The organism is Novosphingobium sp. IK01 (genome assembly GCF_033242265.1).
In the GTDB taxonomy this organism is placed as follows: Bacteria; Pseudomonadota; Alphaproteobacteria; order Sphingomonadales; family Sphingomonadaceae; genus Novosphingobium; species Novosphingobium pituita.
Genome location: NZ_BTFW01000001.1, coordinates 2,850,837 through 2,908,507, shown reverse-complemented (window position 1 = coordinate 2,908,507; position 57,671 = coordinate 2,850,837). Strand labels below are relative to the sequence as shown.

The following is a 57,671-nucleotide window of genomic DNA, read 5'->3' as shown; positions in this document are numbered from 1 at the left end:
CTCGATGGAACGCGCCATCGCCGAAACCGACCGTCGCCGCGAAAAGCAGCAGGCCTACAACGTCGAGCACGGCATCACGCCTGCCACGATCAAGCGCCAGATCGCCGACATCATCGCCGATACCGCCAGCCGCGACGGGGTGCTGGTCGATCTGGACGACGACACCACCAACAACCTCGTCGGCCACAACTTGCGCAGCCATATCGAAGACCTCGAAAAGCGCATGCGCGCGGCTGCCGCCGACCTCGAATTCGAGGAAGCAGGCAGGCTGCGCGACGAGATCCGCCGCCTCGAAGCGACCGAACTGGGCCTCCCCGAAGGCGAACACAAAGCCCCCATCGTGGGCCGCAGCAACGAAGGCAAACCCGGCACCCGCAAGACCCGCTTCGGCAAATCGCAAAAGAAGTGGGGGAAGTGACCCTCCCCAATCCTCCCCAGTCCTCCCCATGCAATGGGGAGGGGGACCGCCCGCATAGCAGGTGGTGGAGGGGCCGGTGGCAGAGGGACGGGGGCGGTGGGGCTAAAACGGCCAACCCACATTTGCCGGTTCAGAACCCGGCCCCGGCCTGATAGCAAGGGCCCACCATGACCTTGCGCCGCCTCACCCCGCTCGCCGCCCTCACGGCCCTTGCAGCCCTCGCCGCCTGCTCGTCCAAGGCCCCCGTCCCGCAGGACAGCGGGGCCCCGGTCAATGCCGTGCGCGTTCCGCTGCCCGAAAACGAGGCACTGCCCCCCGCGCCTTCGGGCGACACCAAGCCGATCTGGGCCGGATCGCCGGGCGGCGACAGCGTGCGTTTCGGCCAGCCGGGCGGCGCGCCCGCGCTCTCGCTCGCCTGCCGTCAGGGGGTCATCGTGGTCACGCGCCATGTCGTCGCCGAAGTGGGCGCACAGGCGCTGTTCGCGCTTCAGGGCAGCAAGCGCATCGTCCGCCTTGCCGTCGATGCCACCGCCGTTCCGGGCGCGCGCGGCTATCTCTGGCAGGGCAGCCTTCCAGCCGGAGACCCGGCCGCCGAAGTCTTCGACGGCCCCTTCGTCGGCACCCTGCCCGACGCGGGCAAGATCAGCGTGCCGGGCAGCCCGCTGGTCCGCGCCCTTCTCGCCCACTGCGCCACCCACCCGGCCACTGGCGCCAAGCCCGCCGGTCCGGGCGCGGTGGAGTAAAGGCCGGGCGCCTACCCGCCCGGATGATAGAAATCGTAGATGGTCTGCGCCACGGCCTCGCTCACGCCGGGCGCGCGCTTGAGGTCGTCGAGCGAGGCCGCGCGCACTTTGCCCGCCGTGCCGAAGTGGAGCAGGAGCGCGCGCTTGCGGGCCGGGCCGATGCCGGGAATCTCGTCGAGCGGGCTGGCGGTGATCGCCCGGCTGCGCTTGGCGCGGTGGGCTCCGATGGCATAGCGGTGCGCCTCGTCGCGCAATTGCTGGAGGTAGAACAGCACCGGCGAGGTCAGCGGCAGCATCTTTTCCCGGCCATCGGGGAAATGGAAATGCTCGCGCCCGGCGTTGCGGTCGGGCCCCTTGGACACCGCGATCAAAGGCACGTCCTCGATCCCCAGTTCCTCCAGCGTCTCGCGCACGGCGGTCATCTGGCCCTTGCCGCCGTCGATCAGCACGAGGTCGGGCCAGGTGCCGCTGTCGCGGTCGGGGTCTTCTTCCTGCACGCGGCCAAAGCGCCGGGCCATGACCTCGCGCATCATGGCAAAGTCGTCGCCGGGGCGGGTCTCGGCGCGCTTGATGTTGAACTTGCGATACTGGCCCTTGAGGAAGCCTTCCGGCCCGGCCACGACCATGCCGCCCAGCGCATGGGTGCCCTGAATGTGGCTGTTGTCGTAGATCTCGATGCGCCGGGGCACGTCGCCCAGTTCGAGAAATTCGGCCAGTTCGGCCAGAATCTTCGCCTTGGTGCCGGTTTCGGCGAGGCGCCGGTCGAGCGCCTCGATGGCGTTGCGTTCGGCCTGCTCCATCAGGCGGCGGCGGTCGCCGCGCTGGGGCACCGAAATCTCGACTTTTCCGCCCGCGCCTTCATGCAGCGCCTCAGCCAGCAGATCAGCCTCGGGCAAGGCCCGATCGACGAGGATCAGGCGCGGCGGGGGCACTTCCTCGTAGAACTGGGCGAGGAAGCTGGTCATGATCTCGACCTCGTCGAGGCCATCGGTATGCGTCGGGAAAAACGCGCGGTGGCCCCAGTTCTGCCCGCCGCGAATGAAGAAGGCCTGGATGCCGACCTGCCCGCCCTTGGCGGCGATGGCAAAGACATCGGCATTGCCCACGCCCTCGGCATTGATCGCCTGACTGCCCTGGATGAAGGTCGCCGCGCGCAGGCGGTCGCGCAGCATGGCCGCGCGCTCGAAATCGAGCGCTTCTGCCGCCGCGCTCATCTGCGTCTCGATCTCGCGCTGGACCGCGCCCGACTTGCCGCCGAGGAAGTCCTTGGCCTGCCGCACGAGATCGGCATAGCCCTGCTCGTCGATGCGGTCGACACACGGGGCCGAGCACCGCTTGATCTGGTAGAGCAGGCAGGGCCGGTCGCGCCGGGCCATGAAGCTGTCGGTGCAACTGCGCAGCAGGAACAGCTTCTGCAAGGCGTTGATCGTGGTGTTGACCGATCCGGCACTGGCAAAGGGGCCGTAATAGTTCCCCTTCGCCTTGCGCGCGCCGCGGTGCTTCATCAGCCGCGGGAACGCATGGTCTGATCGCAAGAGAATGAACGGGAACGATTTGTCGTCGCGCAGCAGGACATTGTAGGGCGGCCGGTAGCGCTTGATGAGCTGCGCTTCGAGCAGCAGCGCCTCGGCCTCCGAATTGGTGGTCACGATCGTCATCGACCGCGTCTGGCTGACCATCCGGCGCAAGCGGTTGGGCAGGCGCTCGACCTGGGTGTAATTGACCACCCGGTTCCTGAGCGCGCGCGCCTTGCCCACATAGAGCACCTCGCCGCGCGCATCGAGCATCCGGTAGACCCCCGGCTTGGGCGCCAGCGTGCGCACGACCTCGCGGATCGTCTCGACACCCTTGTCGAGGTCGGGCGTCTCGGCACCACCGCGCATGGTGGTGATCGCCGCGTCCTCGTGGAAGCGCTGGGTGTCGCGGTCGGGCGGTGGGGAAGCGGGCTTGCGGGCCATGGCGCGTGAGATAGGCCCTCCCGCCCGGTTTGGGGAGGGGGCGCGCGGATCGTCCGTGGACAATCGCCAAACATTGGCCCCAGCCCGGCCCCCGGCCCAGCCCGCCCCGGCCCTCAGAACTGCTTGCGGAACTCCACCTTGAACAGGCGGCCGACCGGATCGAGATAGCCCGCCTGATAGCGCAGCGGGATTTCGCCGTTCTGGTCGGTCACCTTCTGTATGGCATTGAACAGGTTGTTGACCGACAGCGAGAAGCGCGCGTTCTTGAGGAACGGCACGGCCCTGACCACGCCGGGTCGACGGCCCAGATCGGCGAAAAGCCGGACGTTGACCTTGGCGATCGGATGGAAATCAAGGTTGGAGGTGCCCGAATCCGCCCGCGCCCCGCCGGTATAGGTGCCCGACACGCGCAAGCCGAAGCTGCGATAGAAACCGCCGCCCTCCAGCTCGATGCTGTGCCGCGCCACGCCCGTGCTCGACAGCGCGCTGCCACCCAGCAGGTCGTAGACCGTGCCTCCCGGCGTCAACTGGACCCGGCTCATCATCATGATCGTGTGGGTCAGCGAGAGATTCCAGCGCCCGCGCCCGTCGAAGCCGCCGGGACCGCCGGGACCACCCGGCCCCCTCGGCCCGCCCGGACCTCCGGGCCCGCCCGCTCCGGCCCGGCCACCGGGACCGCCCGGCCCTCCGGGAGGCCCGCCGCGCCCGCCCGGCGGCGGCATTATCCCGCGCATCATCCCCATGCGCGAGCGCGCCATGGCCGGATCGGGCGTGCCGAAGCTGCCCGACAGGTTGATGCCATAGCGCAGGCTGTTGCTCTCCTCGCGCGCGAACGTCACCGGGCTTTCATCGACCGAGAGGATGTCGCCATTGGCATTGCGCGTCACCCGGCCCGGAAAGGCCGCCTCGACTTGCGCGGTCAGCAGCGGGAAGCTGTTGGTGGTGTTGAAGCTGCGATTGCGGAAATATTCGAGAATGAACGTCGAATTGGACAGGAACGGCAAAGTCCAGTTCGCCGCCAGCTTCACGTCGCGCTGGCGCTGCTTGAGCAGGTCCGGGTTGCCCCCGGTGGTGACCGTGGCCAGCACGGTCTGGCTCTTGACGAAATCGTAGATCGCCACGTTCTGCGTGGTCGTGGTCGGCGCGCCCAGATTGGTCAGGGTGGGCGCGGCCTCGGCGCCGATGAAGGTGGCGGTAAAGCTGAGCTTTTGCGTTGGCCGCCAGGTCAGCCCGCCGCCAAAGTCATAAAGCCCGCCAAAGTCGGACAGGCGATGCGCCTCGGCGTTGAAATTGACCGAGAGGTCGCCCAGGAACGCGCCGAAATTCTCGCGATGGCTGGTGATCGGCAGGTCGAGGCTGAAGCCCACTTGCGCGTCGCCGCGTTGCAGGTTGATGGCCCCGCTGGTCGTGCGGGTATCGGTGCTGTGGATGCCCGAATAGGCAAAGCCGGTCTTGACCGTGAGCGAGACCTCCCCGCCGGGCAGGCGGAACGGCTGGCCGTTGATCGTGGCGAGCGAGGTCAGGCTGTCGGTCCGGCTGTGCGCGCGGTCCGGGTCGCCCCCGACGATGGCCCCTGCCGGAAGCGCCCCGGTCGCGCTCAGCGTGCCCGCGTCGACCATGTCCTGAAGCCCCGACAGGTCGGCGCGGCGGTCGATATGCGTATCGGTCACGACATGGCTGCCATCGGCAGTAAGCGAAAGCTGCCACGCCCCCAGCCCGGTGTTGAGCCCGGCCCCGGCCGAATAGGTCGTGGTATAAGTCCGCGTGGTCAGCGGCTCGGGCGCGGTCGTCGTGCGGTTGACGGCGTTGCCCGCATCATCGGTCAGCGACACGGTGTTGAGACCGTTCCAACTGCGGCTGAAATCGCGCTGGACCAGCGCGTTGAGCGTCAGCCCCGTCCCTACCGCCAGCGGTTTCGACCAGGTGGCGTTGAGCGCGGCGCTGTTGGTCTTGGGCTGAAGCGTGCGATAGGCCGCCGGATTGGGGTCGCCCGCCACGTCCGATCCGCTGCCCTGGGTCTGCGTGATGCCGCGCTCGGCCTCGGTGATCGAACCCTGGGACGAAAGCGTTCCGGTCACGTTGAGGCGCGCCTTGTTGGCGATCCTGACCAGCGTGGCCTCCTCGCTGAGGCCGGTATAGCTGCCGTTGCCCGGAACACTCGCGCCGGTCTCGGTCGTAAAGGCGCGATAGTGGTCCTTGAGGATGAAATTGACCACGCGCTGGTCGGGCCGGTAGCCGTATTTGAGCGCGACTTCCTCGGGCAGAACCTCGACCCGGCGGATCGCCTCGGGCGGCAGCCCGCGCATTTCGCGGAACGAGGAAATCCGCATCCCGTTGAGCAGGATCACCGGCCCGTCGCTGCTGCGCCCCCGTCCCGATCCGGTCTGCGGCGCCAGCACCGAAAGCAGTTCCTGAATCGAGCTGACGCCATAGGCCGCGATCGCATCTTCATCGAGCGTCACGATCGGCGGCTGGTCGGCCTTGACCACCCCCTTGATCGGCGTGCCAATGACGAGAATCTCGCCGGTGTTGTCGTCCACCCCGTCGCCATCGGCATCGACACCCGGTGTCCCGCTGGCGGTGACCATCGGCGGGGCATCGACCGTGATCGGTGCGGTCGCGGCCTGCGCATCGCCTTCCCCCTCCCCCGTGCCGGAGGAGGCGGGAGGCGCGTCTGCGGGCGGTGTCGCCTGGGCCTGCGCAATCGCCAGTTCCGGCGCCAGAGCAGAAACCAGCGCCAGCACGGACACCGCACCCAACGACCCGAAGCGACACGACTGGCGGCGAAAAAGCACGAACGCGAAATCCCTGACTTGAATGAAAGACCTGCTCATCGCGAAACGGCCCATCCTGAAACGAACCATCCTGAAACGCAGCATTCCTGTTGGCTGGCCGGTTGGCAGGTCACGCCACCCTTGCTGGCTTTCGATCCCGATGGAAACAATACGCAAATCGTATCAATTTGTCGTCCCCCATCGGCACCGGCAGGTCCGCGCCAGAAGGCGCACGCCCCGCGCCCGCCCGAAATTTCGGGGGGTTTCCTTTTTGCCGGGGGAAGGCTATGGGCGCGACGCGCGTCGTGTTTTCACGACACTCTTTTCCTGTGGCGCTCGGCTTTCTTCTGGTTCCCTGCCCTCCACCGGGCCTGGCACCTGCCCGATGGCTGTCGTGTCACCCCCGTAAAAAGGCTACCGAACCCGCCGATGGCGAAAGAAGAACTCCTTGAAATGCGTGGCACGGTCGTCGAACTGCTGCCCAACGCCATGTTCCGCGTGCGCCTCGAAAACGATCACGAGATCCTGGGCCACACCGCCGGCAAGATGCGCAAGAACCGCATCCGCGTGCTGGTCGGCGACGAAGTGCTGGTCGAACTGACCCCTTACGACCTGACCAAGGGGCGCATCACCTACCGCTTCATGCCCGGCCGCGGCGGCCCTGGCTCGTACTGAGGCTGGCGACCCCATCATGGTCGCCGCTTCTTCCCTGAGTGTGCCTTCCGTGCATGCACCGGCTTCCCGCGCGCCGCTCGTGCTGGCTTCGGCCAGCCCGCGGCGCCGCGACCTGCTCGCGCGCCTCGGCCTCGTGCCCGACAGCGTGATTGCCACCGACATCGACGAAAGCCCGCTGCCCGGCGAACTGCCGCGCGCCCATGCGGTGCGTCTGGCCGCTGGCAAGGCCCGCGCGGCGGCGGCCATGGCGCCCGATGCCGCGATCCTTTCAGGCGATACCGTGGTCGGCGCAGGCCGCCGCATCCTGCCCAAGGCCGAGGACGAGGCCACCGCGCGCGCGTGCCTCGCCCTGCTTTCGGGCCGCCGCCACCGCGTGTTTTCCGCCGTCGCCCTGCTCACCCCCGATGGCCAGTTGCGCGAGGCGCTGAGCGAGACCATCGTGCGCTTCAAGCGCCTGACCCCGGCGGAAATCGACGCCTATATCGCGGGCGGCGAATGGCACGGCAAGGCGGGCGGCTATGCCATCCAGGGCAGCGCCGAAGGCTTCTGCGCATGGATCGAGGGCAGCCATTCGGGCGTCGTGGGCCTGCCTCTCTATGAAACCCGCCGCCTGCTGGTGGCCGCCCGCCTGCTCGCCTGAGCAATCCCGTGGCCGCCACCTGGCTCGTTGAGGAGGGCATCGGCGAGACCCGCGCAGCGCTCGTCGAGGGCGGCACGATCCTGGCCGCACGCATCGACTGGGCTGGCGAAAACACCCTCGCGCCCGGTCTCGTCGCCCCGGCCCGCGTCACCAGCCGCATCGCGGGCACCCGGCGCGGCACGCTCGTCTTTGACAATGGCGTCTTCGAAAACGGCGCCACCGCGCTGGTCGATGGCCTGACCCCGGCGCTTCCCGAAGGCGCCAGCGGCCTGTTCCGCGTGACCCGCGCCGCAATTGCCGAAAAAGGCCGCACCAAGCTGCCGATGGCTCGCCCGGCAGGCCCTGCCGAACAGGCGTGCCCCGCCCCCACTCTTGCGCAAACCCTCACCCAGAGCGGCCACCCGGTGCGCCTGCTCCCCGTCACCGACCGCAGCCTCGACGAGGCAGGCTGGGACGAGGTGATGGAAGAGGCGATGAGCGGCCAGATCGCCTTCCCGCGCGGGGGCCTCTGCATCAGCCCGACCCCGGCGATGACGCTGATCGACGTGGACGGGTTCCCCCCGCTCCCCGCCCTCGCGCTGGCGGCGGTGCCGGCCATCGTCGCCGCCATCGCCCGACTCGACATCGGCGGCTCGATCGGCATCGACTTTCCCACCCTGGCCGAAAAGCGCGACCGACAGGCCGTCGACACCGCGCTGGGCGAGGCGCTGGCCGCTCTGCTCGAAACCACCGGCTGGCGCTCGGAACGCACGGCGATGAACGGCTATGGCTTCGTCCAGCTTGTCTCGCGGCTCGAACGCCCCAGCCTCCCGGCCCTGTTTGCCCGCGCCCCGCTGGCCGCCGCCGCGCGCCAGTTGCTGCGCCGCGCCGAACGGGTCAGTGGCCCCGGCGCGCTCCTGCTCACCTGCCACCCGGCCCTGCGCCGCGCCGTCCGCCCTGAATGGGAAGCCCTGCTCGCCCGCGGCACCGGCCGCGCGCTCCACTGGCAGCTCGACGAGGCGCTGGCCCCCACCGCCGGTTTCGCCCAGGCGGTCACCGCGAGGCCCTGATACCATAAGGCCCTGACATCATGACGACATCCACCACACCGCCCCCTTCCCCGGTCAAGCGCTGCCCGATCTGCCACAAGCCGCGCGTCGAAGCCCACGCCCCGTTCTGCTCGAACCGCTGCCGCGACCGCGACCTGATGCGCTGGCTCGACGATGGCTATGCCCTTCCCGGCCGCGCCGTCGACGCCGAAGACGAAGCCCCGGACTGATCCGCCAACACGCCCTCCGCCACGCCATCTTTCCGCCCCAAAGTTTCCGCAATGGTGTCACGCTGTGGAAAAATAGATGAAACGAGGGGCTGGACAAGCCCCGCCCACACCGCCATAGGGCGCTTCACCAAACGCCGGATGCTCTCCACCGAGACGCTCCGACCGGATGCCTGGGTAGCTCAGTTGGTAGAGCACGTGACTGAAAATCACGGTGTCGGCGGTTCGATTCCGTCCCCAGGCACCATTGGCTTGTGCGCTGATGCCTGCCAAAGATTGAAAAAATCCCCAAATTCTGCCATTTTCAGCATCGGCCTAACCGCTGATGTCCGCCTTTGTCCGCTCGCAGTCGGGCGTTTCAGGGGGCCACCTTGGGGGCCATACTGAAACCGGCGAAAGGCGTGGCCCCCAATGGCACTGACTGACACCGCAATCCGAAATGCGAAGCCCCAAGCGAAGCCCTATAAGCTGGCAGACGAAAAGGGTCTGTTCCTGCTGGTTCAGCCATCGGGCGGCAAGCTCTGGCGGCTCAAGTTCCGCGTCGATGGCCGCGACGATCAGGGCAACCCCAAGCGCGTCGAAAAGAAGGTTGGCTTTGGTGCCTACCCCGACGTGAACCTGAAAGAAGCACGGCGACTGCGCGACGAAGCCCGCGCCACGCTGGCGGCTGGTATTGACCCAGCCGAGAAAAAGCACCGCGACGCGCATACCGCCAAAATCAGCGCCGCCAACTCGTTCCAAGCTGCCGCCCGCGCCTATATCGACAAGTGCAAACGCGAGGGACGCGCACAGGCCACGATCACAAAACAGGAATGGCTGCTGAACTTGCTGGACCGCGCCATTGGCCAGCGCCCCATTGCGGAAATCCAGCCCTTCGAAATGTTGGAGGCGGTCCGGAAATATGAAACCACCGGACGGACCGAAGCAGCCCACCGCGCCCTGCAATTCGCCAGCCAGGTGTTCCGCTTTGCCATCGCCAACCAGCTTGCCGCGTCGGACCCCACCCGCGATTTGCGCGGCGCACTGACCAGCCACAAGGCCAAGCACCACGCCGCTGTTCTGACGCCAAAGCAGGCCGGGGAACTGATGCGGGCAATCGAAGGGTATGATGGCCACCCTGTCACGCGCTACGCGCTGCAATTGGCCGCACTGGCCTTCGTTCGTCCCGGCGAACTGCGCCATGCCGAATGGTCGGAAATCGACACGGACACGAAGGTCTGGCGCATCTCAGCCGAAAAGATGAAAGCGCGCACGGAACACGTCGTGCCCCTCTCACGCCAAGCACTCGACGTGCTTGCCCAAGCCCACGCGTTGACCGGCGACGGACAGTATGTGTTTCCGTCGATCCGCACCCATCTTCGCCCGATGTCGGAAAACACTGTCAACGCGGCGCTGCGGCGGTTGGGCTATTCCAATGGCGACATGACCGGCCATGGTTTCCGCGCGATGGCCTGCACGCTTTTGAACGAATCGGGCAAATGGTCACCCGATGCGATCGAACGGGCCCTCGCCCACAAAGACAAGGATGCCGTGCGCGCCGCCTATCACCGGGGGCAGCATTGGCAGGAGCGGATAGAAATGGCGCAATGGTGGGCTGACTATCTCGATACACTCCGCACGGGGGCCACCGTTATTGAGTTGCCTCGACGTGCGGGGGCAAACCAGTGAAGCTAATTTCTTCTGCGGAAGCGGTGACCTTCCTGTCCCAAGCAGCGCCAAAGCCATGGGTTCAACGTCTGCTACGATGGATGGCGCTTGATGAAGGCCTGCAAGCCTTCACCGGGAAAGGCAGAGTTCAGCCCCACACGTCAGTGATCGCCGTCATTGCCTACTTGATAGAAGAGGCAGGCGAGAGTTCAGGCGACAAGATAGACGCGCTTATACGTCGAGAATTCCCGCACGCCGTTGCAGAGCGTCTGGTCAGCAAGGATCCATTCGATAGATTTGATGATGAGCCCGTTGTGTGGGACGAAATGGATGGCCCCTTGCCAATCGACCCCGGCTTTTTCCTCGTTGCAGATGAAATCGACTGGGACGCTGGGACGTTGATGGCCAGCTACATTCCCGGCGAAGGGGATCTGCGAGATTCGTTTTTTCCTGATTCGACGTTTCTGCAAACCGAATTGGAACGAGCAGAATTCAGCGCTGTTTTGGAAGGCCTAAGCTTCGAAGCGGCCCGGATCGAGCTGCTCCTACCCTCCTTCACGCTCAAACAAAACATGGGGTTTACGGCATTCCAAGCGGAACGGCGCAGCCCTGTGGGACGCCCGCCCAAATGGGACTGGGAAGGCGCTATGGCCCATATCGCTGCCATCGCCCACCATCCCGATGGCTTGCCAACCGGGCCTGGGGCACAAGCTAGGATCGAAGAACTGATAGCGAATTGGTTCAACAGCCAGGTTCAGGATACCCCAGCCGTTAGCCAAATCCGCCAACGAGCAGCCAAGATAATGCGGATGGTCGAAAAGCCTAAAACAGATTAGCGGCCTTTCCGGCGGTTGTTGGCCGACACACTGCCCGGTTTCCCTGATGCTTCCTTGCATCCGCTGGCACCCGCCACGGTTCAAACGGAGCAACACCGATGGAACGCCTTGCCTATTCGATCAACGAGACCGCCCGCGCCCTCAGCCTGGGCCGCACCTCGATTTACGCGATGATCGCCGACGGACGGCTGGAAGCGTTCAAGCTGGGCCGTCGCACACTGGTGAAGGCGGATTCGATCCGCCGCCTGGTAGCGGGCCAGGAGTAAGCCCGGTGCCCGCCCGCCGCGTCAATCCGCACCGGGTGAAGCTGCATCGCACCTACAGCGTGCAGGAACTGGCCGATTGCCTGGGCGTACACAAGAATACAGTACGCCACTGGCAGGGCGCGGGCCTTGCCGCGATCGACGGCAATCGCCCCACCCTGTTTGACGGCAAAGCCACCCGGGCATTTCTGCTGGCCCGCCAGACCAGCCGCAAGCGCCCTTGCCCGCCCGGGACGATCTATTGCTTCGGGTGCCGCGAACCCCGCGCACCCGCGCTGGGCATGGTCGAGTTCATGCCCGGCAAGGGCGCCACCGGCAATCTTGCCGCACTGTGCGAGGCTTGCGGCACCGTGATGCACCGCCGGGCCAATATGGCCATGATTGCCGCCATCATGCCCCGGCTGGCCGTCCAAATCAGGCAGGCACCTTGACGCCTAATAGAGCGCGCCCCGCCCTCCCTGAATTGTGACAAACCAAAGGAACGACCGACCATGGCCAAACACAACGCCGCCAACGCCCGAATGAAGCGGGAATACTTCCAGTATCTCAAGGAAGCCGGGCGCCGCAGCGAAGCCTCGATCGATGCCGTGGCCAAGGCGCTGGACCGCTTCGAACAGGCCAATGGCCACAAGGATTTTCGCAAGTTCCACCGCGAACAAGCCGTCGCGTTCAAGCGCAAGCTCGATGCCGAACGCGCCGTGCGCACCGGCAAGCCCTTGAGCCGCGCCACCGTCAATTCCACGCTTTCGGCCCTGCGCACGTTCTTTGTCTGGCTGGCGGGGCAGCCGGGTTACAAATCCTGCCTGCGCTATGGCGATGCCGACTATTTCAATCTGCCCGATACCGACGTGCGCATTGCCAAGGCCGTGCGCCACAAGCCGTTCCCGACTCTGGAGCAAGTCCACCACGTTCTGTCCATCATGCCCTGCGCCACCGACATCGAAAAGCGCAACCGCGCGCTGGTGGCCTTTGCCCTGCTGACCGGCGCGCGCGACGGGGCGCTGGCATCGTTCCGCTTGAAACACGTCGATCTGCAAGAAGGCCGCGTCGATCAGGACGCGCGCGACGTGCGAACCAAGGCCAGCAAGACTTTTTCCACCTGGTTCTTCCCCGTGGGTGGCCAGGCGCTGGACATCGTGCGCGACTGGTGCACGCACTTACACACGGTGCTGCTGTGGGGAGACGAAGACCCGCTGTTTCCCGCCACCCACATTGCCCTTGGCGAAAGCGGCGGATTCGTGGCAGCAGGCCTGCGCCGCGACGGGTGGACCAACGCCGGGCCGGTCCGCAAGATTTTCGCCGATGCCTTTGCGGCGGCGGGCCTCCCCTATTTCAACCCGCATTCCTTCCGCGACACCCTGGTCCAGCTTGGCGAGCGGGTGTGCCCCAATATCGAGGCGTTCAAGGCCTGGTCGCAGAACCTGGGCCACGCCCGCGCCATGACCACCCTGACCAGCTATGGCACCCTGGCCCCTCACCGGCAGGCCGAGTTGATCCGGGGCATGATGGCAACGAACGACGCCGACTGGACCGAAGACCGCGAGGTCCGCGCCCTGCTCAAGGCACTTGCAGCCAAGGCCAATCTTTAATCTGAAAGGTTCGTGCCTTATCCATGACTTGGTTGGCAAGGCGGCCATGCCGCGCTAACCCGAGGCCCAAACTATGAATGGGCAAGAATCTCCTCAATGGCATCTCAATCGAATAGCGGCAGCGATCTTGGGTTTGAGGCGGACCTCTTCAAGGCAGCGGACAAGCTGCGCGGAAATCTTGAGCCTTCGGAATACAAGCACGTTGCGCTGGGCCTGATCTTCCTGAAATACATTTCCGAGGCATTCGAGGCGCATCGCGCGAAATTGGCAGAAGAAGAATTTGCCGATCCCGAAGACCCCGAAGAATACCTCGCCGCCAATGTGTTCTGGGTGCCGCCCGAAGCGCGCTGGGACCATTTGCAGGCCAATGCCAAGCGCCCGCAGATCACTTTTACCGATGTGACCACCGGCAAGGAGCGGGTGGGCGACATCGGCAACCTGATCGACAACGCGATGGATTCCATCGAGCGCGCCAATGCCGCCGTGCTCAAGGACGTCTTGCCCAAGGACTATGGCCGCCCGCAACTCGACAAGACGATGCTGGGCGAACTGATCGACCTGTTTTCAAAGGTCGGGATGCGTGAGCCTGATGGGAAATCGAAAGACCTTCTGGGCCGCGCCTACGAGTATTTTATCAGCCAGTTTGCCGGGGCCGAAGGGCGGCGCGGGGGCGAGTTCTTCACGCCGCGATCCGTCGTGCAGACCATCGTGGAGATGCTGGAGCCGCATCATGGCCGGGTTTACGATCCCGCCTGCGGCTCTGGCGGCATGTTCGTGCAGTCCGAACGGTTCATCGAAAACCATCAGGGCCGCCGCAGCGACATCGCCATCTATGGGCAGGAGCGCAACCACACCACGTGGAAGCTGTGCAAGATGAACCTGGCGGTGCGCGGCATCGATGCGGACATCAAGTGGAACAACGAAGGGTCGTTTTTGAACGACGCCTTCCCCACGCTCAAGTTCGACTATGCGATGGCCAACCCGCCGTTCAACATTTCGGACTGGTGGCAGCCCCAGCTTGAGGGCGACGTTCGCTGGAAATATGGCCAGCCGCCCGCAGGCAATGCCAACTTCGCATGGTTGCAGCATATCCTTCACCACCTGGCCCCGCGCGGAACGGCGGGCGTGGTGCTGGCCAATGGCTCGATGTCGTCGCAGCAATCGGGCGAGGGCGAAATTCGCAAGGCGATGATCGAGGGCGACGTGGTGGATTGCATGGTCGCGCTGCCCGGCCAGCTTTTCTACTCCACGCAGATTCCCGCCTGCCTGTGGTTCCTGGCCCGCGACAAGAGCGCGAATGGCCATCGCGACCGGCGCGGCGAAGTGCTGTTCATCGATGCCCGCAACCTTGGCCACATGGTGGACCGCACCCGCCGCGAGTTTTCCGAAAGTGACATGGCCGCGATCACCGGAGCGTATCACCGTTGGCGGGCCAAGCCAGATGCCGAGCTTGAAGAATATCAGGACATTCCCGGTTTTTGCAAATCAGCGACCCTTGAGGAAGTCCGCCATCATGGATTTGTGCTTACGCCGGGGCGCTATGTTGGGGCGGAAGATGCCGAAGATGACGGGGTGTCGTTTGAAGAACGGTTTTCCGATTTGCGGTCTAAGCTGAGCGAGCAATTTGCTGCCGCTCAAGACCTGTCCACAGCCATTGAAATTGTGCTTGGCGGAGTGGCCGCGAATGACTGAGTGGGTCGAGACGCCACTTGGCGGCTTGTGCAAATTTCAGGCGGGCGATGCTTTCCCAAAAGAAAAGCAGGGGATCGCGGCAGGGGAATATCCTTTCATCAAGGTCAGCGACATGAACCTGCCTGGCAACGAGAGGTTCATTCAACGGTCGAACAACTGGATACAAAAAGCCGACGCTTCCAAGTATCGTTTGCACCCGTCCGGATCGGTGGTTTTTGCAAAGATCGGTGAAGCCCTGCGAGCTAATCGCAGACGTGTTCTGGTGCGTGAAACGATCATCGACAACAACATGATGAGCGCCGTACCAACGGGCGACATCAATCCTTCATTCTTGCTCTATGTGCTGGAGGGAATTGACTTCAACAACATTAGCCGAGGCAGTGCGCTGCCATACTTGGCGGCAGGTGATCTCAACAAGCTGATCGTAACGATTCCCGGCAAAGAGGTTCAGCAGGCCATTGCTGAAACGCTGTCGCTTCTGGATCAAAAAATCGAACTCAACCGGCGGATGAATGAGACGCTGGAGGGAATGGCGCAGGCAATCTTTCGGGATTGGTTTGTCGATTTCGGCCCCGTGCGTCGCAAGATTGCACTGCAAAGCAGCGCGGGGGGCAAGGCGGCTGGCGAGGCCGACTGGCAAGCGATCATGGGCGGCCTGACCCCAGACCCCGCCCGCGCCGCACAACTCGCCGCCCTCTTCCCCGCCGCCTTCGGCGATGATGGCTTGCCGGTGGGGTGGAAAATGGAGACCATAGGCAATTTAACATCAGAATTGAGACGCGGAATTTCTCCAAAATACACCGTGAACGAAGGCGTGATTGTGTTAAACCAGAAGTGCGTTCGCGATGGAAAAGTTAATTTTTCCCTTGCACGCAAACACGATATAAACGCCCGATCAATCACTGGTCGCGAATTAAAATTCGGCGATATCGTGGTCAACTCAACCGGCGTTGGAACGCTTGGCCGCGTCGCGCAAATATGGCATGTCGATAAAATCACGATTGCCGATAGCCATTTAACCGTTATTCGCGCTGACCAGTCCAAGATTGGACTATATTATCTCGGTATCAATCTCCGGTTATTGCAACCAGAAATTGAATCGATGGGTGAAGGGAGCACAGGTCAAACTGAACTTTCCAGAAAGGCGTTGGGGGAAATGAAAATTGTCACTCCTAATCAGCCATTGTGGAAGGCATTCGATAATCTGGTCACTCCATTGTGGGCACGTGCGGCAGCCGCCGATGAAGAAAACCGCACCCTCGCCGAAACCCGCGACTACCTCCTGCCCCGGCTGATGTCCGGCGCGGTGCGCGTTGTGCCCAAGGGCGAGGCCACCTGATGGCCGGACGCCGCCGTACCCGGCCCGCGCCCTCCCCCACGCATGGTGAACGGTCGAGATGAGCATCACCGAAGACATTGTCGAACAGGCAGCGCTCGAAACGCTGCGAGAGCTTGGCTGGTCCTGCCTCCCCGGCTCGGTCATCGCGCCCGATGGCCGCGCGCCGGAGCGGCGTTCGTTTGGCGATGTCGTGCTGGTCGGGCGGCTGGAGGCGGCGGTCGCGCGGATCAACCCCGATGCGCCCGAAGCCGCGCGCAACGAGGCGGTGCGCCGCGTGCTGACCGGCGAGCTTCCCTCGCTGGTCGAGGAAAACCGGCGCATCCACAAGCTGTTGACCCAAGGCGTCGATGTCGAGTTTCGCGGGGATGACGGCAAGACCGCGTCCACCAAAATCTGGCTGATCGACCTTGGCAACCCGGACGCCAACGACTGGCTGGCCGTGAACCAGTTTGTCGTGGTCGAGAACCGCACCAATCGCCGCCCGGACGTGGTGCTGTTCGTCAACGGCCTGCCGCTCGCCGTGCTGGAACTGAAGAATGCCGCCTCGCAGAATGCGACGATTGCCGACGCCTTCAACCAGCTGCAAACCTACCTTCACCAAATCCCCAGCCTGTTCAGCACCAATGCCGTGCTGGTCACGTCCGACGGGATGGAAGCGCGGATCGGATCGATCACGGCTGATGCGGAACGCTTCATGCCGTGGCGCACGGTGGACGGGCAGGATTTTGCCCATCGCGGAACCCCGGAACTCGAAACGCTGCTGCGCGGCGTGTTCACCCGCAAAAACCTGCTGGCGCTGATCCGCGATTTCATCGTGTTTGGCGACAGGGGAGCCAAAGATGGTAGCGGCCCGTTCAAGATCGTGGCGGGCTATCACCAGTTCCACGGCGCGCAAAAGGCGGTACGACAGGCGGTGGAGGCCACCCGCCCGGACGGGGATCGCAAGATCGGGGTCATCTGGCACACGCAAGGCTCGGGCAAGAGCCTGTTGATGGCGTTCTTCGCCGGGTTGGCGGTAAAATCCGAAGAACTGGAAAACCCGACGCTGGTTGTCCTGACAGACCGCAACGATCTGGACGATCAGCTTTTCGGCACTTTCGGCCTGTGCCGCGACCTGATCCGCCAGAACCCCGAGCAGGCGAACAGCCGGCAGGACCTGAAGCAGCTTCTCGACAAGGCGGCGGGCGGCGTGGTGTTCACCACCGTCCAGAAGTTTTCGCCCGAGCGCGGGAAAGAGAGTTTTCCGCTGCTGTCGGATCGGCGCAACATCATCGTCATCGCCGACGAAGCGCACCGCAGCCAGTATGGCTTTGAATCCAGGCTCAACCGGGAAACCGGCCTCAGGCGCTATGGCTATGCCCATTATATCCGGCAGGCGATGCCCAACGCCTCCTTCATCGGCTTTACCGGCACCCCGATTGAGGCGGTAGACGTCAACACGCCTGCCATCTTCGGCGAATATATCGACATTTACGACATCAGCCGCGCCGTGGAAGACGGCGCCACCGTGCCGATCTTCTATGAAAGCCGCCTTGCCCGCATCGAATTGAACGAGGATGAAAAGCCCCTCATCGACGCGGAAATCGAAGCCTTGGTCGAAGATGCCTCGCTGACCGAAGCCGAGAGGATGAAGGCGAAGTGGTCCGCCGTGGAGGCGCTGGTCGGGGCCGACAAGCGGCTGGCCCAGGTCGCTGCGGATATGGTCACCCACCTGGAAGCGCGCATCGAGGCGATGAACGGCAAGGCAATGGCCGTCTGCATGAGCCGCCGCATCTGCGTGGCGCTGTATGATCACATCATCGCGCTGCGCCCGGAATGGCATTCGACCGACGACGACAAGGGCGCGGTCAAGATCGTGATGACCGGGGCCGCATCCGACCCTCTCGACTGGCAGCAGCATATCGGCGCCAAGAAGCGCCGGGACGACCTTGCCAGGCGGGCACGCAATCCGGACGACCCGCTGCGGCTGGTGATCGTCTGCGACATGTGGCTGACCGGCTTTGACGCGCCGTGCATGAACACGATGTATATCGACAAGCCGATGCGCGGCCATGGCCTGATGCAGGCGATTGCCCGCGTGAACCGGGTGTTCAGGGACAAGCCCGGCGGGCTGGTGGTGGACTACATCGGCGTGGCGCAAAACCTGCGTAGCGCACTTGGCCAATATACCGATTCAGACCGCGACAAGACCGGCATTGATAAAGCCGCCCCCGTTGCCGCGATGATGGAACGGTATGAGGCCATTTGCGACCTCTTCCACGGCTTCGATTATCGGCCCGGCATCGACGGCCAACCGCGCGAGCGCCTGATCTGCCTTGGCGGGGCGATCGACTGGGTGCTCAAGTGGCAGGAAGTGCAAGCCGCCCGGCAAAAGGATGCCGAAGACAAGAAGCGCGCCCATCGCCGCTATCTCGACATGGTGCTGGAACTGTCCAGAGCCTATGCGCTGGCCTCTGGCAGCGACGAAGCGCGGGCCATCAGCGATGAGGTCGGCTTCTTTCAGGCGATCCGGGCGGCGCTGGCCAAGACGACGGCGACCGGAAAGATCAGCGAAAAGGATCGCGCCTTTGCGGTCCAGCAATTGGTGGACCGGGCCGTCGCCTCTTCGGAAATCATCGATATCCTGAAAGTCGCGGGCATCCAGTCGCCCGACATCTCGATTCTCTCCGACGAATTCCTGATGGAAGTCGGGAAGATGGAGAAAAAGAACCTTGCGCTCGAAGCGTTGAAGAAGCTCCTCAACGGCGAGATTGTCAGCCGGTCCAAAACCAACCTGGTTGAAAGCCGCACATTCTCCAACCGGCTGGAAGAAGCCGTGGCCCGTTATCATACGGGCGCGATTTCCGCCGTGGAGATGATTCAGGCACTCATCGCGCTGGCCAAGGACATGCAAGCCGCCCGCGCGCGGGGCGAGGAACAGGGGCTTAGCCCCGAAGAAGTCGCCTTCTACGATGCCCTTGCCGAAAACGAGAGCGCCGTGCAGGCGATGGGAAACGCAAAGCTCCGGCTGATCGCCCACGAATTGCTCGAACAATTGCGCGGCAACGTGACCGTGGACTGGCACCAGCGGGAAAGCGCCCGCGCGCGAATGCGGGTGCTCGTGAAACGCATCCTGAAAAAATATGGCTACCCGCCGGACTTGGCGGATGAAGCCGTTCAGACGGTTCTCGCACAGGCGGAAATCCTTCTGAGAGAGTTGGCGTAGCTCCACCGGGAAAGGCATTCAGGACGCCTGATTACAGGCGTTCAGCAGCATACAGAGACGTACAAATCTGTTGGGTAAAGTGGGTCAGCACGATCCGAATGGGGGCCACATTGGGGGCCACACCAAAAATCGAATCTCACTTCATCACTGTTTATCAAGTTATTATTGAAATTTCACGGTTCCGTCCCCAGCACCACTTTCCACACCGACATCGCCGATACAAAGCGAACGCGCTGATCGTGGCGCACGCGTGCGCTGCCTGAACCCCGTCGCAAGGGGGCTGGCAACAAAGAAAGCCGGTGGAGCCCCGTTTCGGAACGCCACCGGCCCTAAGCTTAGCTGCTCTCAGGGTTCGATGCGGGTGCCCAGCAGGGTCAGGAACTGGGCAATCCACGCCGGGTGCGCGGGCCAGGCCGGGCCGGTCACGAAGGGGCCATCGGTCACCGCGCCGTCCATCGGCAGGGTCGCATAGTCGGCCCCGGCCAGGATCACTTCGGCGCGGCAGGCCGGATAGGCCGAGATTTTGCGTCCTGCGATGACCCCGGCTGCGGCCAGAAGCTGCGGGCCGTGGCAGACCGCCGCGATCGGCTTGCCCGCTGCGGCAAACGCGCGCACGAGGTCGAGCACGCTGGCGTCGGTGCCAAGCTGTTCGGGCGCGCGGCCACCGGGGATCAGCAGGGCGTCGTAATCAGCCTCTTTCACGTCGGCATAGGCGGCGTTGAGCGTGAAATTGTGGCCACGCTTTTCGGTGTAGGTCTGATGACCCTCGAAATCGTGGATGGCCGTGGCGATCTGGTCGCCCGCCGCCTTGCCCGGCGACACGGCGTGGACCGTGTGGCCAACCATCGTGAGCATCTGGAAGGGCACCATGATCTCGTAATCCTCGACGAAATCACCGGCGAGGAGAAGAATGCGTTTTGCAGCCATGATCCTGATCCTGTTGTTCTGGAAAACCGTATGCAGGAGGGGGCAAGCGCCCCCTCCCTGATCTTGTTTCGTAGGCCTGATCTTATTTCGCACCCGGCGGGTTGGCGATGAAAGCGGGCCCCTTGGCCTCGTCGGCAAAGCGCCAGGCCGAGAGGTACGACACCTGAAGGATGCGCGTCATCTTGGCATAGTCGATCTTGTCGGCGGTGTCGGTGGTGTGGTGATAGTCCGGGTGGAAGCCGGTGAAGAACCAGAACGCCGGAATGTCATGCAGCACGAACGGGAACTGGTCGCTGCGGAAGAACACGTTGAGCGCGTTCTCGTGGTCGAAGCGATCGTCGAGGGTGAGGCCCACCGAGCGGTTGGCCTCGTGGACCGTGCGGCTGAAATCGGGGCTGTAGTTGGCGCCGATCAGGTTCAGGCGGTTGGTCGTGTCGGCGGGAATCTCGATCAGCCCGGTGGTCTGTTCGCTGGGCGCCTCGTCGCGGCCGATCATGTCGAAATTGATCATCGCGCGGGTCGTGGCGAGCGGACGCAGCGGATGAGCGGCCATGTAGTAGGCGCCCAGCAGCCCGCGTTCCTCGGCGGCGAAGACACTGAACAGGATCGAGCGGCGCGGGGCCTTGAGGCCCGCCGCGCCATTGGCGGTAAAGGCGCGGGCCAGTTCGACCACGCCGACCGTGCCCGAGCCGTTGTCGTCGGCGCCGTGCCAGATTTCAGGGCCGTTCGAGCCATCGTGGTCGTGATGGGCGCTCACGATCACCGTCTCGGCGCTCAGCGCCGGGTCGGAACCGGGCAGCAGGCCGACCACGTTCCAGCTGATCCCGCGCTTGCGCACGGTGTTTTCGAGGTGAAGGCTCACGCTTTCACCCGCCACCACGCGGCCCTGGGGCGAAAGATCCTTGTCGATAGCCGCCTGGAGCGCCTTGGGGCTGGCGCCCGCGCCGGCCAGAAGCTGCGCGCCCACGCCATCGTCGACGGTGACGACCGGGATGTGCAGTTCATCGTCGACCAGCGTCTGGACCGGCAGGCCGGGCACGCGGCGCGCGCTGCCGCCGATGCGCTGCTGGCGGTCGAAGTTCGAGGGGTGCTTGCGGTTGGGCTCGGCCACCACGACGAGCGCCAGCGCGCCATGGGCCTGCGCGTTGAGCGCCTTGACGCGGTTGGTCGCATAGCGGGTGTTGCCGGTGCCGCCAAAGCGCGAGGCCGGGTCGTTTTCCTGCGGCTCGTGCTCGAAGACCAGCACGATCTTGCCGCGCACGTCGAGGCCCTTGTAATCGTCGTAGCCCAACCCCGGCGCGGTGATGCCATAGCCGGCGAAGGCGAGCGGCGCGGTCAGGTCGATGTCGTCGCGATAGCCGCCGAGCAGATGGGGCGCCTTCCAGCTCTGGCTGCCCTTCCCGCTCTTGAGCGTCAGGACATTGGCCGCGCTGTTCGGGCGATATTCGACCAGCGGGACGCTCTGGAGGTAGCTGGGCTTGCCATCGGCATCGCGCGCGGCGGGCACGAGACCGGCCTTGGCGAATTCAGCTGCAATCCATTGCACGCTGGCATCGTCGCCGGGCGCGAGCGACATGCGCCCTTCGAGCCCGTCGGACGCCAGAAAGCCGAGATCGGCGCGCAAGTCGGCTTCGTGGATGCGATCGAAACCCGGCTTCTGCGCGGGCGCGACGGGTACGAGAGCCTCGCCCCCTGCATGCGCGTCCTGCGCGAGAGCCCCGCAGGGCGCCGTCGTGGCTGCCGCAAGGCCGACGAGTAAACCAAGCCCAAGCTTCTTCACATTGATATTCCTCTGGTTCCATGCGCGATGCATCTGTGGGTATTCTAAGGCAGGGCCAAGCGCGCTGTCCAACACGAGAACCGGCAATTTTCACAGGATCGCCGGAATTTTGCCGACAGTTGCATGAAACACAATTGCGAATCCGCTCTTCGCATTTGCAACGACTCGGTCGATGACCCATTTGGAGCGGGCCTTTCAGGCATCCTCTCCCAAACTTTCCAGGGCCGGTCATCTGACCGGCCTTTTTTTTCACCCGCATTCCCGGCCCGTCCGTGGTGGATTTGCGCCAGAGTGAAATCAGGCCCGCCAAACGGAAAAAGGCGGAGCTTTCGCCCCGCCTTCTGCCCACATGGGGTCCCCCGTCGATCACTTGCACAGGGCGCACCTGATACAGGGCCCTCAGAACACCCTGGCGATCTCGTAGAACAGCGCGCCGACGAAGGCCGAAGCCGGGATCGTCACCAGCCAGGCCACGACCACGCGCTGGGCCACGCTCCAGCGCACCGCCGAAGCCCGCCGCGCCGCGCCCACGCCCACCACGCAGCCGGTGATGGTATGCGTGGTCGAGACCGGGATACCGAAGGCACTGGCCGCGAACAGCATGATCGAACCGCCCGCCGAGGCGCAGAAGCCCTGGTGGTGCGACAGCTTGGTGATCCGGCTGCCCATCGTCTCGATGATCTTCCAGCCTCCCGAAAGCGTGCCCATGCCCATCGCCACATAGCACGAGAGCACGACCCAGCCGGGCACATGGAACGTGCCGCCCAGCAGCCCTTGCGAATAGAGCAGGACCGAGATGATCCCCATCGTCTTCTGCGCGTCGTTGGCGCCATGGCCGATGGAATAGGCCGCCGCCGAGACGAGGTGCAGGCGCTTGAAGCTGCCTTCGGCGACTTTGGCCGAAGTCTTGGCGAACATCCACGAGGACAGCAGCATCAGCAGCATCGAGACGACCAGCCCGACCACCGGCGAAAGCACGATGGCCGAGGTCGTCGAGGTGACGCCCTTCCACACGATCGCCCCGGTCCCGGCGTGCATCGTGCCCGCGCCCAGCAGGCCGCCGATCAGCGCATGGCTCGACGAGGAAGGAATGCCGCGCCACCAGGTGATAACGTTCCACGTCATCGCCCCCACCAGCGCGCCGAAGATCACCTGCGGGGTGATCACGTCCTTGTCGATGATGCCCTTGCCCACCGTCTCGGCCACTTTCAGGCCGAAGGTGAAGTAGGCGGCAAAGTTGAAGAAGGCGGCGAACAGCACGGCCTGGACCGGCGTGAGCAGACGCGTGGACACCACGGTGGCAATCGAATTTGCCGAATCGTGGAGCCCGTTGATGAAGTCGAACGCCAGAGCCATGATCACCAGCGCGATGATCAGGGGCAGCGCCACGGCTACATGGTTCATGACAGAATAGTCCCTCAGGAGCCGGTCAGGCCCAACCGATCAAGCGTGGTCGATGACCAGCCCGTCGATCTCGTTGGCGACATCCTCGAAGCGGTCGACCACCTTTTCGAGGTGGCTGTAGATCTCGCGGGCGATGAAGAAGCGCATCGGGGCGGCCTCGGCATGGGTCTTGAATGCCTTGGTGAGGCCCGCGTCGTGGATCTCGTCGGCCTTGCCTTCGAGACGCACGAGGCGCTCGGTCAGCTCGTGCAGGCGCGCGGCATTGGCGTGGATCGAACGCAGCAGCGGCAGCGCCTCGGCGATCAGGCGCGCGCAATCGACGATGATCGCGGCCATGTCGCTCATTTCCTGCTCGAAGCTGGTCACTTCGTAGAGGGCAATGGCGCGCGCGGTCTGGTGCATCTGGTCGATCGAGTCGTCCATCGCACTGATCAGCGAGGTGATCGCCCCGCGGTCGAACGGAGTGAGGAACGTGCGGCGCACGGTCACCAGCACCTCGCGGGTGATGGCATCGGCATCGTGCTCGCGCTCGGCCACTTCGCGGATGTGGTCGGCCATGCCCGGCCCGCCCTGAAGCAGGCGGGCAAGCGCCCCGCTGCCTGCGATCAGCGTTTGCCCATGCGCCTCGAACAACTCGAAGAAGTTGCCCTGGCGCGGCAACAGGTTCTGGAACCAGTGAAACATGCCCAGTCTTTCTTTCACGCTGCCCAGACGGCGGATCAGCGGTGCGGTGGTCGCCAGAGCCCGGAATTCCGTGGCCCTGAAGCTGCGAATCAATGCCTGAAGGTCCGGCTCGTCGACCGCTTCGGCGGCGGCGGCAAGCGAAAACCACTGGCGTGTGCGTTGCTCGCCCTCGGCCCAGCGCGGCAGTTCCTCGGTCACGGCCAGGGGAAAGACCTGGACCTGGACCATGACCGCCGCGCCCGAGCGCAAGGTCTTGCGATATTCATACCGGCCCAGCGCGGCGGGGCAAATCGCCCCGATCACGCCGGCCTCTTCCTCGGCCTCGCGGGCGGCAGCGGCGTGCGCGGCCTCGCCCTTGCCCGAATTGCCCTTGGGGATCACCCAGCGGCCAGTCCCGCGCGAGGTGACGAGAAGGACTTCGATCGGTGCGGTAAGGCCGTCACCGATGGTGCGATAGGGCAAGGCGGCAATCTGACGAACGGGACCGACTCCGGCTGCAAGGTTCTCTCGCGCGCTAGAGGGTGAGCGGGCGCATCGTCAAGAATCGGTCATGTGCCGGGGTGTAAAACCGCATGATTGCTCCTTCCGGCCGCCGATCCCCGGACGCCGCCCCGGCGCCGGAGCGTCCGCGACCCCTTCCTGCGCTCTCCAACATCAAAATGTTGCACTTTCATGGCCTTTCGATCGCGCTGCTGCCTTTTGCGCAAGACCGTCCTATGATGGCACGATGCGGGTACTGATCGTCGAGGACAATGAACGGCTGGCAGGGCTGGTGGGCGAGGCGCTGACGCGCGCGGGGATCGTGTGCGACCTGGCCCCCACGCTGGAAGCCGCCGACGCAGCGCTGGCCTGTGCCGACTTTGATTCGCTGCTGCTCGACCTGGGGCTTCCCGATGGCGACGGGCGGGCCTGGCTGGAGCGGCGCCGGGCGGGCGGTTTTGCCCTGCCCGTGCTCGTGCTCACCGCGCGCGGCGCGCTCGACGACCGGATCGGCGGGCTCGATGCGGGCGCCGACGACTATCTGGTCAAGCCTGCCGAACCGGCCGAAATCGCCGCCCGCCTGCGCGCGCTGCTGCGCCGTCCGGGCCCGCGCGCCAACCCGGTGATCGAGGTCGGCCCCTTGCGCTTCGACACCGGTGCCCGGCAGGCCAGCGTGAGCGGAGACCGCGTCGATCTCACCCGGCGCGAGGCGGACCTGCTCGAAGTGCTGATGCGCGGGGCGGGCAGTGTCGTGCGGCGCAGCCAGATCGAGAACGCGCTCTACAATTTCGACGAGCCGGTCTCGCCCAATGCGGTCGATGCCGCTGTCTCGCGCCTGCGCCGCAGGCTGGAGGACAAGGGGCTGGGCGCCATGCTCCACACCATCCGCGGGCTGGGTTACCTGCTCGAAGATCGCAAGTCGTGAAGGGAGGCTCCATCCGCCTGCGCCTGTCGGTGGGGCTGGGGTTTATCTGCGTCTTTGCGGTGGCCACGCTCGTCTTCGCGCTGTTCTGGGAATATGACATCACCCCCGAAGACCTGACCGGGCCCGATACCAGCGTGGCCTGGCGCGAGATGCGCGACCATGTGATGCTGCCGATCCTGGTGGTGATCATGCCCACGCTGCTGGCCACCAGCCTGGTGATCAACCGCGCGCTGCGCCCGCTGGCCCACACCGCCCGCACGATCACCACCGCGCCCGCCCAGCGCGGGGTGCGCCTGCCGGTCGGGGAACTGCCGGTCGAAGTCGCGCCTTTCGTCGAATCCATCAACCAGCTGCTCGCCCGGCTCGATGCCGCCGCCGCCCGGCACGAGGCCTTCGCCGCCGATGTCGCCCACGAATTGCGCACCCCGCTGGCCATCATGGCCATGCATCTCGACGATCCCCAGCCGCTCGACCGCGACCACTTGCGCCACGAGATCGCCGCGATGAACCGGCTGGTCGAACAATTGCTGCTGCTCGCCCAGATCGAGGCCGAGGCCGATACCCCCCAGCGCCCCACCGCCTTTTCACTGGCGGGCGTGGCCGAGGATGTCGTCGTGCGGCTCGCCCCGCAAGTGATCGCCGCCGGGCGTCAGATCGAACTGATGGACAGCCCGGAGGCCCCCTCCCCCCTCACCGGGCACCAGATCGTCGGCCATCGCGAAGCCGTCGCCGCCGCCTTGCGCAACCTTGTCGAAAACGCCGTGCGCGTCACCCCGCCCGGCGGCCTCGTGCGGGTTTCGGCAGGGCCGGGCCCCTGCCTGCGCGTGGCCGACGAGGGGCCGGGCCTCTCAGCCGAAGCGCTCGCCCGCCTCACCCGTCGCAATGCCCGCGCCGACCATGCCAGCCGCGAGGGCGCAGGGCTGGGCCTGAGCATCGTCGAGCGGATCATGGCCGCCCACGGCGGCGCGCTGGCCACCGACCAACCGGCCCGCACGCTGATCCTGCGCTTTCCCGAACCTGTCACGCCCGGAACTGCGAACCTTCCTCAGTAATGTCGTAAAGTGCCGTTGGCACTTGTCCCTGCCAGCCCTGTCAGACTGTCGTCAGGCCGGTGCTCTAGCGGGGCAGAATGCAGATGAAGACGATTCTCGCAGCAGGTGGTGCCCTTGTTCTGGCTGGAGGCGGCTGGTGGTTGCTGGCCCCGCACGGACAGGCGCCCACGGCATCCGAAGCCCCCGATGCCGTCGGGGCCGCAGCGGTTCGCCCCGATGGCCTGCTGCTGGTCGCCCCGGCCAAGGCCCGTGCGCTGGGCATCGTCACCGCGCCCGCCCAGCCCGCCAGCGAGGTTCCCCTCGCCGATCTGCCCGTCACCATCGCCCCGCCGCCCAATGCCCGCGTGGCTGTCGCCGCGACCCTGCCCGGCACGGTGCTGCGCACGCTCGTCGTCGAGGGTGACACTGTGGCACGCGGGCAGGCACTGGCCGTTGTCGCCAGCCGCGACGTGATGACCCTGTCGGCCGATCTGGCGCGCGCCAATGCCCGCGCCGGGGTCGCCCGGTCGAGCGCGGCGCGCCTCAACCAGCTTTCGCGCGAGGGAATCATCGCCGGGGCCCGCGCCGACGAGGCCCGCGCCCTTGCCGCCGAAGCCGGGGCCGATGTCGCCGAGAAATCCCGCATCCTCCGCCTCGTCGGCAGCAACCGGGGCGGGGGCACCTACACGCTCACCGCCCCCATCGCGGGCCGCGTGACCAAGGCCGACATTCAGGCCGGCATGCCGCTCGACGGCACGAGCGCGCCTTTCGTGATCGACGCGGCGGGCCGCTACGAGGCGACGGGGCAAGTGCCCGAGCGCCTGATCGGCCAGATCCGCCCCGGCATGACTGTCCGTCTGGGCCAGAATACCGGGAGTCAGGGTGCCGAAGCCGTGCGCGGCACGGTCACCGCGGTCGGCAATGCCATCGATCCGGCCACCCGCTCGGCCATGCTCAAGGCCCAGTTGCCCGCCAGTCCGGGCCTCGTTGCGGGCCGGGTCGACACCATCACCGTCTGGGGCCCGGCTACGACCAGCGCCAACACCGGCGCCAATACCGACGCCAGGTCGGACGGGGCCATCACCGTTCCCGAGGCCGCGGTCACCACGCTGGGCACCGATGACGTGGTCTTCGTGGCCAACCCGCGCGGCTATGTCCGGCGCATCGTCCACCGGCTGGGTGCCGCCGACGGGCAGGTGGTCGTGACCGGCGCGCTCAAGGCGGGCGATGCCGTCGTGGTCCATGGCACAGCGGCGCTCAAGGCGCTGGCCCAGGGCAACTGAGGGGCGCCCGGCAATGTTGCGCAAGCTGGTCACCCTTTCGCTGTCCTACCGGCTCGTCGTGCTCGGCCTTGCGCTGGCCGTGGCCACGCTGGGCACATGGGCCTTCCTCGGCCTGCCGGTCGATGCCTATCCCAATATCGCCCAGACCCAGGTCAAGATGATCCTCAAGGCGCCGGGGATGACGCCCGAGGAAGTCGAAAGCCGGGTCATCGCCCCGATCGAAACCGAAATGCTCGGCATTCCGGGGCAGGCTGTGCTGCGCTCGTCGGCCAAATATGCGATTGCCGACATCACCATCGACTTTACCGACGGCACCGACATCTACTGGGCCCGCCAGCAGGTGGCCGAGCGATTGTCCGGGGTCATGGCCAATCTGCCCGCCTCGGTCTCGGGCGGCATGGCGCCGATCTCGACCCCGCTGTCCGATGTCTACATGTTCACCATCGAGGGGCCGCTCTCGCTCCAGCAGAAGCGCGAACTGCTCGACTGGACGATCCGCCCGGCCCTGCGCACGGTGCCCGGCGTCGCCGATGTCAACGCGCTGGGCGGCTATGTCCGCACCTATGAAGTGCGCCCCGATCCCACGGCGCTGGCCGCCGCGCACTTGTCCATCGGCGACATCAAGGCCGCCATCGAGAGCGGCAACCGCAACGATGGCGCCGGGCGCCTCGTCAGCGGCGAGGAAACCCTGATCGTGCGCACCGTCGGCGCGATCCAGACCAATGCCGACCTTGGCGCGCTGGTGATCGCCAGCCGCGCCGGGCCGAGCGGCGACCCGCGCGTCGTGCGGCTGGCCGACGTGGCGAGCGTGAGCACCGGCAGCCTCACCCGCTATGGCGCGGTCTCGCGCAATGGCGGAAGCGAGGTCGTCGAGGGCCTCGTGATCGCCCTGCGCGGCGCCGACGCGCAGAAGGTCGTCGCGGGTGTCAAGGCGCGGGTCGAGGAATTGCAGCACGCGCTTCCCGCCGGAACCTCGATCCATGCGTTCTACGACCGCTCCGATCTGGTCGGCCGCGCGGTCGGCACGGTCGAGGAAGCCCTGCTCGAAGCCACGGTGCTGGTCATCGTGCTGCTGGTGGTCTTTCTGGGCGACTGGCGCGCGGCGGCCATCGTGGCGGCCACGCTGCCCATGGCCGCGCTGATCACGTTCCTGTTCATGCACCTGTTCGGGCTGACCGCCAACCTGATGAGCCTGGGTGGCCTTGCCATCGCCATCGGCATGCTCGTCGATGGGGCGGTCGTCGTCGTCGAGAATGTCGTCGAGCGGCTGAGTCAGACGGGACGCCAGACGGGGCAGGGCGACAAGGAGGCGCTCCCCCGCCTCAACCTCGTGCTGCGCGCGACGAGCGACGTGATCGTGCCGGTCTCGGCGGGCATCGTGATCATCGCGCTGGTGTTTCTGCCGCTGCTCTCGCTTCAGGGCCTCGAAGGCAAGCTCTTTGCGCCGGTCGCGCTCACCATCGTCTTTGCGCTGGCCGGGTCGCTGCTGCTCGCGCTCACGCTGGTGCCCGTGCTGGCCTCGTTCGGCCTCAAGCAGGGCCATGATCACGAACCGCCGGTCATGCGCTGGCTCGCCCCGCGCTATCGCCGCCTGCTGGCCGGGGCCTTTGAACGCAAGACCATGGTCTATGGCGTGGCGGGCCTGGGCCTCGTGCTGGCGGGCCTTGCCTATGGCGCGGTGGGCAAGACCTTCATGCCCACCATGGACGAAGGCTCGGTCATCGTGCAGCTCACCAAGCTGCCCACGATCAACCTCGACCAGTCGCTGGCCATCGACCGCGCGGTCGAACGCGCGATCAAGACCGTTCCCGAAGTCGACCAGGCCATCGCCCGCACCGGCTCGGACGAAATCGGCCTCGATCCCATGGGCCTCAACGAGACGGACACGTTCGTCGTGCTCAAGCCCCAGTCGGAATGGCGCGGCGACAAGGATTTCGTGGTCGAGCAGATCCGCCACGCCGTCGATGGCCTGCCCGGCGTGCAGACCTCGTTCACCCAGCCCATCGAAATGCGCGTGTCCGAAATGCTCACCGGCGCGCGCGGCGACCTTGCGATCAAGATCTTCGGCCCCGACACGCGCGTTCTGGCCGATCTGGCCGGGCGCATCCAGAAGACCCTGCGCGGCGTGCGCGGGGCCTCCGAAGTGCTGACCGTGGCCAACGACAATGTCGACTATCTCCAGCTCGATGTCGACCGTGTCGCCGCCGGACGGCTGGGCATGCCCGTCGACCAGCTCGAAGACACCCTGCGCGCCGCGGTCGAAGGGATGCCTGCGGGCATCGTCGCGGAAGGCCAGCGCCGCATCCCCATCGTGATCCGCGGACAGGACGCCCTGCGCGACGACCCCACCCGCTTTGCCGACATGCAGATGGTCACCCCATCGGGCGTGGTCGCCCGCGTGGCCGACATGGCCCATGTCTCGCGCCGTCAGGGCCCGGTCAAGCTCGACCACGAGAACGCCTCGCGCTTCGCCCTCGTCCAGGCTTTCGTGGGCGGGCGCGATCTGGTCGGCTTCGTCGACGAGGCCAAGGCGCAAGTCGCCGCCAAGGTGCCGCTGCCGACCGGCTATCGCATCGTCTGGGGCGGGCAGTTCGAGAACCAGCAGCGTGCCGCCGCGCGGCTGATGCTGGTGATCCCGGTGGCGCTGCTGCTGATCTTCGGGGTACTGCTCGTCACCTTGCGCTCGCTGCGCGCTGCCGGGCTGATCGTCGCCAACATTCCCTTTGCGATGGTTGGCGGGGTGATCTCGCTGTGGGCTTCGGGCCAATACCTGTCGGTGCCGGCCTCGGTCGGGTTCATCGCGCTGCTGGGCATCGCGGTGCTCAACGGCCTCGTGCTGGTGGCCTATTTCCGCCAGTTGCGCGAGGAAGGCCTGCCGATGGAACACGTCGTGCGCGTGGGGGCCGAGCGCCGCCTGCGCCCGGTGCTGATGACCGCGAGCATCACCGCCTTCGGCCTCGTGCCACTGCTGTTTGCCACCGGGCCCGGCTCGGAAATCCAGAAGCCGCTGGCCATCGTGGTGATCGGCGGCCTCGTCACCTCGACCCTGCTCACGCTGATCCTCCTGCCGATCCTGTTCGAGCGGCTGGGCGAGAGCAAGGCCGAGCAGGAAGACCAGACCAACCCGCTGCGGGAGCCTGATCATGCCTGATACCACCGCTCCTGCCCTTCTGGTCAGCTTCGCCTGCGCTCTGGCCGATGCCGAGCCGCTCGCCCTCGCGCTGCGCGAGGCCTGTCCGGGCCCGATCCACTGGCGCGAGGAACGCGTGCTGGGCCACGACTATGGCGATGCGGACACCGGCGAGCTGGTCGAAGGCCTGCTGCGCCGCGCCGTGCTCGACCTGATCGCACCGGCCGACCAGCTGGACCGGCTGGTCGAGACCGCCCGTTCCGCCCGCTGCCGCGCGCCCGTGCGCTGGCATGCGGTTCCCGTTCACAGCCGGGGCAGGATCGCCTGATGCACCCGTTTCGCATGTCCGTTTCGGCGCTGGCCCTCTTCGCGCTGGCCTTTTCCGCCCCCGCCCTGGCCGCGCCCGAAATTCCCCCGGCCAACCTCCCGCCCGAGGCTGCCGTCGTCGCCGCGCTCGACAACCACCCGACGGTCGAGGCCGCCGGGGCCCGTGTCGATGCTGCCCGTGCCGCGGCCCGAATGCTCGCCAAGGGCACGCAGGAAGTGACCGTCAACGGCAGCGTCCAGTTTCGCACGGCCTATGACGAGCAGTTTCGCGGCACGAGCAGCAACCAGACCTTTCCCGAATTCGACGGCTCGGTGCAGCGCCCGTTCCGCCTGCCCGGCAAGGGGCGCCTCGACCGCGAGGCCGGGGCCCTGGGCATCGAGGTGGCGCACAACCGCATGGAGGACAGCCGCCATCAGGCCTCGCTGATGCTCGTCCAGCTCTGGTTCGACTGGCTGACCGCAGGCGAACTCCACCGCACCGACATGGCCAATCTGGCCGTGCTCGACCGCGCGCTGGCCGCCGTCACCCGGCGCAAGGCCCTGCGCGATGCGGCCGATCTCGATGTCGACCAGGCCCGCGCCGCGCGCGATGGCGCACAGGGCGCGGCGGCGATGAGCCAGGCCGATGTCGATCAGGCCCGTGTCCTGCTCGCCGCCAACTTCCCCGACCTGCCCCTGCCGGTCGAGCCGCCCGCGCTGGGCGACATCCCGACCCCGGCCACCGACCTTGTCACCTTGCGCGACCTGGTGGTCAGTCGCAGCCACGAGATCGGCGCTGCCGACCGCGAGGCCGCGCGGCTGGGCACGCTCGCCCGCCGCGCGCAGCGCGACCGCATCGCCGACCCGAGCCTTGGCCTGCGCGTGTTCAGCGAACGCGGCGGCCAGGAACGCGGGGCCGGGTTGACGCTCTCGATTCCGATCGGGGGCGGCTATCGCAAGGCCGCCGCGCAGGAAGCGGGCGCACAGGCCAGCGCGGGCATGCTCGATCTGGTCAATGTCCGCCGTCAGGTCGAGGCCATGGCCAATGGCGACCTTGCCAATGCCCGTGGCCGCCGCACCGCCTGGGAAGGCATCGCCGCCTCGGCCCGATCGACCGCACAGGCCGCCGAGCGCACCGCGCGCGGGCAGGAACTGGGCGCCATCGACCTTGCCGATGCCCTGCTCGCCCGCCGTCAGGCGCACGACGCCGCCCGCCTCGAAGTGGCCGCCCGCGCCGAAGCGATCCGGGCGGTGATCAAGCTGGAAATCGATTCCCACGTGATCTGGGCCGACGAGGACGTCGACGAGCATCCGAATTGAGAATCTGATCCGGAAATTCGCCCCTTACCGGCGCCCCCCTACCGACGATAGAGCCGCCAGATCAGCGCGTGGCGCACATGGGCCACGCGCGGCTGGCGCAGGGCGGATGGCGCCCAGATCAGGTGATAGCTGATCTTGCCATGATCGGGCTGGCCATAGTCCGTCTGGCCGGTATGGAGCTGAGGGGCAGGAATTTCGGCCAGCGCGCCGGATTCGAGGCGGTCGCGGCACAGGTATTCGGGCAGCACCGTCCAGCCATGGCCATCTTCGAGCAGCCCGCGCAGGCTGCGCACATCCTGCCCGACCAGCGCGGGCGAAACATGGTCCTGGCTCACCCCGTGGCGCCGCAGCCATTCCTCGATCAGCGGATGGTCGAGGCCATAGGACAAGAGCGGCAGCCCCGCCAGAAAGGTCGGCAGATCGCTCCCCGCCGCCAGTGCCGTGCGCAGGCGCGCGACGACGGAAGGCGCGGCCACGGCATGGACGCCTTCCTCGCGCAGTTGCTCGCCGCGCAGGCGCCGGTCGGTCACCGGGAAGCTCGACACGCCCAGATCGGCCTCGCCATGGATCAGCCATTGCTCGATCTCGGTGCGGCTGCCCCCCTGAAGGCGCACGCGGATGCCGCTTTCGAGCAAGGGGCCGAGCTGGGGCGCGACCACTTCGGCGAGGAAGTCGGGATGGCCCACGATCTGGATCGACCCGGCCAGTTCGGCCGAGCGCGCGCGGGCCTGGGCCAGCGCGGCCTCGGCCTGATCGAGGCGGTCGCCAATGTCCGAGGCCAGGTCGCGCGCGGCCCCGGTGGGCACCACCCCGCGCCCGTGCCGCTCGAACAGGGGGCGGCCCACGGTGGCTTCCAGACTGGCAATGGCCTGCGAGATCGCCGGTTGCGACAGCCCGAGGTTGCGCGCCGCCGTGGTGAACGAGCGCTGGCGATAGACCTCGACAAAAGCACGCAGGCGGGTGAGCGACATGGCCCAATCCATAAGATAACTTATGGCTGATGGCCAGAGTCCTTCTTGGATTGTTGCACTGCACAAGATTAGATCGGGACCATACCAACCCGACCGGACGCCCCGCCCGTGCGACCCGAGGACTCTGCCCCATGTTGACCGCCCCGATCTATGAAACATCCGCCACCGCCACGGGTGGCCGCGAAGGGCGCGTGTCCACGGCCGACGGCACGTTTCACGCCTGGCTCGACCTGCCCGCCGATCTGGGCGGACGCGGCCATGGCAACAATCCCGAACAGCTGTTTGCCAGCGCCTATGCCGCCTCGTTCCTGAGCGCGATGCGCGCGCTGCGCAGCCAGGGCCATCCGGCGATCCCGGCAGAAAGCACGGTCACCGCCAAAGTGGGCATCGGCCCGCGCGTTGCGGGCGGGTTTGCGCTGACGATCACCCTCGAAGCCTGCCTGCCGGGCATGGAGCGCGAAACCGCCCAGGCCCTGATGGCCGCCACCCATGCCCAGTGCCCCTACAGCCATGCCGTCCGGGACAATGTAACGGTGACCTTGTCGGTGGCCTGAGGCAGACGTACACAAGACCACGTTTCACAAGATTGGCCATCCCCATGTCGTCGCGCCGCCCTTCCATCATGCCTTTTCTTATGGAACCAAGCCCTTGCCGGTAAAGCTCCTCTCCTCGATCCGGCCTCCGAACTTTGCGCAGCTGATGTTCGCGTTCAAGACGGTGCTGGCCGCGTTCCTGGCCTTGTGGATCGGGCTGTGGGTCGGCCTGCCGATGTCGTTCTGGTCGATGACCACGGTGTTCATCGTCTCCAATCCGCTCGCCGGGGCGACCCGTTCCAAGGCGATCTTCCGCGTGATCGGCACGTTCGCAGGCGCAGCCTTTGCCGTGGCGGTGGTGCCGGGCCTGTTCGAATGGCCGCTGCTGCTCTCGGGCGTGCTGGCGGCGTGGGTCGGTCTGTGCCTGACGATCTCGCTGCTCGACCGTTCGGCGCGGTCCTATACCCTGATGCTGGCGGGCTATACCGCCGCGATCATCGCCTTCCCCAGCACCAACAATCCTTATGGCGTGTTCGACACCGCCGTTGCCCGCGTGACCGAAATCACACTGGGCATCGTGGCCGCCACGCTCACCCACAGCATCATCATGCCGCTATCGGTCTCGGTCCCGCTGGGCGGACGCCTTGAGCGCTGGATGCGCGATGCCGAGACCTGGCTGGCCGACTGCCTGACCCGCGACGCCCCGCGACGCACCCCGCGCGAGCAGCAGCAGCTGGCGGTCGACGTCGTCGATTGCGCGCTGATGACGACCCATGTGCCCTTCGACACCTCGCACTGGCGCGAGGCGACCGGCACGGTGCGCGCACTGCTCGAACGCATGGTCCTGCTGCTGCCCCTGCTCTCGGGCCTGTCCGACCGCCGCGCGGCCATCGCCGCCGTGCCCGAAAACCCCGACCCCGATCTCGACCGTGCGCGGATGGCCGCCCAGGACTGGCTCGCGGCAGGCAGCCCGAGCGATGCCCTGCCCGATCTCTCGATGGCCGACAGCACGCTCTTTGCCAATGCGCGCACCGCCGACTGGCACGACCTGCTGGTCATCAGCTATCGCGTGCGCCTGGCCCAGGTCGTTGCCCTGCTGGGCGAATGCCGTCAGGCGCTCAATCACCTGCGCGACCCCGATGCCCCCATTCTGGCCTCGTTGCGCAGCCCGCGCGCGGCCTTCCGCCTGCATCGCGACTTCGGCCAGGCCCTGATGGCCGGCATCGCGGCGGCGGCGGCGGTGTTCGCCTGCTGCGTGATCTGGATCTATTCGAGCTGGGCCGACGGCGCCGGGGCGGCGGCGATGACCGCCGTGTTCTGCTGCCTGTTCGCCTCGCTCGACAATCCGGTCCCGATGATCCTGCGCTTTGGCGTGGCGATCTGTCTGGGCGTGCCGATGGCGGGGGTCTATGTCTTCGCGATCCTGCCCATGGTGCACGATTTCCTCGCCATGGCCATCGTGCTCTCGCCCCCGCTGCTGGCCATTGCCTATTGCGTGGGCAACCCGCGTCTGGCCGGTCAGGCCACGGCCATGGCCATGGGTTTTTGCGCCGCGGTCAGCATCCAGGAAACCTACCAGCAGGATTTCGAGCATTTCATCAACGCCAACATCGGGCAGGTGCTGGCGGTGATTCTGGCCGCGGGCTTTACCGCAGGCCTGCGCAATCTGGGCACCGACGTGGCGATCAAGCGCCTGCTGCGTTCGCTCCAGCGCGACCTCGTGCGGTTGTCGGCCAGCCCCGTCGCGCCCGACCCGTCACAGGTTCTGGCCCGCGTGATGGACCAGACCGCGCTGCTCACCCAGCGCCTGAGCACCGACACCGAAGGCGTCCTCACCGCGCAGGAAGGCCTTCGCGAAGTGCGTCTGGCGCTCAATCTGGTGGCGATCCAGCATGCCCGCACCGGCGCGCCCCTGCGCCAGCAGCGCGCGCTTTCGATCCTCCTGCGCGAGGCCGAACGCTACTTCCGTTCGTGGCGGCCCGACGCGCCGCCCCCGCCCGACGAGCGCCTGCTCCACCGCATCGACCGCGCGCTGCGCCTGATCCTGCGCGATGGCATGGACCTCGATCCCCAGCCGCTGCCCTTCGGCCATCCCGATGCACGCGACCGTCCCCATGCCGTCGCCGCGCTGATCGCCTTCCGTCGCAATCTCTTCCCCAATAGCCCCAGCCCCGTGCTGCATTTCCCAACGACTGGCCCGGCGGAGCTTCCGGCATGACCTTCTCCCCCGCTTTTTCCGAATTCAACTTCGGTGAATTCTTCATCGCGTCGGCCCCGGTCACCGCCACCATGGCGCTGATCGTGGCGCTGGTCATTCACCGCGTGCTGATGGCCTTGCGGTTCTACCGCTGGGTATGGCACCCGGTCCTGTTCGATACGGCCCTGTTTGTGGCGTGCTGGGCGCTGCTCGTGCGCTTTCCCCAGTTGATCAATGGATGGTTGTGATGCCCAATTCTGCCTCTCCTGCTCTTCGCAAAACCATCCAGGTCGGCGTCACCGGCGCACTGGTGGTCGTCGCCGCGCTCGGCTCGCGCCTGCTGTGGAACCACTATCAGGCCGATCCCTGGACCCGTGACGGGCGCATCCGCATCGATGTCGTTCAGGTCGCGCCCGACGTTCAGGGGCTGGTGACCCGCGTGGCGGTGGTCAACGACCAGCCGGTCCACAGGGGCGACGTGCTCTTCGAGATCGACCGCTCGCGCTATGAACTGGCCCTGCGCGATGCCGAAGACGCCATCGAAAAGGCCAATGCCGGGATCGAGAGCGCCAGCGTATCCCTCGCCGAGGCCCAGCGCGAGGCCAAGCGCAACCACGCGCTGGGCGATCTGGTCCCGCTCGAAGTGACCCAGCAGAGCGACACCCGCGTCGCCGAAGCCGAGGCCGCGCTCGCGCAGGCCAACACCGCCCGCTCGATGGCGATCTCGGCGCGCGATCTGGCCAAGCTCAACCTCACCCGCACGGTCGTGCGCGCCTCGGTCGACGGCACGATCTCCGACCAGTCGCTGCGTCCGGGCAACTATGTCTCGCCCGGCAAGGCGGTCATGGGTCTGGTCGACAGCGGCTCGCTGCGCGTCGAAGGCTATTTCGAGGAAACCAAGCTGCCCCACGTCCGGGTCGGCCAGATCGCCACGATCCGCCTGATGGGCGAGCACCGCCTGCTCAAGGGCCATGTGACCTCGATCGCCATGGCCATCGAGGATCACGACCGCACCGGCAGCGCCAACCTGCTTCCGGCGATCAACCCCAGCTTCTCGTGGGTGCGCCTGCCCCAGCGCGTGCCGGTGCGTATTGCCATCGACGAGCATCCCGCCGGGGTCGCGCTGATCGCGGGCCGCACTGCCTCGGTCACCCTCGCGCCCGACGACGTGCCGCTGTTCAAGCCCGCCTCCACCCCCATCGCCCAGCCCTCGGCGCAAGCGCCCGCGCAAGTGGCCGAACAGGCCTCGGAGCCGGCCAAGTGAAGCAGCTTCCCCGCACGATACCCCCCGCAAGGGGCAGGATGCGCCCGAACGGCCAGCGCCTGCTGGTCGGCGCCGCGCTGCTCGCGCTGGCCGGGTGCAAGGCCGTCGGCCCCAACTATCACCTGCCCAAGGATTCGGCCTTTGCCGATCCCAAGGCCCAGGGCGCGTTCGGGTCTGTCCCGGCCGGGTCCGAGCTGACGACGAGCGAACCGCTGCCCCCGCGCTGGTGGCACCTTTATGACGATCCCGTGCTCGACAGCCTTGAGGAAGGGGCGCTGGCCGCCAACACCGACTTGCGCGTGGCCTCGGCCAATCTCGAACGCGCGCATGCCCTGACCGAAGTGGCGCGGGGCGCCAAGGATATCGAGATGGGGGTGGACGCAAGCTACTCCTACACCCAGCTTTCGGGGGAATCCTTCCTCCAGTTCAAGCACGTCCCGGTCTCCAGCCTGGCCGACATGGGCGGCAATGCGACCTATCAGGTCGACCTGTTCGGCCGCATCCGCCGCTCGATCGAGGCCGCCCGCGCCGACGAGGAGGAAGTCGCCTCGATCCGCGATACCGTCAAGGTAACGGTCGCCGCCGATGTCGCGCGGGCCTATGTCGGCGTGTGCGCGGCCCATGAAGCCGAAGACCTCGCCGTGCGCTCGATCGCCATCGAGCAGCGCCTGCTCGACATCAACCGCCGCATGGCCCGTGCCGGGCGCAGCGCGGCCCCCGATGTCACCGCCGGAGAGGCCCGCCTCGCCCAGGCGCAGGCCACGCTTCCGGCCTATCGCGCCGCCGCGCGCGCCTCGCTCTATCGCCTTGCCGCGCTGATGGGCCGGGTGCCCACCGACTACCCGCGCGAGGCCGAAGCCTGCCGTTCGGTACCCCAGTTGCGCGCGCCCCTGCCGATCGGCGATGGCGCCGCGATGCTGCGCCGCCGCCCCGATGTGCGCGCGGCCGAACGCGGGCTGGCCGGCGCCACGGCCCGCGTCGGCCTGGCCACGGCCAACCTCTATCCGTCGGTCAGCCTTGGGGTTTCGGGCGGCTCGGTCGGCCTTGTCCGCAACCTGGGCACCGCGCTCACCAACAACTGGGCCTTGGGCAGCCTGATCCACTGGTCGATCCCGACCGCTGGCATGCGGGCCCGCGTCCGCGCGGAAAAGGCCGGGGCCAAGGGCGCGCTGGCGCACTTCGACGGTGTCGTGCTGGGCGCCCTGCGCGAGACCGAAACCACGCTCAACACGTATGCCGAAGACCACAACCGCCACCTAGCGCTCGATGCCGCGCTCGAGGCGGCGCGCACCGCAGCCGACCAGGCCCGCCGCCTGCGCGAAGCGGGCCGCGCCAACATCAGCGCCGATCTGGGCAGCCGTCAAGGTGCCCTCGGGGCCGAGGCCGCCGTGGTCGGATCGCGCCACGAGATCGCCATGGACCAGATCGAACTGTTCCTCGCGCTCGGCGGCGGCTGGGGCGACGAACAGCCGGTGACCGGGGAACCGGCAACGCACGAACCGCCGCCCGTCACCGGCGCGCAAACGCCCGCTGCTCCCAAGGCGGAGGCCCCCAAAGCCGAAAAGAAGTAAGCCCCACCCGTTCCGGGCGCGAAAGGACATTACCCTGCCCCTAGGCCCCCCGCCCCCTTCCCCCGCGCCCGGAACCATCCCCCCTCCCCTGCGACTGGCCGCCCTCGTGCTGGCAGGGGGGCGGGCAAGCCGCTTTGGCGGGGGCAAGCTGGCCGCCGATCTGGGCGGGCAGCCGGTGGTCGCCCATGTCGCGCGCGCGCTTTCCGGGCTGGCGCTGGCGCGGCGCGTGGTCGTTGCCGGGCCCGATGTGCCACCCCTCCCCGGCTTCGAGACGATCCCGCTCGATCCGCCCGGCGCGCCGCTGTCGCGCTCATTGGCGCAAGGTGTCGCCGCGCTGGAGGATGTGGACGCCGTGCTGATCGCGCTGGCCGACATGCCGATGGTGCCGCCAGCCCATTTCGCCGCGCTGGCCGCCGCCTTCGACGGGGACCGCATCGCCAGCCAATGTGGCGGGCAAGTCCTGCCGCCCGCGATCTTTGGCGCAGGCCATTTTGCCGCGCTCAGGGCCCTGTCGGGGGATCGCGGCGCGGGGGCCCTGCTGCGCGGCGCGCCCGCGCTGGCGCTCGATCCGGCCCACGCGCTCGACATCGACCACCCCGAAGACCTCGCCCGCGCGCAAGCCCTGCTCGACGCGCGCGCCTGATCTCCATTCAGGCCAGTTGGTCAGGCCAGTGGATCAGGCCAGCGGGTGAAGCGCCTCGTAGGCGCCCATGATCTCGGCCAGCGCCGAAAGCGCCAGCACCCCCGGCTCGCGCGTGCGCGGGATCAGGCCGACCGGGCTGGTGATCCGCGCCAGCCTGTCCGGCCCCAGCCCATCGCGCGCCAGATCCTCCAGCCGCGCCTGCCGCGCGCGCAGGCCCCCTTGCGCGCCGATGTAGAAAGCCGGGGTATCGAGCGCCCAGCCGAGCAGCGCGCGCTCCCACTCATGGTCGTGAAACAGCAGGAGAATCGCCGTCCACGGATCGGGCCGCACGGTTTCGGGCGGCACCCCGCCCAGACGCAACAATTCGGGCCCTTCGTAAGCGGCCTGATCCTTGGAAAACACCGTGGTCGCGATGCCCATCGTGCGGGCCAGGGCCGCCGTGGCATCGAGTTCGGCCCCCTCGCCGAACAGGATGAGCGAGAGCGGCGGAATATAGGGCCGCTCGCGCAGCAGATGCGCCGGAGCCCCCTCGGGCAGGGCCAGCGGCAGGCTGGCAGGCTGGCGCGCATCGAGCGCGGCCACCGTCCGGGCCAGCGCCGCCCGGTCGGGCGCGGGATCGAGCAGGATGTCGAGCCCGCCGCCACAGGGCAGGCGAAAATCGATGATCGGCGAGCCGCGGCCATAGCGCTGGAGCAGCACGTCCCCGCCCGGCACCAGCCCGGTCAGGTCATTGGCCAGTTGCCGCTCAAGGCAGACATCGGCCAGACTTCCGGCGATGGCCTCTCCCGCAAGGGTCATCTGCGCGCCGACCCGCCGCGAAAAGCTGCCATCGATGCCCACCACCGTGCACAGCCCGCCCCCCGCAGCATGGGCAGCCCGCAAGGCCGCATGGTCGGTATGGATCATGGTCTTCCTTCAGCGCGCAAACAGGGGCGCGCCGGAATACCTTCCCCCTGCCGCCTTGACCATAGCCCGGCGACAGGGGGCAAGCCTCCTGTGGCACATAGTCTGATCGAAATTCGCCGAAGAGGCGAATTTCGGTGGGGGAGCGGGCCGGTGCCGAACGATCCGAAACGACAGTTTCGGATCAGACGCTCAAGCCTCCGACACCGCGATGCAGGCCAGCTTGACGTCGAGGTAGTCGTCCATGCCCAGATGCGAGCCTTCGCGGCCCAGCCCCGATTCCTTGACCCCGCCAAACGGCGCGACTTCGGTCGAGATCAGCCCGGTGTTGATGCCCACCATGCCATATTCGAGCGCCTCGGTCAGGCGCCACTGGCGCCCGGCGTCAGCGGTATAGGCATAGGCGGCCAGCCCCGAACGGGTATCGTTGGCCAGCGCCACCGCCTCGGCCTCGGTCGAAAAGCGGATCAGCCCGGCCAGCGGCCCGAAGGTCTCCTCGCGGTTGAGCAGGGCATCGGCAGGAACATCGGCGATGACCGTGGGCGCATGGAACCGGCTGCCCAGTTCGGGCGCGGCGGCGCCGCCCGCCAGAACCTTGCCCCCGCGTGCCACTGCATCGGCGACATGGGCAGCAACCTTGGCCACCGCGCGCTCGTCGATCAGCGGGCCCTGATCGACCGGCCCTTCGAGGCCGGGGCCCATCCGCATGGCCGCAACCCGCGCGGCAAGCTTTTGCGCAAAGGCATCATGGACCGCCTCGTGAACGAGGAAGCGGTTGGCACAGACGCACGTCTGCCCGGTGTTGCGGAACTTGGAGGCCAGCGCCCCTTCGACCGCCGCATCGAGATCGGCATCCTCGAAGACGATGAACGGCGCGTTGCCGCCCAGTTCGAGGCTCACCCGCTTGACCGTCCCGGCGCATTGTGCGGCCAGCAGCTTGCCCACCGCGGTCGAGCCGGTGAAGGTGAACTTGGCCACGCGCGGATCGGTGGTAAGCACTTCGCCAATGGGCTTGGCCTGTCCGGTCACCACGCTCAACAGTCCGTCGGGCAGGCCTGCTTCCTGTGCCAGAACGGCCAGCGCCAGCGCCGAGAACGGCGTCAGTTCCGAAGGCTTGATCACGATCGGACAGCCCACCGCCAGCGCCGGGCCCGCCTTGCGGGTGATCATCGCGAGGGGGAAATTCCACGGCGTGATCGCGCCGACCACGCCGACGGGCTGGCGGGTGACGACAAGGCGGCGGTCGGGCTGGTGCGGGGCGATCACCTCGCCCATCACGCGCCGCGCCTCGTGGCCGAACCATTCGAGGAACGAGGCCGCATAGAGCACCTCGCCGCGCGCCTCGGCCAGAGGCTTGCCCTGTTCGGCGGTCATGATCAGCGCCAGATCGTCGGCGTGCTGCTTGACCAGCGCCGCCCAGGCCAGCAGGACCGCGCCGCGCTCCTTGGCGCTCTTGCGCTTCCAGCCCGCAAAAGCGGCATGGGCGGCGGCGACGGCTTCCCCGGCGTCGGCCGCGCCCAGATCGGGAACATGGCCGATCACCGCGCCGGTCGCGGGATTGTCGACCGCGATGGTCGCGGCGCCCTCACGCCAGTTTCCGCCGATGAACGCGGCCTCGCGCCACAAGTCAGGACGGGCGAGCTGGGGACGGATCTGGGCCTTTTCCATGACTGCGGTCATTTGTATCACCTTGTCAGCACTGATCTTTGAAGGGGGCGCAAAGCCACGCGGGGTGCCGCCCAGATGGGGACGACACCCGCGCGAAACAACCTTCGCGCCCGCGTCCCGATCAGGCCAGGTCCTTGAGCAGCGTGCGCAACGTGCCGACGATCTCGTCGATCTGGTCGCCCGAAATGATCAGCGGCGGCGAAAGCGCGATAATGTCGCCGGTCGCGCGGATCAGCAGGCCACGGTCGAACGCCTTCTGGAACACTTCGGTTGCGCGGGCACCGGGCGTGCCATCGCGCGGGGCCAGTTCGATCCCCGCGACAAGGCCCAGATTGCGGATGTCGACCACATGAGGGCAATCGGCAAGGCTGTGGACCGCCTCTTCCCACTTGGCCGCCATCGCGCCCGCGCGGGCAAACAGCCCTTCCTCGCGATAGATCTGCAACGTGGCGAGCCCCGCTGCCGCCGCCACCGGATGGCCCGAATAGGTGTAGCCATGATAGAACTCGATCCCCTCGGGCGAACCCTCGACGATGGCATCATGCACTTCGCGGCTGGCGACCACGGCGCCCATCGGCACGGTGGCATTGGTCAGCCCCTTGGCCAGCGTGATGATGTCGGGCGTCACGCCGAACAGCTCGGCCCCGGTGGCCGCGCCCAGACGGCCAAAGCCGGTGATCACTTCGTCGAAAATCAGCAGGATGCCATGCTTCCTGGTGATCTCGCGCAGGCGCTGGAGATAGCCCTGCGGGGGCACCAGCACGCCCGCCGACCCGGCCATCGGCTCGACGATCACCGCCGCGATGGTTTCCGCGCCGTGGAGCGCGATCAGGTCCTCCAGCTCGTCGGCCAGCGCGCCATTGCCCGGCTGAAGCCCGCGCTGGAAACGCACGGCCTGCCCCTGCGTGTGCGAAAGGTGATCCACCCCCCAGACCTGGCTGACAAAGCGGCGGCGATTGCCGCCAAGGCCGCCCACCGAAAGCCCGCCGAAATTGGTGCCATGATAGCCGCGCTGGCGACCGATCAGGCGAAAGCGCGTCTGGTCGCCGCGCGCATGGTGATAGGCCAGCGCCATCTTGAGCGCGGTATCGGCGCTTTCCGACCCCGAATTGGTGAAGAACACCCGGTCAAGCCCGGCGGGCATGATCTTTGCCAGTTCGCTCGCCAGACGGAAGGGCAGCGGATGGCCGAGCTGGAACGTCGGCGCGAAATCGAGCGTGCCCACGGCCTCGGCCACGGCTGCGCCGATCGCGGCCCGGCCATGCCCGGCATTGACGCACCACAGCCCCGAAGTCGAATCGAGCAGGCGGCGCCCGTCGGAACTGGTGTAATACATCCCCTCGGCCGCCACGAGCAGGCGCGGATTGTCCTTGAAATAGCGGTTGTTGGTGAACGGCATCCAGAAATGGTCGAGATCGACCCCCGCCGTGCTGGCAACATCGAAAGAAGCGGGCTGCGTGGTCTGCGTGGCCATGACGGTGTTCGAACTCCCTGCGATCCAATGACAGCTGCGATCATCAGATCTGCGCCGCCCGCACGGAAGGGGGAAAAGGCGAGTCGACTGGTGCCCTCCATGCACCAGCCCACTGGGCAGACCTATTCCGCCCGCTCGCGCAGAAAGGTGCGCAGCCGCGCGATGGCCGGATTGCTGGCCCGATCCGCCCGCGTCACGAGGCAATAGGAGCCGATCGCCACCGCCTGCATGCCCGGCACGCAAACCTCGACCAGCGCCCCCGAAGCCAGATCCCCGGCGACCAGATAGCGATTGGTCAACGCCAGCCCGCGCCCCTGCCGCGCCCCAGCCAGCGCGAGATGGGCATGCCAGAGCAGCGGTCCGGGCAAGGCCGCCCCCTCGACGGCAAGGCCATTGCGCCGCAACCAGAACCGCCACTGTTCCTGGTCTTCCTCGTGCAGCAGGGGCGCATGCAGCAGGTCTGCCGGTGCGGCGCCCGCCCACTGCGCCGCCAGCGCCGGGCTCGCCACCATCAGCACGGGCGGCCGTGCCAGAACCAGCGTGGCCAGCCCCGGCCCGCCCGGTGCGGGCATCCAGCCATCGCCATAATAGCGGATGTCGACATCGGCCTCGAACTGCATCAGGTTGGCCGGGCGGTCTGTCGGGCGCAGTTCGACCTGAAAGCCCGGCCCGGTCCGCTCGAAGGCGGCGATCTGGTCGGACAGCCACTGCGCGGCAAAACCGGGCACGCACCACAGCCGCAAGTCCTTGACCTGCCCTTCGGCCATGATCTCGCGCGTGGCGCACACGACATCGAGCATCGCCGCCGAAATCCGCGCATGATAGGCGCGCCCCGTCTCGGTCAGGCCCAGCCGCCCCACCTGCCGGTCGATCAGCCTGACCCCGAGCCATTCCTCCAGCGTCCGCAAGTGGCGGCTGACCACCGCATGGTCGAGCCGCAGCACCGCCGCCGCGCGCCGGACACCGCCCACGCGGCCCACCACCTCGAACGCGCGCAGGGCGGCAAAAGGCGGAATGGCCTTCCCGGAAAGATAATCGTCGTGCACGCCAGTCCTTTGCAAAAAGGCATCGCTTCGGGCGCGCCTTGCATACCATGAAATGCACGGTGCCCCAAACGCACCATGGTGCCCAAGAGCCCCCTGAGAGCCCGACCCCAAAGTCCTTCGGGTCGGTTTGGCGGGTCTTTTGTGCCACCACGGCGTCGGCTGTTCGCCACGATGCTTCCAGCATCGCTGGGCTCTCAGCCTCCTTGTGGTGACCCAAAATCCCTCGCCAAACCTCCGCCGACCGACTTTTGGGTCGGGCTCTGAGAGAGTCATTGACGGCGCTATCCACAATGGCGATTGAGATCGCAGTTACGCCAAAAGGAGACCATCCCGATGCGCCCGATTGCCCGCGCCGCGCTTTGCCTGAACCTGAGCCTGCTCCCCCTCGCGCTTGCCGCGCCGCCCGCTCTGGCCGACACCGGGCCAGCCAGTACCGGGACAGCCAGCATTAACCACCCCGCGCGGCTGGCCGGCAGCGCCGTGGCCCGGGCCCTCGCGGGCGCGCAGGCCCATCACTCGACCGACGACAAGGGCGTGGCCGTGGCCGACCTGCCCCAGCTCCATTCGGCTGATCGCAAGTTCATGAGCGGGGCCTATTCGGTCGCCGGGCCCAATCAGGAGATGTTCACCGGCGAAGGCTATCCGGTCAACGAATTCATGGTCTTCCTCGAAGGCGGGGTCACCCTCACCTCGGCGGACGGCACCGTCCTTGCGGTCAGGGCCGGGGACAGCGTGAGCATTCCCAAGGGCTGGCTGGGCACCTGGTCCTCGCCCGGCTATCGCAAGTTCTATGTGATCTACGCCCCCGAAAACCCGGTCGAATAAGGCCTGTCGAATGAGGCGCGATCACGCCGCGCGGACGCGGGTGATCGTATCCTGAAACGCGCGATAGGCGTCCTCGCCCAGATAGGTGGCGTACTGGCAGCGGGCCAGCGCCGCCTCGGGCGGGAAGATCACCGGGTTGTTGCGATAATCGGGCTCCATCAGCGCCAGCGCGGCCCCGTTGGGGGTGGGATAGCGGATCGTGCGGGCAATGTCGGCCCCGGCCTGCGCGCTCAGCAGATAGTTGATGAAAGCATGGGCCGCCTTGGGATTGGGCGCGCCAGCGGGAATGCAGAGCTGGTCGGATTGCAGGATCGAGCCTTCCTTGGGCACGACGAAGGCCAGATCCTTGTCCTCGCGCATGACCTGGGCGATATCGCCATTGTACTCGATCACGATGTCGCAATCGCCCGAGAGCAGCAGATCCTGCCCGTTGTCGTCGTGGAACGTGGCGATATTGTCCTTCTGGCGGATCAGCAGGTCCTGCACTTTGGCAAGAGCCCCCTTGTCGAACCGGTTCATGTCGGCGCCCTGATAGATCTCGGTCAGCCGGCACAAGTCCGCCGCATCCGACAGCACCGCGATGCGCCCCTTGTAGCGCGGCGAATCGAGCACCCATTTCCAGCTGTCGGGCACGCCATCGACCTTCGACTTGCGATAGCCGATACCCAGCACCAGCCAGGTATAGGGCACCGCATATTTGCGGCCCGGATCGAACGGGGCGTCCTGGAACCGGGGCAGGATGTTCTTCATGTTGGGCAGCTGGGCGTGGTCGAGCGGCATCAGCATGCCCGCCCTGGCCATGCGCTGGACGAAATCGTTGCCCGGCACGATCACGTCATAGCCCGGATTGCCGCCGCGCAGCTTGGCGAACAGCTCGTCGTTGTTGGAATAGAGGCTCATGTTCACGCCGATGTCGCTGGCCTCTTCAAAGCCCGACAGCGTGTTCTTGCCGACATACGTATCCCAATTGTAGAAATTGAGCGTCTGCGCGGGCTTCTTCTTGCAGCCTGCCAGCCCCGAGAACGAAATGCCCACAGCCGCCGCGCCCAATCCGGCCAGAATCCCCCTTCGCGTCGGATGGGCAGGCATGACGGTGGGCATGGCGGGGGTCGGGGTAGTGGTCATGGTCGCCCTCATGGTCTGGCCCGTCTGGATTTCGGGCATTGCTTTTGATCGTGATATGTGATCACAGGGCAAGGGTAAAGCCCCCAGGCAGGGAAGAACCGCGATCATGGCATCCGACGACCATTCCGCCAATGGACTTACCGACAGCCTTACCGATGGATTTTCAAGGCGCGCATTCGTCCGCTCCACCACTGCGGCAGGCGCCACACTCGCCACGGGATTGGCCACGGGATTGGGCAGCGCCCTCGCACAGGCCGCCCCCGCCCTCCACCCGGTCGAACCGGGCGGCCTCTATCCGCCGCTGCGCACCGGCATGCGCGGCGCCCACCCCGGCTCGTTCGAGGTCGCCCACGCCTTGCGCGATGGCGAACAGGTCGGCCAGGCGCTGGCAGGCCCGGCCAGCGAGACTTACGATCTGGTCGTCGTGGGCGGCGGCATCAGCGGGCTGAGCGCCGCCCTGTTCTATCAGGACCGCCACCCGGACGCCAAAATCCTCATTCTGGACAACCACGACGATTTCGGCGGCCACGCCAAGCGCAACGAATTCATGGTGCGCGGGCACCGGCTGATCCTCAACGGCGGCACGGCGGGAATCGAAAGCCCCACCCCCTACAGCGCGCAAGCCGATGGCCTGCTGCGGCGGCTGGGCATCGACGTGCCCGCGCTGGCCGCCCGCTATGGCGATGGCGAGAGCGAGGATGGCACGCTGGCGGGGGTGCACCTGGGCCGCGCGGCCTTCTTCGACAAGGAACACTTCGGGCGCGACGCGCTCGTCCCCCTGCCCGAGGAGGGGCCCCTTGGCGACGCGCTCGCGCAGGCCCCGCTCTCCCCCGCCGCCCGCGCCCAGATCGCCGCGCTCGAAGCGGGCGCCACCGATCCGCTTGGGGCCATGCCGATGGCGCAGCGCAAGGACTACCTGAGCACCATCAGCTATCGCGACTACCTGATGAAGCACGGCGGGCTGGGCGAGGAAGCACTGCTGTTCTACCAGAACCGCCCGCTCGGCTGGTGGTGCGTGGGGGCCGACGGGATCTGCGCGCTCGATGCCTGGGGCACCGGTTTCTTCCCCGGTTTCAAGGGCCTCAAGCTCGAAAAGGGCGGCACGATGCGCATGGGCTATACCCCGCGCGGCTTTGCCAGCACCGGGGGCAGCTATGATTTCCATTTTCCCGACGGCAATGCCACGATCGCCCGCCTGCTGGTCGCCCGGCTGATCCCCGGATTCATGGCGCCGGGCATCACGCCCGAACAATCGATCCTCGCCCCTTGCGACTATGGCGCGCTCGACCGCCCCGGAAACGCCGTGCGCCTGCGCCTGTCGACCCCTTGCGTCCACGCCGTCAACCGCGATGGGGCTGGCGTCGATCTTGTCACCGTCCACGCGCAAAAACCCAACAAGATCGCCGCGCGCCATGTCGTGATGGCCTGCTGGTCGATGATCGTACCCTATCTCGTCCCCTCGCTCCCCGCCGAACAGAAAGCCGCGCTGCACGAACTGGTCAAGGAACCGCTCGTCTATGTCAGCGTCGCGCTCGACAACTGGCGCGCCTTTGCCAAGGCCGGGCTGGGCTCGATCCAGTTCCCGCAGGCCTTCTATCACAGCGCCTCGCTCGACCGCCCGGTGACCATCGGCGGCCATCAGGGGCCACGCTCACCCGATGATCCGATCCTCGTTCACCTGACCCACATCCCCCACCAGCCCGGCCTTCCCGAACACGACCAGAGCCGCGCGGGCCGCGCGCAATTGCTGGCCACCGATCTCGCCCGCTTCGAGGACGAAGCGCGCGACCTGCTCACCCGCGCGCTCGGCCCCCATGGCTTCGACGCCACGCGCGACATCGCCGCGATCACCGTCAACCGCTGGCCCCATGGCTATGCGCCCGAATACAACGCGCTGTGGGATGCCCGGACCGACGATGATCCCGCCGCCCCGCACCGGGTCGCCCGCCGCCCGTTCGGCGCCATCGCGCTCGCCAATTCCGACACGGGCCGCGCGGCCTATACCGACAGCGCCATCGACCAGGCCTGGCGCGCGGTGGGCGAGTTGCTCGGGACACCCGCCGCCCCTGCCTGAACAGTCCGACCGGACCGCTCTCCCTCCCTGCGCAATCGTGCGCACCCTGCTGTCATTATACTGTAGACGCGGGGCGACGTTCGTATTACCTTATCCACAATAAGTATTACTGACATGGGTGGACAAGTATTACGAGGGCTAGGACATGAACGGAGTTCGGGTAGGTAACAGGCTGATAGGAACACAGGCGCCGGTCACCGTGGGCTGGGAAAACGTCCCCCGCGTCGAGGGCGGGCCGGTGAAGCAGGCATTTTTCACCTATTTCCAGCCAGCGGTGCTCTTCGCGATCATCCTGTTCTGGTGCTATGCACCCAATTCCATCGCCAAGGCATCGGTGGCAATCGGAATTGGCATTGCTTTCAAGGTCTTGCTTCTTTTTCTGGAATGGCTCTTCCCGCGTCACGACAGCTGGAAGCTGACCTGGAAAGAATTGACCACCGACCTTTTCTATGTCGGACTCGGCTATACTGCGATCCGCATTGTCGATGACTATATCGGCTCTGGCGTGATGGTCGAATCGATCCAGCACTTCTTCCACTGGGACAAGTTCGACTGGTTTCTCGGCCTCCCCATTCTGGTTCAGGCCTTCCTGATCTCGTTCATCTTCGATTTCGGGCAATACTGGATGCATCGCGGGATGCACAACTGGTACCCGCTGTGGCTGCCCCACTCGGTTCACCACTACATCACCCAGCTCAACATCAACAAAGGCGCGGTCGGCAATCCGGTCGAGATCTTCCTGATCGGCTTGGGTATCGGCGGCTTCTTCGATTTCCTGCCGCGCGCAGCACTGCTCGCAGGCGGGATCGGCATGGCCATCAGCACCTACCAGCACATCAACGTGCGTTTCAACACGCCAGCCTGGTGGCGCTTCCTGTTCAACACCACCGAGCATCACAGCGTGCACCACTCGCTCGATTTCGAGGCGAGCCGGAGCAACTATTCGGGCACCTACATCTTCATCGACCGCATGTTCGGAACCTGCGTCGATGGCGAGGCCGAAGTGCTGGGCATGGAAGGCGGGCGCCGCATGGGCCTGCGCGAACAGATGACCTTCCCGTTCACCGACGCCTGGAAGACGATCAAGGGCAAGTTTGCCCGTCATCCGGACACCGTCCCGGCGGAATGAACCTGCGAGCCGCATGAAACGGACCGGAAAGGCGCCAGCCCCCCGCCTTTCCGCCACCCGCTCTCCGGTCATTCACACCCCCACCCCATCCCGGATCTTCATCCGGGCCGTACCGACACACTCTCCCAACGGAGAAAGCATGAACGCGCGTATCATCGACTGGATCTGGCATGTTCGGGGTAGCCTGCCACTCACACCAGGCCAAACGGCCGACGAGGCCTTCGACCGTCTCGAACCCCTGTTCGGAGAGGCCGGAACCAGCCACACCCGGCGCGACTCCACGCTCACCTTCACCAAGAAGGACCAGGCCGCGCAGGACAAGATGGCGGTCTTCGACCATGGCGAACTGCGCATCGAGGAAAGCCCGACCGGCCCGATCCTGCGCTATCGCCTCAACAGCCGCGCGCTGCTGCTGTGCTTCCTCGCGCCGCTGCTGTTTCTGGGGCTGGCCCAGTTGACCGTGCTGCTTGCCCGCCCGGAAAAGCCCGATGCCGCACAAGTCGACGCCAGCGGCAAGCCGGTCGGGAAAAAGAAGGTCGAACGGCCGATGAACCCGATCGACAAGGCGCTGGGCATGCCCGCGCCCGAAAAGCCCAAGGATGGCGACAAGGATAAAAAGTCCAACCCCCGCAAGCCCTCGACGACCCCGGCCTATGTCTTTGCCGGCCTGTTCGCCGCGCTCTATGTGATCGGCCGTTTCCTCGAAGCCTGGCTGATCAAGGGCCTGTTCCGCAAGCGCCTGATGGCCGCCTGACCGATGAAGCAACCCGCGCCCGTTTTCACTGCGTAAGCCGTTCCCAGTCCTGCATGAGGTCGGCACAATCACCGATGTCACCCAGAACGGCTTCGGCCAGCCCCCGGGCATCGCCCTTGGCGATGGCCTTGGTGGCGGCCTGATGGTGATCGACCAGCGCGGCCGTGCCATAGCGGCCATAGACCACGCGCATGAACGGCCCGAACTGCATCCACAGGCTCTCGATCATGCGGTTGGCCAGCGGCATCGGCGCCGCGCTGTAGATCAGCGAGTGAAAGCGGAAGTTCGATTCCATGTAGGCGTTCACGTCGCCCTCGCCCAGCGCGGCATCGGTCGCCTCGTCGGCGGCGCGGATGGCCCGCAACCGCTCGGCATTGATGTATGGCAGGGCCGCCATCGCCGCCTCGGGTTCGAGCAGGGTGCGCAGGCGCATGATTTCCTCGAACCGTTCGAGCGTCATGCGCGGCACCATGACCGCGCGCTTGGACCGGATGTCGACCGCCCCTTCCGCCGCGATCCGGCTGAGCGCATCGCGCACGGGCATCTGGCTGACCCCCATCTGCTGGGCAAGGCCGCGCGTCGAAATGCCCACCCCCGGCGCGATCTTGCCGGTGATCAGGCGATAGCGCAGGTCGTTGTAGACCTGCTCGCGCAGCGAGGACGTGGCCTCGGCCACTTCCTCGACCGCAGCCCCGGCAGCCTTCGCCCCGGTTTTTGAAGACGCCTTTGCAGCCGCCTTCGCACCGGCCTTGGCAACCCTGGGCGTGCGCGCGGGCTTGGCCGCAGCCTTGACCAGGCCAGCTTTCGGCGCGGTCACTTTCGCGGAGCCGGCCTTCGCGAGACCGGCTTTCGCGGGGGCAGCCTTGGCCTTGGGGGCCGATACCTTGGCTGCGGAGGCCTTACCCGCGAGGGCCTTCTCTGGAAGTGTCTTCTCCGGGAGTGCCTTATCCACGGGCGCCTTCACGGGTGCGCCTTGCTCGGCCTTGCCCTGCCCGTTCGCCCCGGTGGCGCCGTTCTTCATGCCTGTCCTGTCCAAACTCGCTGTGGCTTTGCAGCGATCCTAGAGTCTGATTGCGAATTCACCAACCGGCGAATTGTCCAATGCGCAAAAACCGTGCGTTTCCGTTGACGCCCCGTCGCACGCACCTTATCTGTGATCATAGATACTCGAAAGGCCGCGTCCACGATGTCCTCTCTCCGCAATCACGACATTCCCGCCCTGCGCCAGCTCGATGTCGCGCATCACCTGCCCGCGCAATCGAGCTATGCCCTGCAACAGGAACTGGGCGGCAGCCGCATCATCACCCATGCCAAAGGCTGTACGGTCACCGATGGCGAGGGGCACAGCCTGCTCGACGGCATGGCCGGGCTGTGGTGCGTGAACGTGGGCTACGGGCGCGACGAACTGGCCGAAGTGGCCTATCGCCAGATGCTCGAACTGCCCTATTACAACACCTTCTTCCGCACCGCGACGCCCCCGCCGGTCGAACTGGCCGCGCGTCTGGCCGGGCTGCTGGCCAAGGCACACGGCGGCGAATTGCAGCACATCTTCTTCAATTCGAGCGGGTCGGAATCGAACGACACCGTGTTCCGCCTCGTGCGGACCTACTGGATGCTCAAGGGCCAGGGCGACCGCAGCGTCTTCATCAGCCGCCACAACGCCTACCACGGCTCGACCGTCGCCTCGGCCAGCCTTGGCGGCATGGATTTCATGCATGTGCAGGGCGGCCTGCCGATCCCCGGCATCGAACATGTGATGCAACCCTATCCGTTCGGCGAGGGCTTTGGCGAAGACCCGGAAGCGTTCGCCGCCCGCGCGGCGCAGGCCATCGAGGACCGCATCCTGGCCATTGGCCCCGAAAAAATCGCCGCCTTCATCGGCGAGCCGGTCCAGGGCGCAGGCGGCGTGATCATCCCGCCCCCCGGCTACTGGCAGAAGGTCGAGGCGATCTGCCGCAAATATGGCATCCTGCTCGTCGCCGACGAAGTGATCTGCGGCTTTGGCCGGTTGGGCAGCTGGTTCGGCTTCCAGCATTTCGGCTTCACGCCCGACATTGTGTCGATGGCCAAGGGGCTGTCCTCGGGCTACCTGCCGATCTCGGCCACCGCCGTCAGCCGCGAGATCGTCGCAACCTTGCGCGCCTCGGGCGAGGAATTCGTCCATGGCTATACCTATTCGGGCCATCCGGTCTGCGCCGCGGTGGCGCTGGCCAACCTCGACATTCTCGAACGCGAAGACCTGATCGGGCGCACCGCGCGCGACACGGGCCCCTATCTGGCTGCCGCCATGGCCGAGCGCCTCGCGCCCCATCCGCTGGTGGGCGAGGCACGCTCGCTCGGCCTCATCGGCGCGGTCGAGATCGTTGCCGAAAAGGGCACCAACCGGCGCCACGGCGGCGGCGGGAAAGCCGGGCCGATCGTGCGCGACCACTGCATCGCGCGCGGGCTGATGGTGCGCGCAATCCGCGATTCCATCGTGATGAGCCCGCCGCTGGTGATCACCCATGCGCAGATCGACCAGCTGGTCGACACCATCGCCGCCGCGCTCGATGATGCGGGCGAGGCCTTGTCCCGGTTGTAAAGTCGCCACGGTTGCGGAGGGCCCCGGACCTGATCCGGGGCCCTTTCAGGCCGCCTCGAACCCCGCCTGAAGCGGAATCGAGCGCACGCGCTTGCCCGTCGCGGCAAACAGTGCATTGGCCACCGCCGGGCCAATGATCGCGGCGGGCGGTTCGCCCATGCCGCCCGGCGCATTGTCGGTGGGCATCACATGAACCGCCACGCGCGGCGCCTCGTTCATGCGCAGGGCGCGCACGTCGTGGAAATTCGACTGCTCGATCCGCCCCTTATCCAGGGTCACCCCGCCATAAAGCGCGGCGGACAGCGCGAATGTCACCCCGCCCTCGACCTGCGCCCGCACCCCGAGCGGATTGACCGGCACCCCGCAATCGACCGCAACGGTTACCTGCGGCACGGAAATCTGCTTGTCCGCGCCCACTTTCACATGGGCCACGGCGGCAAGGCAGGTGTCCCAGATGTGAAGGACGGCCAGCCCCAGTCCTTCCCCCTGCGGCATGGCCTTGCCCCAGCCCGCCTGCGCGGCGGCCTTTTGCAGGACGGCCCGCGCGCGCGGATCGGTGATCTGGGCCAGCCGCCATGCCAGCGGGTCCTGCCCGGCGGCATGGGCCAGCTCGTCGGCAAAGCTCTCGATCACGAACGTATTGCGAAGGCCACCCACCCCGCGCCACCAGCCGGTCGGCATGCAGCTTTCGACCTGACGAAACGTGACCAGCCGGGCGCTGGCCGGATAGAGCGGCGCAATCGCCCCATCGACCGCGTCGTCATCCACGCCGCCAAACTTGTCGCCCATCAGCCGCGCCATGATCGAGGAACCCGCAATCCGGTGCTCCCACGAGACCGGCGCCCCCGTCTTGTCGAGCCCGGCCGCGATCCGGTCGACATAGGCCGGGCGCACCACGTCGTGCTGGATGTCTTCCTCGCGCGTCCACACCAGCTTGACCGGATAGGCCACTTTGGCCGCCAGTTGCACGGTGCGCTCGACCATGTCGGTTTCGAGCCTGCGGCCAAAGCCACCGCCCATCAGGAAATTGTGGAACCGCACTTTTTCAGGCGCCAGCCCCAGCACGCGGGCCGCCGCCGCGCGGGCGTCGGTCGGCACCTGGCTTCCGGCCCAGACTTGCGCGCCCTGCGCCGTCACATGGGCGGTGCAACTGCCCGGCTCCATCGTCGCATGGGCAAGGAAGGGCTGGTGATAGGTCGCCTCGACCACGCGCGCGGCACCCGCGCGCGCGGCGGCCAGATCGCCCTGCGCCTTGGCCGTCACGCCCGGCGCCCGCACGGCCTGCTCGATCGCGGCGATCACCTGCGCCTGCCCGACCGTGGCATTGGCACCCTCGTCCCAGACGGGCGCTGCGGCGGCAAGGCCCTGTTTCGCCGACCACAGGTTGCTCGCGGTCACGAACAGGCAATCGGGCAGCGCGATCACGTCGACGACACCGGCCACGGCCTTTGCCGCCGCCGCATCGTGGCGGGCCAGCCTGCCCCCGAACACCGGCGACTGGGCCAGCGTGGCGATCTTCATCCCCGGCACTTGCACGTCGATACCAAAGGCGGCCTTGCCGCGCACTTTGGCCGCCGAATCGAGCCGGGGGGTGTCCTTGCCGATGATCTTCCAGTCCGCCGGGGCGAGCGGCACCGCATCGGTCGGCAGCGGCGCGGCCATGGCCTGCGCCAGCAATGCGCCATAGGCCAGACGACGGCCCCCCCGCGCGGGATCGACCACCGCGCCATCATCCAGCACGAGCCCGGCGGGCGCGACCTTCCATGTGCGGGCCGCCGCCCCGATCAGCGCGGCGCGGGCATTGGCCCCAGCCTGCCGCAAGGGCTTCCACAACTCGCGGATCGAGGTCGAGCCGCCCGTACCGGTGTCGATGGGCGCGAAACGGGCCGGGTCGGCCTCGGGAATCGCAACGTGAACCGCCGTGGGCGCAACGCCCAGTTCCTCGGCCACGATCATCGTGATCGCGGTCAGGATGCCCTGCCCCATCTCGGTCTTGGGCAGGGCCAGCGAAACGGCGCCATCGGGCAGCACCGCGAGAAAACCGGTGATGGAAAGCGGCGCGGGCCCTGCCGCGCAAGCCGCCCCCAGCGGCACCACCAAAGCGCCAGCCAGCCCACTGGCCAGAGCTGCCGATCCGGCCAGAAACCCGCGTCGCGACGCAGACGGAGCCTTGAGTCCCTGTTCCATGCCTGCCCCCTCAAGCCTTGGCCAGTTGCGCCGCGCGATGGATCGCGGCGCGGATGCGGGTGTAGGTGCCACAGCGGCACAAGTTGCCGCTCATGCCTTCGTCGATGGCGGCATCGTCAGGGGCCGGATTGGCCTTGAGCAGGGCCGCCGCCGCCACGATCTGGCCGGGCTGGCAATAGCCGCACTGCACCACGTCGAGTTCCTCCCAGGCCGCAGCCAGGGCCTTGCCCAGCGGCTGGCCGGTGAGGCCCTCGATCGTGGTCACGGCCTTGCCCGCCACGGCGGAGACCGGGGTCTGGCAGGCGAACAGGCGTTCGCCCTCGACCAGCACGCTGCACGCCCCGCACAGGCCCGCCCCGCACCCGAACTTTACCCCCGTCACCCCCGCAAGATCGCGCAAGGCCCAGAGCAGGGGCATGTCCTGATCGGCGGCAAGCGTGCGGGGTGTGCCATCAACCGTCAGGGTGACGGAAGGGAGCGAAGCGGCGGGAAGCGGGGCGGTCATTGTGCGGCGTCCTGTCAGTGCAGGGTCTTGAGGTAGGCGATCATGTCGGCGCGCTTCTTGGGATCGGGGATCGCCACGGCCATGCGCGTGCCCGGCACGAGCTTGCCCGGCGCGGTCAGGAACGTATCGAGCGTCCTGGCGTCCCAGGTCTTGCCCGAAGCCTTGAGCGCGGCGGAATAGGCGAACGGGGTGCTGGCGGCCTTGCGGCCCACGACACCGAACAGGTTGGGCGCGGCAAAGCCCTTGGCGCCCGCCGTGTTCACATGGCACATCTGGCACTGCTGCTTGAACATGGCGGCACCGGCCCCGGCGTTCTGGGCATGGGCGGGCGCCGTCACACTCGCAGCCAGACCGGCAAGGGCAGAAACAATCCAATTAATGCGACGCATTTGCGATCGTCCTCAGGCAAAAGATCGAAAAAGACCGGCCCCCTCGGGATTCACAGGGTAACCGACGATACACCGCCACACCGCAAGGAGCCGCCCCGAACAGCCGCCCCCGCGATGCCGCAGTGCAACACGAGTGTGCACGATACCCCCCGCAAGGTCCAATGATTCAAGCGCGAATCCGGCCACGAATCCAGCCGCCGGACCGGCTTTTGCGAAAGAGCATCATCGCGGCAGGCCATCGTCATCCGAAAGGGAAAATCAGGCGAAAATGCCGCCCGCCTTTCCGCTTCAGATGCCCAGCCGGTCACGCAGCGTGTACCATAGCGAACCCAGCGTGCTGAGCGGCGCGCGCAGCGCCTGCCCGCCCGGAAACGGCAGGTGGGGCAGCCTTGCAAACACATCGAAGCGTTCGTGCTGCCCGGCCACCGCCTCGGCCAGCAGGCGCCCGAGCAATTGCGTGGTGGTAACCCCGTGCCCGCTGTCGCCATGCGAGAAGAACACGCGCGGATTGAGCCGCCCCACTTCGGGCATGCGGCTCAAGGTCATCGCGAACGTCCCGCTCCAGGCGAAATCGAACGGCACGTCGGCCAGTTCGGGGAAAGTCTTGCGCAGGCCCGGGCGGATCTTGGCGTCCACGCTCACCGGATCCTGCCCGCCATAGACGATGCCCCCGCCATAGAGCAGGCGCCCGTCCGCCGTGCGGCGGAAATAGTCGAGGATGTAGTTGGCGTCCTCGACACAGACATTGCTGGGCAGAAGCTTTTCCGCAAGATCGCCCAAGGGCGGCGTCGTCACGATCTGGCTCGATACCGGCATGATCCGCGACGACAGGCGCGGCAGCGCGTCGCCCAGATAGGCATTGCCGCAAATGACCAGAAAATCGGCGGAAACCTCGCCCCGCGCGGTGACCACGCGCGGATGGTCGCTGCTCTCGTCGATGCGCTCGACCGGCGAATGCTCGAACAGGCGTCCACCCATCGCCTCGAAGGCCGCAGCCTCGCCCAGCAGGAAGTTGAGCGGATGGAAATGGCCGCGCAAGGGATCGAGAATGCCCCCGACATAGCGGTCGGAGCGGACATGATCGCGCAAGCCCGCGCGGTCGAGCACGGTGATCGCCCCATGGCCATGATCGGCCCAGACGCTCGCCTCATGCTCCAGCCCGCGCATCTGCCGCGCGGTGAGCGCCACGCCCAGCCCGCCATCGACCAGATCGCAGGCAATGCCATGGCGCGCCACCCGCTCGCGGATGATCGCGGCCCCTTCGAGCGCGACTTTGCCCAGATCGCGCGCGACTTGCGGGCCGTGGCGCGCTTCCAGCACGTCGAGCCCCCGGCTGTAGCCGTTGATCAGTTGCCCGCCATTGCGCCCCGAGGCGCCCCAGCCCACGCGCTCGCCCTCGACGACGACGACATCATAGCCCTTGCCCGCCAGTTCGAGCGCCACCGACATCCCGGTGAACCCCGCCCCGACCACGCAGACGCTGGCCTTGTGCGCGCCTTCGAGAACCGGGCGCGCCGGGGCCGGAGCG

General features: G+C 66.8%; 48 protein-coding genes and 1 tRNA gene (2 of these 49 cut by a window edge). 32 read left to right on the top strand and 17 right to left on the bottom strand.

All coding sequences use genetic code 11. The features are described 5' to 3' along the window. Together uvrB and SBI20_RS13360 are read left to right on the top strand one after the other, a co-directional pair. Nucleotides 1-418, top strand: the 3' end of a protein-coding gene (gene uvrB / locus SBI20_RS13365) for an excinuclease ABC subunit UvrB (protein ID WP_317975489.1). It extends 1,769 nt beyond the left edge of the window; only the last 418 of its 2,187 coding nucleotides appear in the window; its start codon lies off the left edge, out of view; the stop codon is at nt 416-418. Between the two features lie 167 nt (nt 419-585). Continuing rightward, nucleotides 586-1,161, top strand: coding sequence for a hypothetical protein (locus SBI20_RS13360; protein ID WP_317975488.1), 576 nt, complete (start codon nt 586-588; stop codon nt 1,159-1,161). A gap of 11 nt (nt 1,162-1,172) precedes the next feature. On the opposite strand, the gene uvrC is transcribed toward SBI20_RS13360, so the two are convergent. Next, entirely contained in the window at nt 1,173-3,119 is a 1,947-nt protein-coding gene (gene uvrC, locus SBI20_RS13355; RefSeq protein ID WP_317975487.1) for an excinuclease ABC subunit UvrC, read from the bottom strand. A gap of 113 nt (nt 3,120-3,232) precedes the next feature. Further along, nucleotides 3,233-5,914, bottom strand: a complete 2,682-nt coding sequence (locus SBI20_RS13350) for a porin family protein (RefSeq protein ID WP_317975486.1) — start codon at nt 5,912-5,914, stop codon at nt 3,233-3,235. Nucleotides 5,915-6,322: 408 nt separating this feature from the next. Between SBI20_RS13350 and infA the strand changes: the two genes are divergently transcribed. From infA to SBI20_RS13285, 13 genes are all read left to right on the top strand, one after another. Beyond that, nucleotides 6,323-6,568: a translation initiation factor IF-1 gene (infA, locus tag SBI20_RS13345; RefSeq protein WP_008071722.1), complete on the top strand. Its 246-nt coding sequence runs from the start codon at nt 6,323-6,325 to the stop codon at nt 6,566-6,568. Nucleotides 6,569-6,584: 16 nt separating this feature from the next. Continuing rightward, nucleotides 6,585-7,208, top strand: a complete 624-nt coding sequence (locus tag SBI20_RS13340) for a Maf family protein (protein WP_317975485.1) — start codon at nt 6,585-6,587, stop codon at nt 7,206-7,208. 8 nt (nt 7,209-7,216) lie between these two features. After that, a complete protein-coding gene (locus SBI20_RS13335) occupies nt 7,217-8,257 on the top strand; it encodes a ribonuclease (RefSeq protein ID WP_317975484.1) in 1,041 nt (346 codons plus the stop codon). Between the two features lie 20 nt (nt 8,258-8,277). Continuing rightward, complete coding sequence (yacG, locus tag SBI20_RS13330; protein WP_317975483.1) at nt 8,278-8,466, top strand: DNA gyrase inhibitor YacG; 189 nt, start codon at nt 8,278-8,280, stop codon at nt 8,464-8,466. Between the two features lie 168 nt (nt 8,467-8,634). Further along, a tRNA-Phe gene (locus SBI20_RS13325) sits at nt 8,635-8,710 on the top strand. A 164-nt stretch (nt 8,711-8,874) separates the two neighbouring features. After that, entirely contained in the window at nt 8,875-10,131 is a 1,257-nt protein-coding gene (locus tag SBI20_RS13320; protein ID WP_317975482.1) for a tyrosine-type recombinase/integrase, read from the top strand. After that, a complete protein-coding gene (locus SBI20_RS13315; protein ID WP_317975481.1) occupies nt 10,128-10,946 on the top strand; it encodes a hypothetical protein in 819 nt (272 codons plus the stop codon). Before SBI20_RS13320 ends, SBI20_RS13315 begins: the two co-directional genes overlap by 4 nt. 98 nt (nt 10,947-11,044) lie before the next feature. After that, complete coding sequence (locus SBI20_RS13310; RefSeq protein ID WP_317975480.1) at nt 11,045-11,212, top strand: helix-turn-helix domain-containing protein; 168 nt, start codon at nt 11,045-11,047, stop codon at nt 11,210-11,212. A gap of 5 nt (nt 11,213-11,217) precedes the next feature. After that, nucleotides 11,218-11,640, top strand: a complete 423-nt coding sequence (locus SBI20_RS13305; protein ID WP_317975479.1) for a helix-turn-helix domain-containing protein — start codon at nt 11,218-11,220, stop codon at nt 11,638-11,640. Between the two features lie 60 nt (nt 11,641-11,700). Then, a complete protein-coding gene (locus SBI20_RS13300; RefSeq protein ID WP_317975478.1) occupies nt 11,701-12,798 on the top strand; it encodes a tyrosine-type recombinase/integrase in 1,098 nt (365 codons plus the stop codon). A gap of 96 nt (nt 12,799-12,894) precedes the next feature. Next, nucleotides 12,895-14,490 (top strand): class I SAM-dependent DNA methyltransferase, encoded by a 1,596-nt coding sequence (locus tag SBI20_RS13295; RefSeq protein ID WP_317975477.1) that lies wholly within the window; start codon nt 12,895-12,897, stop codon nt 14,488-14,490. Next, a complete protein-coding gene (locus SBI20_RS13290; RefSeq protein ID WP_317975476.1) occupies nt 14,483-15,829 on the top strand; it encodes a restriction endonuclease subunit S in 1,347 nt (448 codons plus the stop codon). The genes SBI20_RS13295 and SBI20_RS13290 overlap by 8 nt, the downstream gene beginning before the upstream one ends. Nucleotides 15,830-15,887: 58 nt before the next feature. Further along, the gene (locus SBI20_RS13285) at nt 15,888-19,034 is read left to right on the top strand and encodes a type I restriction endonuclease subunit R (RefSeq protein WP_317975475.1); all 3,147 of its coding nucleotides are present in this window, start codon (nt 15,888-15,890) and stop codon (nt 19,032-19,034) included. Nucleotides 19,035-19,379: 345 nt separating this feature from the next. On the opposite strand, the gene SBI20_RS13280 is transcribed toward SBI20_RS13285, so the two are convergent. The 4 genes from SBI20_RS13280 to SBI20_RS13265 form a co-directional block, all read right to left on the bottom strand. Next, nucleotides 19,380-19,961, bottom strand: coding sequence for a DJ-1/PfpI family protein (locus SBI20_RS13280; RefSeq protein ID WP_317975474.1), 582 nt, complete (start codon nt 19,959-19,961; stop codon nt 19,380-19,382). A gap of 82 nt (nt 19,962-20,043) precedes the next feature. Beyond that, nucleotides 20,044-21,741 carry a M28 family peptidase gene (locus SBI20_RS13275; RefSeq protein WP_317975473.1) on the bottom strand — a complete coding sequence of 566 codons (1,698 nt, stop codon included), beginning with the start codon at nt 21,739-21,741 and terminating at the stop codon, nt 20,044-20,046. Nucleotides 21,742-22,140: 399 nt separating this feature from the next. Continuing rightward, nucleotides 22,141-23,145 (bottom strand): inorganic phosphate transporter, encoded by a 1,005-nt coding sequence (locus tag SBI20_RS13270; protein WP_317975472.1) that lies wholly within the window; start codon nt 23,143-23,145, stop codon nt 22,141-22,143. 39 nt (nt 23,146-23,184) lie between these two features. Beyond that, nucleotides 23,185-24,291: a DUF47 family protein gene (locus SBI20_RS13265; RefSeq protein ID WP_317975471.1), complete on the bottom strand. Its 1,107-nt coding sequence runs from the start codon at nt 24,289-24,291 to the stop codon at nt 23,185-23,187. A 265-nt stretch (nt 24,292-24,556) separates the two neighbouring features. Between SBI20_RS13265 and SBI20_RS13260 the strand changes: the two genes are divergently transcribed. The 6 genes from SBI20_RS13260 (at nt 24,557) to SBI20_RS13235 (ending at nt 32,304) form a co-directional block, all read left to right on the top strand. Continuing rightward, nucleotides 24,557-25,234: a winged helix-turn-helix domain-containing protein gene (locus SBI20_RS13260; protein WP_317975470.1), complete on the top strand. Its 678-nt coding sequence runs from the start codon at nt 24,557-24,559 to the stop codon at nt 25,232-25,234. Further along, nucleotides 25,231-26,286: a sensor histidine kinase gene (locus tag SBI20_RS13255; RefSeq protein WP_317975469.1), complete on the top strand. Its 1,056-nt coding sequence runs from the start codon at nt 25,231-25,233 to the stop codon at nt 26,284-26,286. The genes SBI20_RS13260 and SBI20_RS13255 overlap by 4 nt, the downstream gene beginning before the upstream one ends. A gap of 77 nt (nt 26,287-26,363) precedes the next feature. Then, nucleotides 26,364-27,548, top strand: a complete 1,185-nt coding sequence (locus SBI20_RS13250; RefSeq protein WP_317975468.1) for an efflux RND transporter periplasmic adaptor subunit — start codon at nt 26,364-26,366, stop codon at nt 27,546-27,548. A gap of 13 nt (nt 27,549-27,561) precedes the next feature. Then, nucleotides 27,562-30,699: an efflux RND transporter permease subunit gene (locus tag SBI20_RS13245; protein ID WP_317975467.1), complete on the top strand. Its 3,138-nt coding sequence runs from the start codon at nt 27,562-27,564 to the stop codon at nt 30,697-30,699. Continuing rightward, a complete protein-coding gene (locus SBI20_RS13240; RefSeq protein WP_317975466.1) occupies nt 30,692-31,006 on the top strand; it encodes a DUF3240 family protein in 315 nt (104 codons plus the stop codon). The genes SBI20_RS13245 and SBI20_RS13240 overlap by 8 nt, the downstream gene beginning before the upstream one ends. Then, nucleotides 31,006-32,304, top strand: coding sequence for a TolC family protein (locus SBI20_RS13235; RefSeq protein ID WP_317975465.1), 1,299 nt, complete (start codon nt 31,006-31,008; stop codon nt 32,302-32,304). Before SBI20_RS13240 ends, SBI20_RS13235 begins: the two co-directional genes overlap by 1 nt. A 38-nt stretch (nt 32,305-32,342) precedes the next feature. On the opposite strand, the gene SBI20_RS13230 is transcribed toward SBI20_RS13235, so the two are convergent. Beyond that, nucleotides 32,343-33,275, bottom strand: a complete 933-nt coding sequence (locus tag SBI20_RS13230; RefSeq protein WP_317975464.1) for a LysR family transcriptional regulator — start codon at nt 33,273-33,275, stop codon at nt 32,343-32,345. Between the two features lie 131 nt (nt 33,276-33,406). Here SBI20_RS13230 and SBI20_RS13225 point away from each other — a divergent pair, with 131 nt between their 5' ends. The 6 genes from SBI20_RS13225 to SBI20_RS13200 all read left to right on the top strand — a co-directional run bounded on the left by SBI20_RS13225 (nt 33,407) and on the right by SBI20_RS13200 (nt 39,483). Continuing rightward, nucleotides 33,407-33,829 (top strand): organic hydroperoxide resistance protein, encoded by a 423-nt coding sequence (locus SBI20_RS13225; RefSeq protein WP_317975463.1) that lies wholly within the window; start codon nt 33,407-33,409, stop codon nt 33,827-33,829. 94 nt (nt 33,830-33,923) lie between these two features. Further along, a complete protein-coding gene (locus SBI20_RS13220) occupies nt 33,924-36,026 on the top strand; it encodes an FUSC family protein (RefSeq protein ID WP_317975462.1) in 2,103 nt (700 codons plus the stop codon). Beyond that, nucleotides 36,023-36,253: a DUF1656 domain-containing protein gene (locus tag SBI20_RS13215; protein WP_317975461.1), complete on the top strand. Its 231-nt coding sequence runs from the start codon at nt 36,023-36,025 to the stop codon at nt 36,251-36,253. The genes SBI20_RS13220 and SBI20_RS13215 overlap by 4 nt, the downstream gene beginning before the upstream one ends. Beyond that, nucleotides 36,253-37,269, top strand: a complete 1,017-nt coding sequence (locus SBI20_RS13210; protein ID WP_317975460.1) for an HlyD family efflux transporter periplasmic adaptor subunit — start codon at nt 36,253-36,255, stop codon at nt 37,267-37,269. The genes SBI20_RS13215 and SBI20_RS13210 overlap by 1 nt, the downstream gene beginning before the upstream one ends. Before the next feature lie 38 nt (nt 37,270-37,307). After that, entirely contained in the window at nt 37,308-38,840 is a 1,533-nt protein-coding gene (locus SBI20_RS13205; protein ID WP_317975459.1) for an efflux transporter outer membrane subunit, read from the top strand. Nucleotides 38,841-38,946: 106 nt separating this feature from the next. Next, complete coding sequence (locus SBI20_RS13200) at nt 38,947-39,483, top strand: nucleotidyltransferase family protein (RefSeq protein WP_317975458.1); 537 nt, start codon at nt 38,947-38,949, stop codon at nt 39,481-39,483. A gap of 33 nt (nt 39,484-39,516) precedes the next feature. Here SBI20_RS13200 and SBI20_RS13195 read toward each other — a convergent pair whose 3' ends face one another. From SBI20_RS13195 to SBI20_RS13180, 4 genes are all read right to left on the bottom strand, one after another. Further along, a complete protein-coding gene (locus SBI20_RS13195) occupies nt 39,517-40,389 on the bottom strand; it encodes an XdhC family protein (protein ID WP_317975457.1) in 873 nt (290 codons plus the stop codon). A 189-nt stretch (nt 40,390-40,578) separates the two neighbouring features. Next, nucleotides 40,579-42,066 (bottom strand): NAD-dependent succinate-semialdehyde dehydrogenase, encoded by a 1,488-nt coding sequence (locus tag SBI20_RS13190; protein ID WP_317975456.1) that lies wholly within the window; start codon nt 42,064-42,066, stop codon nt 40,579-40,581. A gap of 109 nt (nt 42,067-42,175) precedes the next feature. Continuing rightward, nucleotides 42,176-43,528, bottom strand: a complete 1,353-nt coding sequence (aptA, locus tag SBI20_RS13185) for an omega-aminotransferase AptA (protein ID WP_317975455.1) — start codon at nt 43,526-43,528, stop codon at nt 42,176-42,178. Between the two features lie 122 nt (nt 43,529-43,650). Continuing rightward, nucleotides 43,651-44,574, bottom strand: a complete 924-nt coding sequence (locus SBI20_RS13180; RefSeq protein ID WP_317975454.1) for a LysR substrate-binding domain-containing protein — start codon at nt 44,572-44,574, stop codon at nt 43,651-43,653. 333 nt (nt 44,575-44,907) lie between these two features. On the opposite strand from SBI20_RS13180, the gene SBI20_RS13175 reads away from it, so the two are divergent. Continuing rightward, nucleotides 44,908-45,399, top strand: coding sequence for a cupin domain-containing protein (locus SBI20_RS13175; RefSeq protein ID WP_317975453.1), 492 nt, complete (start codon nt 44,908-44,910; stop codon nt 45,397-45,399). A gap of 21 nt (nt 45,400-45,420) precedes the next feature. On the opposite strand, the gene SBI20_RS13170 is transcribed toward SBI20_RS13175, so the two are convergent. Then, nucleotides 45,421-46,524, bottom strand: coding sequence for an ABC transporter substrate-binding protein (locus SBI20_RS13170; RefSeq protein ID WP_317975452.1), 1,104 nt, complete (start codon nt 46,522-46,524; stop codon nt 45,421-45,423). A gap of 106 nt (nt 46,525-46,630) precedes the next feature. On the opposite strand from SBI20_RS13170, the gene SBI20_RS13165 reads away from it, so the two are divergent. The 3 genes from SBI20_RS13165 (at nt 46,631) to SBI20_RS13155 (ending at nt 50,481) form a co-directional block, all read left to right on the top strand. Next, nucleotides 46,631-48,598: an NAD(P)-binding protein gene (locus SBI20_RS13165; RefSeq protein ID WP_317975451.1), complete on the top strand. Its 1,968-nt coding sequence runs from the start codon at nt 46,631-46,633 to the stop codon at nt 48,596-48,598. Nucleotides 48,599-48,743: 145 nt separating this feature from the next. Continuing rightward, entirely contained in the window at nt 48,744-49,727 is a 984-nt protein-coding gene (locus SBI20_RS13160; RefSeq protein WP_317975450.1) for a sterol desaturase family protein, read from the top strand. 139 nt (nt 49,728-49,866) lie between these two features. Beyond that, nucleotides 49,867-50,481, top strand: coding sequence for a hypothetical protein (locus tag SBI20_RS13155; RefSeq protein WP_317975449.1), 615 nt, complete (start codon nt 49,867-49,869; stop codon nt 50,479-50,481). 25 nt (nt 50,482-50,506) lie between these two features. Here the strand turns inward: SBI20_RS13155 and SBI20_RS13150 are convergent, their stop codons facing one another. After that, nucleotides 50,507-51,298, bottom strand: a complete 792-nt coding sequence (locus SBI20_RS13150) for a GntR family transcriptional regulator (protein ID WP_317975448.1) — start codon at nt 51,296-51,298, stop codon at nt 50,507-50,509. Between the two features lie 369 nt (nt 51,299-51,667). Here SBI20_RS13150 and SBI20_RS13145 point away from each other — a divergent pair, with 369 nt between their 5' ends. Further along, nucleotides 51,668-53,062, top strand: a complete 1,395-nt coding sequence (locus tag SBI20_RS13145; RefSeq protein ID WP_317975447.1) for an aminotransferase — start codon at nt 51,668-51,670, stop codon at nt 53,060-53,062. A gap of 45 nt (nt 53,063-53,107) precedes the next feature. Here SBI20_RS13145 and SBI20_RS13140 read toward each other — a convergent pair whose 3' ends face one another. From SBI20_RS13140 to SBI20_RS13125, 4 genes are all read right to left on the bottom strand, one after another. After that, the gene (locus tag SBI20_RS13140; protein WP_317975446.1) at nt 53,108-55,249 is read right to left on the bottom strand and encodes a xanthine dehydrogenase family protein molybdopterin-binding subunit; all 2,142 of its coding nucleotides are present in this window, start codon (nt 55,247-55,249) and stop codon (nt 53,108-53,110) included. 10 nt (nt 55,250-55,259) lie between these two features. Next, nucleotides 55,260-55,754 carry a (2Fe-2S)-binding protein gene (locus tag SBI20_RS13135; protein ID WP_317975445.1) on the bottom strand — a complete coding sequence of 165 codons (495 nt, stop codon included), beginning with the start codon at nt 55,752-55,754 and terminating at the stop codon, nt 55,260-55,262. 14 nt (nt 55,755-55,768) lie between these two features. Next, nucleotides 55,769-56,143, bottom strand: a complete 375-nt coding sequence (locus SBI20_RS13130) for a c-type cytochrome (RefSeq protein ID WP_317975444.1) — start codon at nt 56,141-56,143, stop codon at nt 55,769-55,771. Nucleotides 56,144-56,431: 288 nt separating this feature from the next. Continuing rightward, a protein-coding gene (locus tag SBI20_RS13125; RefSeq protein WP_317975443.1) for an NAD(P)/FAD-dependent oxidoreductase crosses the window boundary here: on the bottom strand, nt 56,432-57,671 show its 3' portion. 59 nt of this gene lie beyond the right edge of the window; only the last 1,240 of its 1,299 coding nucleotides appear in the window; its start codon lies off the right edge, out of view — the gene reads right to left on this strand; the stop codon is at nt 56,432-56,434.

Excerpts from the sequence above, each read along its gene's own strand:
- SBI20_RS13360 (WP_317975488.1), top strand. The coding sequence starts at position 586 with ATGACCTTGCGCCGCCTCACCCCGCTCGCCGCCCTCACGGCCCTTGCA.
- uvrC (WP_317975487.1), bottom strand. The coding sequence starts at position 3,119 with ATGGCCCGCAAGCCCGCTTCCCCACCGCCCGACCGCGACACCCAGCGC.
- infA (WP_008071722.1), top strand. The coding sequence starts at position 6,323 with ATGGCGAAAGAAGAACTCCTTGAAATGCGTGGCACGGTCGTCGAACTG.
- SBI20_RS13340 (WP_317975485.1), top strand. The coding sequence starts at position 6,585 with ATGGTCGCCGCTTCTTCCCTGAGTGTGCCTTCCGTGCATGCACCGGCT.
- yacG (WP_317975483.1), top strand. The coding sequence starts at position 8,278 with ATGACGACATCCACCACACCGCCCCCTTCCCCGGTCAAGCGCTGCCCG.
- SBI20_RS13320 (WP_317975482.1), top strand. The coding sequence starts at position 8,875 with ATGGCACTGACTGACACCGCAATCCGAAATGCGAAGCCCCAAGCGAAG.
- SBI20_RS13310 (WP_317975480.1), top strand. The coding sequence starts at position 11,045 with ATGGAACGCCTTGCCTATTCGATCAACGAGACCGCCCGCGCCCTCAGC.
- SBI20_RS13300 (WP_317975478.1), top strand. The coding sequence starts at position 11,701 with ATGGCCAAACACAACGCCGCCAACGCCCGAATGAAGCGGGAATACTTC.
- SBI20_RS13295 (WP_317975477.1), top strand. The coding sequence starts at position 12,895 with ATGGCATCTCAATCGAATAGCGGCAGCGATCTTGGGTTTGAGGCGGAC.
- SBI20_RS13290 (WP_317975476.1), top strand. The coding sequence starts at position 14,483 with ATGACTGAGTGGGTCGAGACGCCACTTGGCGGCTTGTGCAAATTTCAG.
- SBI20_RS13285 (WP_317975475.1), top strand. The coding sequence starts at position 15,888 with ATGAGCATCACCGAAGACATTGTCGAACAGGCAGCGCTCGAAACGCTG.
- SBI20_RS13280 (WP_317975474.1), bottom strand. The coding sequence starts at position 19,961 with ATGGCTGCAAAACGCATTCTTCTCCTCGCCGGTGATTTCGTCGAGGAT.
- SBI20_RS13270 (WP_317975472.1), bottom strand. The coding sequence starts at position 23,145 with ATGAACCATGTAGCCGTGGCGCTGCCCCTGATCATCGCGCTGGTGATC.
- SBI20_RS13260 (WP_317975470.1), top strand. The coding sequence starts at position 24,557 with ATGCGGGTACTGATCGTCGAGGACAATGAACGGCTGGCAGGGCTGGTG.
- SBI20_RS13250 (WP_317975468.1), top strand. The coding sequence starts at position 26,364 with ATGCAGATGAAGACGATTCTCGCAGCAGGTGGTGCCCTTGTTCTGGCT.
- SBI20_RS13245 (WP_317975467.1), top strand. The coding sequence starts at position 27,562 with ATGTTGCGCAAGCTGGTCACCCTTTCGCTGTCCTACCGGCTCGTCGTG.
- SBI20_RS13240 (WP_317975466.1), top strand. The coding sequence starts at position 30,692 with ATGCCTGATACCACCGCTCCTGCCCTTCTGGTCAGCTTCGCCTGCGCT.
- SBI20_RS13235 (WP_317975465.1), top strand. The coding sequence starts at position 31,006 with ATGCACCCGTTTCGCATGTCCGTTTCGGCGCTGGCCCTCTTCGCGCTG.
- SBI20_RS13230 (WP_317975464.1), bottom strand. The coding sequence starts at position 33,275 with ATGTCGCTCACCCGCCTGCGTGCTTTTGTCGAGGTCTATCGCCAGCGC.
- SBI20_RS13225 (WP_317975463.1), top strand. The coding sequence starts at position 33,407 with ATGTTGACCGCCCCGATCTATGAAACATCCGCCACCGCCACGGGTGGC.
- SBI20_RS13215 (WP_317975461.1), top strand. The coding sequence starts at position 36,023 with ATGACCTTCTCCCCCGCTTTTTCCGAATTCAACTTCGGTGAATTCTTC.
- SBI20_RS13210 (WP_317975460.1), top strand. The coding sequence starts at position 36,253 with ATGCCCAATTCTGCCTCTCCTGCTCTTCGCAAAACCATCCAGGTCGGC.
- SBI20_RS13205 (WP_317975459.1), top strand. The coding sequence starts at position 37,308 with ATGCGCCCGAACGGCCAGCGCCTGCTGGTCGGCGCCGCGCTGCTCGCG.
- SBI20_RS13195 (WP_317975457.1), bottom strand. The coding sequence starts at position 40,389 with ATGATCCATACCGACCATGCGGCCTTGCGGGCTGCCCATGCTGCGGGG.
- SBI20_RS13190 (WP_317975456.1), bottom strand. The coding sequence starts at position 42,066 with ATGACCGCAGTCATGGAAAAGGCCCAGATCCGTCCCCAGCTCGCCCGT.
- aptA (WP_317975455.1), bottom strand. The coding sequence starts at position 43,528 with ATGGCCACGCAGACCACGCAGCCCGCTTCTTTCGATGTTGCCAGCACG.
- SBI20_RS13175 (WP_317975453.1), top strand. The coding sequence starts at position 44,908 with ATGCGCCCGATTGCCCGCGCCGCGCTTTGCCTGAACCTGAGCCTGCTC.
- SBI20_RS13170 (WP_317975452.1), bottom strand. The coding sequence starts at position 46,524 with ATGACCACTACCCCGACCCCCGCCATGCCCACCGTCATGCCTGCCCAT.
- SBI20_RS13165 (WP_317975451.1), top strand. The coding sequence starts at position 46,631 with ATGGCATCCGACGACCATTCCGCCAATGGACTTACCGACAGCCTTACC.
- SBI20_RS13160 (WP_317975450.1), top strand. The coding sequence starts at position 48,744 with ATGAACGGAGTTCGGGTAGGTAACAGGCTGATAGGAACACAGGCGCCG.
- SBI20_RS13155 (WP_317975449.1), top strand. The coding sequence starts at position 49,867 with ATGAACGCGCGTATCATCGACTGGATCTGGCATGTTCGGGGTAGCCTG.
- SBI20_RS13145 (WP_317975447.1), top strand. The coding sequence starts at position 51,668 with ATGTCCTCTCTCCGCAATCACGACATTCCCGCCCTGCGCCAGCTCGAT.
- SBI20_RS13140 (WP_317975446.1), bottom strand. The coding sequence starts at position 55,249 with ATGGAACAGGGACTCAAGGCTCCGTCTGCGTCGCGACGCGGGTTTCTG.
- SBI20_RS13135 (WP_317975445.1), bottom strand. The coding sequence starts at position 55,754 with ATGACCGCCCCGCTTCCCGCCGCTTCGCTCCCTTCCGTCACCCTGACG.
- SBI20_RS13130 (WP_317975444.1), bottom strand. The coding sequence starts at position 56,143 with ATGCGTCGCATTAATTGGATTGTTTCTGCCCTTGCCGGTCTGGCTGCG.